Source organism: Streptomyces sp. NPDC093546, from assembly GCF_044765045.1.
Classification (GTDB): domain Bacteria; phylum Actinomycetota; class Actinomycetes; order Streptomycetales; family Streptomycetaceae; genus Streptomyces.
On the sequence record NZ_JBIWJG010000003.1, the window covers coordinates 1 to 54489 of the forward strand.

The 54489-nt window shown below is 71.4% G+C and carries 59 protein-coding genes, 2 rRNA genes and 1 pseudogene (1 of these 62 only partly in view); 31 read left to right on the forward strand and 31 right to left on the reverse strand.

Annotated features, from left to right (window positions below):
- The 3 genes from ACIRNI_RS06320 to ACIRNI_RS06330 all read left to right on the forward strand — a co-directional run.
- Positions 1–74, forward strand: a 23S ribosomal RNA gene (locus tag ACIRNI_RS06320); the annotation flags it as partial.
- An 86-nt stretch (positions 75–160) separates the two neighbouring features.
- Positions 161–277 (forward strand): 5S ribosomal RNA (gene rrf / locus ACIRNI_RS06325).
- 118 nt (positions 278–395) lie between these two features.
- Positions 396–962, forward strand: a complete 567-nt coding sequence (locus ACIRNI_RS06330) for a GNAT family N-acetyltransferase (protein WP_403548844.1) — start codon at positions 396–398, stop codon at positions 960–962.
- Between the two features lie 17 nt (positions 963–979).
- Here the strand turns inward: ACIRNI_RS06330 and ACIRNI_RS06335 are convergent, their stop codons facing one another.
- The 8 genes from ACIRNI_RS06335 to ACIRNI_RS06370 form a co-directional block, all read right to left on the reverse strand.
- On the reverse strand, positions 980–1357 hold the full coding sequence (locus ACIRNI_RS06335; protein ID WP_403548846.1) for a hypothetical protein: 378 nt from the start codon (positions 1355–1357) through the stop codon (positions 980–982).
- A gap of 48 nt (positions 1358–1405) precedes the next feature.
- A complete protein-coding gene (locus tag ACIRNI_RS06340; RefSeq protein WP_403548848.1) occupies positions 1406–2917 on the reverse strand; it encodes a type VI secretion protein in 1512 nt (503 codons plus the stop codon).
- Between the two features lies 1 nt (position 2918).
- Positions 2919–4319, reverse strand: a complete 1401-nt coding sequence (locus ACIRNI_RS06345) for an ATP-binding protein (RefSeq protein WP_355365150.1) — start codon at positions 4317–4319, stop codon at positions 2919–2921.
- A 14-nt stretch (positions 4320–4333) separates the two neighbouring features.
- Positions 4334–5896, reverse strand: coding sequence for an SCO6880 family protein (locus tag ACIRNI_RS06350; RefSeq protein WP_403548851.1), 1563 nt, complete (start codon positions 5894–5896; stop codon positions 4334–4336).
- A complete protein-coding gene (locus ACIRNI_RS06355) occupies positions 5893–7290 on the reverse strand; it encodes a hypothetical protein (protein ID WP_403548853.1) in 1398 nt (465 codons plus the stop codon). The genes ACIRNI_RS06350 and ACIRNI_RS06355 overlap by 4 nt, the downstream gene beginning before the upstream one ends.
- Positions 7280–8092: a hypothetical protein gene (locus ACIRNI_RS06360; protein ID WP_403548854.1), complete on the reverse strand. Its 813-nt coding sequence runs from the start codon at positions 8090–8092 to the stop codon at positions 7280–7282. Before ACIRNI_RS06360 ends, ACIRNI_RS06355 begins: the two co-directional genes overlap by 11 nt.
- A gap of 95 nt (positions 8093–8187) precedes the next feature.
- Positions 8188–8496: a hypothetical protein gene (locus tag ACIRNI_RS06365; RefSeq protein WP_017945892.1), complete on the reverse strand. Its 309-nt coding sequence runs from the start codon at positions 8494–8496 to the stop codon at positions 8188–8190.
- 304 nt (positions 8497–8800) lie between these two features.
- The gene (locus tag ACIRNI_RS06370) at positions 8801–9400 is read right to left on the reverse strand and encodes a TetR/AcrR family transcriptional regulator (RefSeq protein ID WP_403548856.1); all 600 of its coding nucleotides are present in this window, start codon (positions 9398–9400) and stop codon (positions 8801–8803) included.
- A 117-nt stretch (positions 9401–9517) separates the two neighbouring features.
- Here ACIRNI_RS06370 and ACIRNI_RS06375 point away from each other — a divergent pair, with 117 nt between their 5' ends.
- The 4 genes and pseudogenes from ACIRNI_RS06375 to ACIRNI_RS06390 all read left to right on the forward strand — a co-directional run bounded on the left by ACIRNI_RS06375 (position 9518) and on the right by ACIRNI_RS06390 (position 12986).
- Positions 9518–10417: an NAD(P)-dependent oxidoreductase gene (locus tag ACIRNI_RS06375; protein WP_403549848.1), complete on the forward strand. Its 900-nt coding sequence runs from the start codon at positions 9518–9520 to the stop codon at positions 10415–10417.
- Positions 10418–10442: 25 nt separating this feature from the next.
- Positions 10443–11055, forward strand: a pseudogene (locus tag ACIRNI_RS06380) (SAM-dependent methyltransferase).
- A gap of 76 nt (positions 11056–11131) precedes the next feature.
- Positions 11132–12154 carry an NlpC/P60 family protein gene (locus ACIRNI_RS06385; protein WP_403549850.1) on the forward strand — a complete coding sequence of 341 codons (1023 nt, stop codon included), beginning with the start codon at positions 11132–11134 and terminating at the stop codon, positions 12152–12154.
- A gap of 121 nt (positions 12155–12275) precedes the next feature.
- Positions 12276–12986, forward strand: a complete 711-nt coding sequence (locus tag ACIRNI_RS06390) for a phosphatase PAP2 family protein (protein WP_403548858.1) — start codon at positions 12276–12278, stop codon at positions 12984–12986.
- Between the two features lie 10 nt (positions 12987–12996).
- On the opposite strand, the gene ACIRNI_RS06395 is transcribed toward ACIRNI_RS06390, so the two are convergent.
- Entirely contained in the window at positions 12997–14514 is a 1518-nt protein-coding gene (locus ACIRNI_RS06395; protein ID WP_403548859.1) for an FAD-binding oxidoreductase, read from the reverse strand.
- Between the two features lie 41 nt (positions 14515–14555).
- Positions 14556–14741, reverse strand: coding sequence for a hypothetical protein (locus ACIRNI_RS06400; RefSeq protein WP_403548861.1), 186 nt, complete (start codon positions 14739–14741; stop codon positions 14556–14558).
- A gap of 163 nt (positions 14742–14904) precedes the next feature.
- Here ACIRNI_RS06400 and ACIRNI_RS06405 point away from each other — a divergent pair, with 163 nt between their 5' ends.
- On the forward strand, positions 14905–15759 hold the full coding sequence (locus ACIRNI_RS06405; RefSeq protein WP_403548863.1) for a hypothetical protein: 855 nt from the start codon (positions 14905–14907) through the stop codon (positions 15757–15759).
- A 114-nt stretch (positions 15760–15873) separates the two neighbouring features.
- Positions 15874–16041: a hypothetical protein gene (locus ACIRNI_RS06410; protein WP_355365117.1), complete on the forward strand. Its 168-nt coding sequence runs from the start codon at positions 15874–15876 to the stop codon at positions 16039–16041.
- Between the two features lie 21 nt (positions 16042–16062).
- Here ACIRNI_RS06410 and ACIRNI_RS06415 read toward each other — a convergent pair whose 3' ends face one another.
- Positions 16063–16452, reverse strand: a complete 390-nt coding sequence (locus ACIRNI_RS06415; protein WP_403548865.1) for a metal-sensitive transcriptional regulator — start codon at positions 16450–16452, stop codon at positions 16063–16065.
- Positions 16453–16648: 196 nt separating this feature from the next.
- Between ACIRNI_RS06415 and ACIRNI_RS06420 the strand changes: the two genes are divergently transcribed.
- On the forward strand, positions 16649–17269 hold the full coding sequence (locus tag ACIRNI_RS06420) for a DUF47 domain-containing protein (RefSeq protein ID WP_031073426.1): 621 nt from the start codon (positions 16649–16651) through the stop codon (positions 17267–17269).
- A 5-nt stretch (positions 17270–17274) separates the two neighbouring features.
- Positions 17275–18273, forward strand: coding sequence for an inorganic phosphate transporter (locus tag ACIRNI_RS06425; protein ID WP_355365114.1), 999 nt, complete (start codon positions 17275–17277; stop codon positions 18271–18273).
- 248 nt (positions 18274–18521) lie between these two features.
- Here the strand turns inward: ACIRNI_RS06425 and pstB are convergent, their stop codons facing one another.
- From pstB to mshD, 11 genes are all read right to left on the reverse strand, one after another.
- Positions 18522–19298, reverse strand: a complete 777-nt coding sequence (gene pstB / locus ACIRNI_RS06430; RefSeq protein ID WP_403548867.1) for a phosphate ABC transporter ATP-binding protein PstB — start codon at positions 19296–19298, stop codon at positions 18522–18524.
- Positions 19299–19322: 24 nt separating this feature from the next.
- Positions 19323–20399 carry a phosphate ABC transporter permease PstA gene (pstA, locus tag ACIRNI_RS06435; RefSeq protein ID WP_403548869.1) on the reverse strand — a complete coding sequence of 359 codons (1077 nt, stop codon included), beginning with the start codon at positions 20397–20399 and terminating at the stop codon, positions 19323–19325.
- Entirely contained in the window at positions 20399–21388 is a 990-nt protein-coding gene (gene pstC / locus ACIRNI_RS06440; RefSeq protein WP_403548871.1) for a phosphate ABC transporter permease subunit PstC, read from the reverse strand. Before pstC ends, pstA begins: the two co-directional genes overlap by 1 nt.
- Before the next feature lie 114 nt (positions 21389–21502).
- Positions 21503–22633: a phosphate ABC transporter substrate-binding protein PstS gene (pstS, locus tag ACIRNI_RS06445; RefSeq protein ID WP_403548873.1), complete on the reverse strand. Its 1131-nt coding sequence runs from the start codon at positions 22631–22633 to the stop codon at positions 21503–21505.
- Between the two features lie 442 nt (positions 22634–23075).
- The gene (locus ACIRNI_RS06450; protein ID WP_403548875.1) at positions 23076–23504 is read right to left on the reverse strand and encodes an NUDIX hydrolase; all 429 of its coding nucleotides are present in this window, start codon (positions 23502–23504) and stop codon (positions 23076–23078) included.
- A complete protein-coding gene (locus tag ACIRNI_RS06455) occupies positions 23501–24397 on the reverse strand; it encodes a CHAD domain-containing protein (RefSeq protein ID WP_403548877.1) in 897 nt (298 codons plus the stop codon). The genes ACIRNI_RS06450 and ACIRNI_RS06455 overlap by 4 nt, the downstream gene beginning before the upstream one ends.
- Positions 24384–26615, reverse strand: a complete 2232-nt coding sequence (locus ACIRNI_RS06460; protein ID WP_403548879.1) for an RNA degradosome polyphosphate kinase — start codon at positions 26613–26615, stop codon at positions 24384–24386. The genes ACIRNI_RS06455 and ACIRNI_RS06460 overlap by 14 nt, the downstream gene beginning before the upstream one ends.
- 174 nt (positions 26616–26789) lie before the next feature.
- Positions 26790–27719, reverse strand: coding sequence for an ABC transporter permease (locus tag ACIRNI_RS06465; RefSeq protein ID WP_403548881.1), 930 nt, complete (start codon positions 27717–27719; stop codon positions 26790–26792).
- Entirely contained in the window at positions 27716–28594 is an 879-nt protein-coding gene (locus ACIRNI_RS06470) for an ABC transporter ATP-binding protein (RefSeq protein WP_403548883.1), read from the reverse strand. The genes ACIRNI_RS06465 and ACIRNI_RS06470 overlap by 4 nt, the downstream gene beginning before the upstream one ends.
- Positions 28591–28977 carry a GntR family transcriptional regulator gene (locus tag ACIRNI_RS06475; protein WP_403548885.1) on the reverse strand — a complete coding sequence of 129 codons (387 nt, stop codon included), beginning with the start codon at positions 28975–28977 and terminating at the stop codon, positions 28591–28593. The genes ACIRNI_RS06470 and ACIRNI_RS06475 overlap by 4 nt, the downstream gene beginning before the upstream one ends.
- A gap of 117 nt (positions 28978–29094) precedes the next feature.
- Positions 29095–30030: a mycothiol synthase gene (mshD, locus tag ACIRNI_RS06480; RefSeq protein WP_403548887.1), complete on the reverse strand. Its 936-nt coding sequence runs from the start codon at positions 30028–30030 to the stop codon at positions 29095–29097.
- Between the two features lie 141 nt (positions 30031–30171).
- Here mshD and ACIRNI_RS06485 point away from each other — a divergent pair, with 141 nt between their 5' ends.
- A complete protein-coding gene (locus tag ACIRNI_RS06485; RefSeq protein ID WP_403548889.1) occupies positions 30172–31980 on the forward strand; it encodes a bifunctional metallophosphatase/5'-nucleotidase in 1809 nt (602 codons plus the stop codon).
- A 74-nt stretch (positions 31981–32054) separates the two neighbouring features.
- On the opposite strand, the gene ACIRNI_RS06490 is transcribed toward ACIRNI_RS06485, so the two are convergent.
- From ACIRNI_RS06490 to ACIRNI_RS06510, 5 genes are all read right to left on the reverse strand, one after another.
- On the reverse strand, positions 32055–33494 hold the full coding sequence (locus ACIRNI_RS06490; protein ID WP_403548890.1) for an ATP-binding protein: 1440 nt from the start codon (positions 33492–33494) through the stop codon (positions 32055–32057).
- On the reverse strand, positions 33491–34213 hold the full coding sequence (locus ACIRNI_RS06495; RefSeq protein ID WP_403548892.1) for a response regulator transcription factor: 723 nt from the start codon (positions 34211–34213) through the stop codon (positions 33491–33493). The genes ACIRNI_RS06490 and ACIRNI_RS06495 overlap by 4 nt, the downstream gene beginning before the upstream one ends.
- Before the next feature lie 38 nt (positions 34214–34251).
- A complete protein-coding gene (locus tag ACIRNI_RS06500) occupies positions 34252–35211 on the reverse strand; it encodes a S1C family serine protease (RefSeq protein WP_403548894.1) in 960 nt (319 codons plus the stop codon).
- 113 nt (positions 35212–35324) lie between these two features.
- Positions 35325–36353, reverse strand: a complete 1029-nt coding sequence (locus tag ACIRNI_RS06505; RefSeq protein ID WP_355365072.1) for a LacI family DNA-binding transcriptional regulator — start codon at positions 36351–36353, stop codon at positions 35325–35327.
- 24 nt (positions 36354–36377) lie between these two features.
- Complete coding sequence (locus ACIRNI_RS06510; protein ID WP_355365068.1) at positions 36378–37163, reverse strand: response regulator transcription factor; 786 nt, start codon at positions 37161–37163, stop codon at positions 36378–36380.
- Positions 37164–37384: 221 nt separating this feature from the next.
- Between ACIRNI_RS06510 and ACIRNI_RS06515 the strand changes: the two genes are divergently transcribed.
- The 8 genes from ACIRNI_RS06515 (at position 37385) to ACIRNI_RS06550 (ending at position 42482) form a co-directional block, all read left to right on the forward strand.
- Positions 37385–38200 carry an alpha/beta hydrolase gene (locus tag ACIRNI_RS06515; protein WP_403548896.1) on the forward strand — a complete coding sequence of 272 codons (816 nt, stop codon included), beginning with the start codon at positions 37385–37387 and terminating at the stop codon, positions 38198–38200.
- 51 nt (positions 38201–38251) lie between these two features.
- Positions 38252–38506 (forward strand): MoaD/ThiS family protein, encoded by a 255-nt coding sequence (locus ACIRNI_RS06520; RefSeq protein ID WP_355365062.1) that lies wholly within the window; start codon positions 38252–38254, stop codon positions 38504–38506.
- Positions 38507–38516: 10 nt separating this feature from the next.
- Positions 38517–39656 (forward strand): hypothetical protein, encoded by a 1140-nt coding sequence (locus tag ACIRNI_RS06525; protein ID WP_403548898.1) that lies wholly within the window; start codon positions 38517–38519, stop codon positions 39654–39656.
- 126 nt (positions 39657–39782) lie between these two features.
- Positions 39783–40478 (forward strand): DUF2993 domain-containing protein, encoded by a 696-nt coding sequence (locus ACIRNI_RS06530; protein WP_403548900.1) that lies wholly within the window; start codon positions 39783–39785, stop codon positions 40476–40478.
- Between the two features lie 196 nt (positions 40479–40674).
- A complete protein-coding gene (locus ACIRNI_RS06535; RefSeq protein WP_352021666.1) occupies positions 40675–40755 on the forward strand; it encodes an Ms5788A family Cys-rich leader peptide in 81 nt (26 codons plus the stop codon).
- A gap of 177 nt (positions 40756–40932) precedes the next feature.
- Positions 40933–41778, forward strand: coding sequence for a sulfurtransferase (locus ACIRNI_RS06540; RefSeq protein WP_355365053.1), 846 nt, complete (start codon positions 40933–40935; stop codon positions 41776–41778).
- A gap of 42 nt (positions 41779–41820) precedes the next feature.
- Positions 41821–42108 (forward strand): DUF1416 domain-containing protein, encoded by a 288-nt coding sequence (locus ACIRNI_RS06545; protein ID WP_355365050.1) that lies wholly within the window; start codon positions 41821–41823, stop codon positions 42106–42108.
- Between the two features lie 113 nt (positions 42109–42221).
- Positions 42222–42482, forward strand: a complete 261-nt coding sequence (locus tag ACIRNI_RS06550; RefSeq protein WP_403548903.1) for a DUF3099 domain-containing protein — start codon at positions 42222–42224, stop codon at positions 42480–42482.
- Positions 42483–42489: 7 nt separating this feature from the next.
- Here the strand turns inward: ACIRNI_RS06550 and ACIRNI_RS06555 are convergent, their stop codons facing one another.
- On the reverse strand, positions 42490–42852 hold the full coding sequence (locus ACIRNI_RS06555) for a DsrE family protein (protein WP_403548905.1): 363 nt from the start codon (positions 42850–42852) through the stop codon (positions 42490–42492).
- A 141-nt stretch (positions 42853–42993) separates the two neighbouring features.
- Between ACIRNI_RS06555 and ACIRNI_RS06560 the strand changes: the two genes are divergently transcribed.
- From ACIRNI_RS06560 to ACIRNI_RS06585, 6 genes are all read left to right on the forward strand, one after another.
- Complete coding sequence (locus tag ACIRNI_RS06560; RefSeq protein WP_403548907.1) at positions 42994–43710, forward strand: hypothetical protein; 717 nt, start codon at positions 42994–42996, stop codon at positions 43708–43710.
- The gene (locus ACIRNI_RS06565; protein WP_403548909.1) at positions 43707–44462 is read left to right on the forward strand and encodes a hypothetical protein; all 756 of its coding nucleotides are present in this window, start codon (positions 43707–43709) and stop codon (positions 44460–44462) included. The genes ACIRNI_RS06560 and ACIRNI_RS06565 overlap by 4 nt, the downstream gene beginning before the upstream one ends.
- Complete coding sequence (locus ACIRNI_RS06570; RefSeq protein WP_403548910.1) at positions 44459–45271, forward strand: hypothetical protein; 813 nt, start codon at positions 44459–44461, stop codon at positions 45269–45271. Before ACIRNI_RS06565 ends, ACIRNI_RS06570 begins: the two co-directional genes overlap by 4 nt.
- A 246-nt stretch (positions 45272–45517) precedes the next feature.
- Positions 45518–46090 carry an FABP family protein gene (locus tag ACIRNI_RS06575; protein WP_355365032.1) on the forward strand — a complete coding sequence of 191 codons (573 nt, stop codon included), beginning with the start codon at positions 45518–45520 and terminating at the stop codon, positions 46088–46090.
- Positions 46091–46130: 40 nt separating this feature from the next.
- Positions 46131–46568 (forward strand): transcriptional repressor, encoded by a 438-nt coding sequence (locus ACIRNI_RS06580; RefSeq protein WP_355365029.1) that lies wholly within the window; start codon positions 46131–46133, stop codon positions 46566–46568.
- A gap of 22 nt (positions 46569–46590) precedes the next feature.
- Positions 46591–47556 carry a YgfZ/GcvT domain-containing protein gene (locus ACIRNI_RS06585; protein WP_403548911.1) on the forward strand — a complete coding sequence of 322 codons (966 nt, stop codon included), beginning with the start codon at positions 46591–46593 and terminating at the stop codon, positions 47554–47556.
- Between the two features lie 22 nt (positions 47557–47578).
- Here the strand turns inward: ACIRNI_RS06585 and dtd are convergent, their stop codons facing one another.
- Positions 47579–48004 carry a D-aminoacyl-tRNA deacylase gene (dtd, locus tag ACIRNI_RS06590; RefSeq protein ID WP_355365026.1) on the reverse strand — a complete coding sequence of 142 codons (426 nt, stop codon included), beginning with the start codon at positions 48002–48004 and terminating at the stop codon, positions 47579–47581.
- 114 nt (positions 48005–48118) lie between these two features.
- Between dtd and ACIRNI_RS06595 the strand changes: the two genes are divergently transcribed.
- From ACIRNI_RS06595 to ACIRNI_RS06610, 4 genes are all read left to right on the forward strand, one after another.
- Complete coding sequence (locus ACIRNI_RS06595; protein WP_403548913.1) at positions 48119–48709, forward strand: ABC transporter substrate-binding protein; 591 nt, start codon at positions 48119–48121, stop codon at positions 48707–48709.
- Positions 48710–48815: 106 nt separating this feature from the next.
- The gene (locus tag ACIRNI_RS06600) at positions 48816–49790 is read left to right on the forward strand and encodes an asparaginase (protein WP_403548915.1); all 975 of its coding nucleotides are present in this window, start codon (positions 48816–48818) and stop codon (positions 49788–49790) included.
- 114 nt (positions 49791–49904) lie between these two features.
- Positions 49905–51155, forward strand: a complete 1251-nt coding sequence (locus tag ACIRNI_RS06605; protein WP_403548917.1) for a GNAT family N-acetyltransferase — start codon at positions 49905–49907, stop codon at positions 51153–51155.
- Positions 51156–51176: 21 nt separating this feature from the next.
- Positions 51177–51791 (forward strand): TetR/AcrR family transcriptional regulator, encoded by a 615-nt coding sequence (locus ACIRNI_RS06610; RefSeq protein ID WP_403548919.1) that lies wholly within the window; start codon positions 51177–51179, stop codon positions 51789–51791.
- Positions 51792–51872: 81 nt separating this feature from the next.
- On the opposite strand, the gene ACIRNI_RS06615 is transcribed toward ACIRNI_RS06610, so the two are convergent.
- Together ACIRNI_RS06615 and ACIRNI_RS06620 are read right to left on the reverse strand one after the other, a co-directional pair.
- The gene (locus tag ACIRNI_RS06615; protein WP_403548921.1) at positions 51873–53093 is read right to left on the reverse strand and encodes a cytochrome P450; all 1221 of its coding nucleotides are present in this window, start codon (positions 53091–53093) and stop codon (positions 51873–51875) included.
- Positions 53083–53895 (reverse strand): tRNA-dependent cyclodipeptide synthase, encoded by an 813-nt coding sequence (locus tag ACIRNI_RS06620; RefSeq protein ID WP_403548923.1) that lies wholly within the window; start codon positions 53893–53895, stop codon positions 53083–53085. The genes ACIRNI_RS06615 and ACIRNI_RS06620 overlap by 11 nt, the downstream gene beginning before the upstream one ends.
- Before the next feature lie 201 nt (positions 53896–54096).
- On the opposite strand from ACIRNI_RS06620, the gene ACIRNI_RS06625 reads away from it, so the two are divergent.
- Positions 54097–54489: the beginning of a HelD family protein gene (locus ACIRNI_RS06625; protein ID WP_403548925.1), read on the forward strand. 1650 nt of this gene lie beyond the right edge of the window; the window shows 393 of its 2043 coding nt (coding positions 1–393); its start codon is at positions 54097–54099; its stop codon lies off the right edge, out of view.

Consider the following 54489-nt stretch of genomic DNA (forward strand, 5'->3'; position numbering starts at 1 on the left):
GGTTGATAGGCCGGATATGGAAGCCTAGTAATAGGTGGAGTTGACCGGTACTAATAGGCCGAGGGCTTGTCCTCAGTTGCTCGCGTCCACTGTGTTAGTTCTGAAGTAACGAACTCCCGCCTTTTGGCCGGTTGGTTGTAGTTCGATATCTTCATAGTGTTTCGGTGGTCATAGCGTTAGGGAAACGCCCGGTTACATTCCGAACCCGGAAGCTAAGCCTTTCAGCGCCGATGGTACTGCAGGGGGGACCCTGTGGGAGAGTAGGACGCCGCCGAACAATTATTGTGGGGAAGCCCCGCACCGTTATGGTGCGGGGCTTTTCTGCGTTCACGACCCGAAAGGCCGGTCGCGGAAATGGGTTGGCCAGCGGGGGCTCGGGCGGCCAGGATCGGGGGATGCGATACGTCATCCGTTCCCTCCGCGCCGACGAGTGGCGCCAGGCCCGTGAGATACGCCTGGCCGCCCTCCAGGACCCCGCCGCGCCCCTCGCCTTCCTCGATACGTACGAGAACGCCTCCGCCCAACCCGACGACTTCTGGCGCGGGCGGACGGCCGGGGCGGCGGAAGGCAGCGACAGCGCCCGCCAGTTCATCGCCGAGGCGCCGGACGGCAGCTGGGCGGGCACCGTCACCGTGCTCGTGGAGCGGGCGGGCGGGGACGTACGGTTCGGGGAGCCGGCGAAGCTGGACCAGACGCATGTCGTCGGCGTGTATGTGCGGCCCGAGGCGCGCGGCAGCGGGCTGGCCGAGGCGCTGATGCGGGCGGGCGTGGAGTGGTCCTGGTCGCTGGAAGGGCCCCCGGTCGAACGCGTACGGCTCTATGTGCACGAGCGGAACGCGCGCGCCGCGGCGCTCTACCGCAAGGTGGGCTTCGTACCGACGGGTGAAAGCGTGCCGATGGAGGGGGACAGCAGCGGCGCTCTGGAGCTCGAGTACGAGATCCGGCGGCCGACCGGGGGCTAAGGGGCGATCGGCCGGGGCTAGGAACCGTTCCCCTGGGCGTCCACGGGTGCCCACGGGGTCCAGGGAAGCGCCGTACGCCAGGCTGTTCCACCGCGGGCCCAGTCGCTCACCACCTCGGCCACCGGTTCCACGGCGAACACCTCGTGTAGGCGGGGAACATGGGCCTGGAAGTGGTGGGCTGGGCCGCCCTCGCGGTACTCCACCTGATAGCTCAGGTCATCGTTGAGGTAGACCTGGATGTAGTGCTGGTCCGCAGGCTCGCGGTCGAGACGCTCGACGATGACGTGTCGCCACGTCAGGTTCATGTCGGCCAGCAGATCGTGCAGCCGCTCATCGGACGGGTCGTCCCACGCCGTGCCGTCCCATTCGATCGCCCGTACCACCGGTGGTGTCATGCGGGTGACTGTACTGGCACGTCTCGGGCCAGGGGCCAGGGAGAGGCGTCAGGTGAGCGTGTGGTGCGGCCAGCGGGCGCGGCCCTGTTCGGGGGAGCGGAGCAGGGCCAGCGTGGGCATGCCGGTGTCCTGACCCGACATCAGCAGCTCGGGCAGCTGGGGCAGCGGGGCCACCGCGGCGATGTCGTCGAGGACCAGCGTCATTGGTGGGTCGAGCCGACCGTCGGATGACCGTGCGGCCATGCGGCGGCCGTGCTCGACCACGTACGAGGCGAGCGCGGTGAGGAGGGGCATCGCGCCCGGGCCGGTGCGGGGGTCCTCGATGGATTCCCCCACCACATAAAGGGTGCCCCCTTCCGTGATGAATGATTCCAAGGTCAGCGAATCAGTTCGATGAGGTGTGCACGCCTCGCGGATGTGGACCGAGGAGAGCGACGACAGCGCTCGGACCGTCAACTCCTGGGCGATCTCGCGGCGTTCCGGATACGCGGTGAGGGCGGACTCCAGGAGACCGGCGTGGCTGTTGGTGGCCTTGGGGTGGGTGCGCAGGATGCGTACGGGTTCGTGGGCGCCGTTGTTCTGCGCCCAGCGGTGCACCTGCTTGAACGGGCGTCCGTCGACGGCCGCCGCGTGCAGCCAGCAGCGCATGAGCGTTTCGGCGGTGTCCGCGACAGCTGCGTCCATCCGGGCCGGAGGCCGCACGGGACCGAGGAGCGCGGCGGCGCGGGCCGCCGCCGTGTCGGTGTCCTCGCACCCGGAGGTCGGCGACCAGTGGAGGCGAGCCGGCGTGTCGCAGAGGTGGCTGGGGTCGTAGACGAGGACGGGGCCGAGCTTGGCGCGGGCGTCTTTGGTCTCCGCCCAGAGGCCGGGGTCGGAGGTGACGACGAGGGCGGCGCCTTCGGCGTCGTGGATGGCCTGGAGAGCGGTCGGGCGGCGCGTGTCGGGACCGCCGTAGAAGACGCGGTCGGGCGTGCGGGGAGTCGGAAGCGCAGGGGCGGCCAGCACGGGGGCAGGGGCCGTGCCTGAGGCGAGACCTGGACCCCCTGACGTCGCTGTGTCCGTGGGCGCGGCTCCGGTGGACGGCGCCGACGCGGGGGCCGGTGCGCTGCGGGTCTCAACGGGCGCGGGCCCGCGGTCGGGCTCGCGGGCCGGCTCGTACGCGTACACCTTGCTCTGCCGACGGGTGGCCCGTACCGCGCGCCAGCGGGCCAGGGTGCCGAGGACGAACACCGTGAGCACCACCAGCACCATCAGCTCGCCGATGAACAGGCCCCAGAACAGCCCGTACCCCGACAGCTGGGACGGCGGGGTCTCCGGCCATGCCGCCGCGAGGTCGTGGGGCTGGGAGACGAGTGCGCGCATCGCCAGCGGCGTACGGCCGAAGGTGACGGCGTCCGGCCAGGCGCCGTGGGCGAACAGGCCCGAGAGGCCGGTGGCGGACCACACCAGCAGCGTCACGCCGAGCAGGAAGCCCAGCAGCCCCACCAGCAGGCCGTCGGGGATGCCCCCCTCGTTCGTATCGCCTCTGCCGTCCTTGCGGCCCATGTCATGGCGGCCCATGTCATGCCACCGTCGACTGTGAGGACTCGTTCATCTGCCGCTCCATGAGGGCCGCGCGCTGCTCCGCCTCCCATTCCGCAGCCTGGATGTCATCGGGTACGGACGATTCCGTCATCGCGCGGTCCGTGTAGACCAATGGTCGTTCGGCCTCGGTGACCAGGTGTTTGACCACCTGGACGTTGCCGTTGACGTCCCAGACCGCGATGCCGGGCGTGAGCGTGGGGATGATCTCCACGGCCCAGCGCGGAAGCCCCAGAACCCGGCCCGTCGCCCGCGCCTCGTCCGCCTTCTGGGCGTAGATGGTGCGCGTGGACGCCATCTTCAGGATCGCCGCCGCTTCCCGCGCGGCGGCTCCGTCCACGACGTCGGAGAGGTGGTGGACGACGGCCACGAAGGACAGGCCGAGGCGTCGGCCGAACTTCAGCAGGCGCTGGAAGAGCTGCGCGACGAACGGGCTGTTGATGATGTGCCACGCCTCCTCCACCAGGAAGATGCGCTTCTTGCGGTCCGGCCGGATCCAGGTGTGCTCCAGCCACACGCCCACGATGGCCATCAGGATCGGCATCGCGATCGAGTTGCGGTCGATGTGGGAGAGGTCGAAGACGATCAGCGGTGCGTCGAGGTCGATCCCGACCGTCGTCGGGCCGTCGAACATGCCCCTCAGGTCACCGTCGACCAGCCGGTCCAGGACGAGGGCCACGTCCAGGCCCCAGGCGCGTACGTCGTCTATGGCGACGTTCATCGCCGCCGCCGACTCCGGCTCCGGGTGGCGCAGCTGCTCGACGATGTCGGACAGCACCGGCTGGCGGTCGGTGATGGTCTCGTTGACGTACGCGTGCGCGACCTTGAGCGCGAAGCCGGAGCGCTCGTCCAGGCCGTGCCCCATCGCGACCTCGATGATCGTACGGAGCAGGGCGAGCTGGCCGGTGGTGGTGATCGACGGGTCGAGGGGGTTGAGGCGGATGCCGTCGTCGAGGGCGGCCATCGGGTCGAGCCGGATGGGAGTTATCCCCAGCTGCTGCGCGATCAGGTTCCACTCGCCGACGCCGTCCTCGCCCTGGGCGTCGAGGACGACGACCTGCCGGTCGCGGAAGCGGAGCTGGCGGAGCACGTACGTCTTCTCCAGCGCCGACTTGCCGTTGCCGGACTCGCCGAGGACCAGCCAGTGGGGGGCCGGGAGCTGTTGCCCGTACAGCTGGAAGGGGTCGTAGATGTACCCCTTGCCGCTGTAGACCTCGCGGCCGATGATCACGCCGGAGTCGCCGAGGCCGGGGGCGGCGGTCGGCAGGTAGACGGCTTGGGCCTGGCCCGTCGACGTACGCACGGGCAGGCGGGTCGTCTCCACCTTCCCGAAGAGGAAGGAGGTGAAGGCCTCGGTGAGGGCTGACAGCGGATCTCGCATGAGGATCAGGGCCCCTATCGGCGGATGCCGGTCGCGAACGGCAAGGTGTTCACAAAGGCCCGGTGGTGTTCGCGGTCGCACCACTCCAACTTCAGATACGACTTGCCGGCCGAGGCCCTGATCGTCCGCTTGTCCCTGGCCAGGGCCTCGGGCGAACGAGACGACACAGTGATGTACCCGACAAGATTCACTCCTGCCGCGCCGCTGGCGAGATCTTCACCCCGCTGGTCGAGCCGGCCGTGCGCGGCGATGTCGCGCGGGTCGACGGTGCGGTTCATCTTGGCGGCACGGCTGGCCTCCGCCTCGTCGTTCGTCTTCTCCGTGAGCATGCGCTCGATGGCGACCTCGGTCGGTTCGAGGTCCATGCAGACGGCGACGGTACGGATGACGTCGGGGGTGTGGACGAGGAGCGGGGCGAGGAAGTTGACGCCGACGGGTGTCATCGGCCACTCCTTCACCCAGGCCGTGGCGTGGCACCAGGGCGCGCGGGTGGACGACTCGCGGGTCTTGGCCTGGAGGTAGGTGGGCTCGACGGCGTCGAGCTCGGCGGGCCAGGCGTTTCGCTTCGTCATCGCCTGGATGTGGTCGATGGGGTGGTCCGGGTCGTACATGGAGTGCACGAGGGAGGCGAGGCGGGCCTGCCCGAGGGGCTGCCGGACCCGGATGTCCGCCTCGGCGAGGCGGGCGCAGATGTCGGTGAGCTCGCGGGCCATGACGACGGCGAGGCCGGCGTCCTTGTCGAGCTTCCGCGGGCCGGAGCTGCCGGCGGCGTGGCGGGCGGCGCGGGCCATGGCGTGGGCTTCGGCGGCCAGTTCGCGGGTGTAGTGCATGCAGGCGACGAGGTACGCGCGGTGCTGCTCGCTGGAGGTCGACACCATGGACTGGAGCTGGTCGTACGACTCCTGGAGCCAGGCGGGGCTCCTGGGGTCGCCGCGCTGGGCGACGTCCTTGGCGTGGGCGTCGGGGTCGGCGGGGAGGGTGCGGGCCAGCATCTGAATGCGCGTCACGAAGCCGTCGCCGTTGGCGACGTGCTTGAGGAGCGTGCCGAAACGGTCCACCAGGGCTTCCTGGTCCTCGCTGTCGCGCAGGCCGACGCCCGGGCCCTCGATCTCGATGGCGGCGGTGACGGTGCGGCGGTCGGCGTGGAGGAGGACGGCGATCTCGTCGGGGCCGAAGGGGGCGGAGAGCCAGTTGATGCGGCCGATGCCGGGCGGCGGGCCGACCTCGACCTCGCGGCCGTCGATCCGGGTGCCGGCCTCCATGGCGGCGGAGCGGTACGCGGTGCCCTGGCGGAGGGTGCGCTTGTAGCTGCGGTTGATCTCGAACCACTTGTAGAAGGTGCGGTGCTTGTACGGGACGTACACCGCGGCGAGGGCCAGCATCGGGAAGCCCATGAGCAGCACGATCCGCAGGGACAGGACCGGGACGAGCAGCCCGCTCATCATGCCGAGGAACGCGCCGGCGATGATCAGGGCGATCTCGCCGGTCTCGCGGTTCTTGCCGATGATGGCGTTGGGCCGGGCCCTGCCGATGAGATACGTGCGGCGGGGCGTGATCGCTGGGGACTGGGTCGTCAACGCCCTCCACCTCCTGTGCTTCCGGTGGTTCCTGTGCTCTTGCGGTGGCTGTGGGGGGTGCTGGTGGTCGGACTGCTGCTACTGGGGCTGCGGGGCGGGGGTGCGGCGGAGGGGACAGTTCCGCCGCCGCCCGCGCCGCCTCCGGCGCCTCCTGCCGTGGGCGTACGGGAGCTGTGGGCGGCCACGCCGCCGGTGAGGGCACCGGCAGACTGGGGCGCGCCGGAGCCGCCGGAGCCGCCCGTGTCGTTGCGGGTGCTGTGGGTCTTGATGCCCTGGGAGACGAGGGCGGCCGGCGAGGAGATGACGGCGGCGGCCTTGTTCTCGGCGCTGTTCTGGATGCGGTTGTTGCGGGAGGCCGCGATCTCGTCGCCGAAGCCGGGGACGAAGCGGTAGATCATCGCGGAGGCGAAGATCGCGAGCAGGATGATGGCGAGGCCCGTGACGACCGCGGAGAACGCCTTCGGTCCGTCGTCGCCGGCGAGCGCCCCGGCGAGGCCGAGCACGATGATGATGACCGGCTTGACCAGGATCACCGCGATCATGATGCCGGCCCAGCGGCGTACGTGGCCCCAGAGGTTCTTGTCGACGAGCCCGGCGTACACGACGACGCCGAGGAGGGCGCCGACGTACAGGAGGACGGCCCGGAGGAACAGCTCCAGGTAGAGGACGCCCGCGGCGAGGACGGTCACGAGCGACACGATGATCAGCATGATCGGCCCGCCGCCGATGCCGTCGCCCTTCTGGAGCGCCTCCTTGAAGCCGCCGAAGAAGACGTCCGTCTGGCCGCCGGTGCTCTGCGCGATCACCTCGGTGACGGCGTCGGTCGCGGAGACGACGGTGTAGAGGATCAGCGGCGTGAAGGCGGACGCGAGGACCGTCAGCCACAGGAACCCGATGGCCTCGGACATGGCCGTCGCGAGCGGTACGCCGCGGATGGCGCGCTTGGCGACGGCGAGGAGCCAGAGGAGGAGGGTGAGGAAGGTGGCGGCGGCGAAGACGACGGCGTACTGGGAGAGGAAGGTGCCGTTGGTGAAGTCGACCTCGGCGGTGGACTTCACCGCCTTCGACAGCGCGTCGACGATCGACACGGCGGCGTCGGCGCAGCCGCGGGCGAGGGAGGCGAGGGGGTCGAGGGCGGCGGTGGGGTCGGTGGGGGTGGAGCGGGCGCCGGGGTTGTTCGCCGCCTTCTCGCCGTCCTCGCAGTAGTCCTTCGCCAGGCCCACGATGAGGTCGCAGGGGTTGTCACTGCTGCTCGGAGAGGGGCTCGGAGCGGGGGACGCAGGTGGTGGGGTTGGAGCCGCCGCAGCACGCGCCGCGAAGGCGAAGGCTGCCGCGTGGACCGCCGTGACGGTGGCGAGGAACGAGCGGGTGCCGAGCTGAGGGCTAGCGCGCATAGGTGAAGCCTCCATATCCGGCAACAGCACCGGCGATCTCATCCGCGGTGGAGGCGCGGTTGTCACCGTTGACCGGTGTCGGGCCTTCCTGCTGGCTCGACGACTGGATCTTCCAGTCGCTCTGCGTCCACTTGAGCTTCTGCGTGATGGTGAACCAGGTCTCCGTCACCGGCTTGTTGGATCCCTCGCCGGCAAGCCCGACGAGGCCGGTGCACCAGACTTCGATGGTCGCTGTGTCTCCCTCGAAGCCGGTGACCTTGGTGCCGACCGGCACCGTACGGGAGACGAAGGTGAGGCCCTCGGGCGAGGAGCCGTCCTCGTTGAGGCCCACGTTCTTGAGGAACGTGCCGGAGTAGGCCTGGTCCAGGCTGGCCAGCAGGCTGTCGACGACGGCGGGGTCGTGCACGGCTCGCACGATGGTGTGTCGCGTGTCCCGCTTGAACATGCCGTCAGACCCCAGCGCCACCGCGTAATTCGCCGCCGCGCTCTGCGCCCCCTGCTCGTCGTGCGCGTACCCCGTCGGGATCGTGCCGTCCTTGCCCGTCACCGGGCGCACGCCCGTCGCCGAGGTGGGGGCCCCGGCTCCCGGGCCCTTGGCGGTGTCGTCGGAGGTGCCCTCGCCGGTGCCGCTTCTGTTCGCGAAGGCGATGGCGGCGATCAGCAGCACCACCACACCCACCACCGTGATCAGCGAGCGCGAGTTGCGCGCGGGGCGGCGGGCGCCGCCGTAGACGTCGCCCGTGCCGCCGTCGGGCAGGCGGGTGCGGGTCTGGCCGCCGTCGTTCTCGTCGCCGAGGCTCATGACGGGTACGCCCCCTCAACCTTTCGCTGTTCGGTGTGGTGACTTGACATCAGGTGACGCAACCTCAGGGAGCCGGGTGCCGCTGGCGGGAGGGGCTAGACGGCCATCCCGTACACGATGGTGAAGAGCGTGCCCAGCGAGCCGATGATGAAGACCCCGGTCAGGCCGGCCACGATGAGGCCCTTGCCTTGTTCGGCGCTGAACGTGTCCCGGAGGGCGGTCGCGCCGATGCGCTGCTTCGCCGCTCCCCAGATCGCGATGCCCAGGCACAGCAGAATGGCCACGGCCATCACGACCTCGATCATCACGCGGGCCTCGTTACCAAGGCTCCCGAAAGGCCCCCAGTTCGGGGCGATTCCGCCGATGATGGTGGTGATGTCGCCTTTTTCAGCCGCCAGGTACATGTAACTCACCGCCCCTGTTGGGTAATTCGACGCCCCTGCCACTCGGCACGGGTCACCGCACTATCTTCGCTGATGAAACCGCCCGCGTATGCCGACTTGGCTGGTCTCTTTACCCGATCCCCGCACGTTTGACCGGTCCGACCGTCGTGACCTGCGTCGGGTGGTGAACCGGGTGAGCGCGCGTACGCGTACGGTCACTCTGTGTATCACGGGGGGTGACTCCGGGCAATGACTGTCGTTGTCCCACCTTGGGCCTGTACGCGCGGTACGCCGCGCTGTCCGCCGCGCCGTTCCGTTGGCTTGGTCAGCGGTACGCGCCGACGAGGCGCGCCAGGTGACGCCCCGCCAGCAGGAGGGGTTCCTCGTCGCGGTTGACCTGGGCGGTGACCTCGGCGCCCTCCAGGGTGTTGATGACCGTCACCGCCAGTTCGCGGGCGTCGGCGGCAGGGAGGCCGGAGCGGAGGAGCTTGTCGGCGACGATGTCCTGCCAGGCGCGGAGCGCGGTGGCGCAGGCGCGCTGGATCTCGGAGTCGGCGTCGCCGAGGGTCTCCAGGGCGGTGGCCGTGACGGGGCAGCCGTCGACCCAGCCGGACTCGCGCAGCGCCTCGGCGAGGAGGCGGGCGCAGGCGTCCACGGCGGCGGCCGGGTCGTCGTGGCCGGCCAGGGCCTCGCGGAGGATGGCCGCGAAGTCCTCGCCGCTGTGGGTGATCGCGGCGACGGCCACGGCCTCCTTGCCGCCCGGGAAGAAGTGGTAGACGGAGCCGAGGGTGGCCTGCGCCTCCTTGGCGATCTGCTTGATGCCCGTGCCGACGTACCCCTGGCGCTGGATGAGGCGCGCGGCGGCGACGACGATCCGGTCGCGGGTGCTGGAGGGGGAGGCGGTGGGGGAGGCGGCGGGCTGCATGGGGCGATCCTAGCGAGAAATTGAGTAGAGCGTTCGTTCTAGAGCCGTGGTACGGTCACGTCAGCGCTCTGGATAGAGCGTTCGTTCTAGCGACTGAAAAAGGGGTTCCCCGTGAACATGGACAAGACCTCCGCCCCCATCACCGCCTCCGCCCCCGTCACCGTCATCGGTCTCGGCCCCATGGGCGAGGCCATGGCCGGTGCCTTCCTCGACCGCGGCCACCGCGTCACCGTCTGGAACCGCACCGCCTCCCGCGCCGACGCCCTCGTCGCGCGCGGTGCGCACCTCGCGCCCACCGTCGACGACGCCCTCGGCGCGGCCGAGCTCGTGGTGGTGAGCCTGACCGACTACGACGCCCTGTACGCCGTCCTGGGTGGCGCCGACCCCGCCGCCCTCGCCGGCCGCGTCCTCGTCAACCTCACCTCCGACACCCCGGCCAAGGCCCGCGCCGCGGCCGCCTGGGCCGCCGAGCGCGGGGCCACGCAGCTCACCGGCGGCGTACTCACGCCGCCCTCCGGCATCGGCAGCCCCGACACCACCACCCTCTACAGCGGCCCGCGCGAGGTCTTCGAGGCGCACCGGGCCACGCTGGAGGTGCTGACGGGCACCGCCGACCACCGGGGCGAGGACCCGGGCCTGGCGGCGCTCCTCTACCAGCTCAACATGGTCATGTTCTGGACGGCTCTGACCAGCTACTGGCAGGCCCTCGCCATGGCGGACGCCCACGGCCTGAAGGCCGCCGACATCCAGACCCTGGCCGTCGACGCGCTGAACCTGAAGCAGTTCGTGGAGTTCTACGCGCCCCGCGTCGACGCGGGCGACCACCGCGGTGACGTCGACCGACTGGCCATGGGGGTCGCCAGCGTCGAGCACGTCCTCCACACCGCCGTGGCCGCGGGCGTCGACGGCGCGCTGCCCGCGGCCGTCCTCGACATCTTCCGGCGCGGCATGGCGGCCGGACACGGCGCGGACAGCTCCTCCAGCCTCGTCGAGGTGCTGAAGAAGCCGAACACGTGACGGAATTGGCGGTTACGTTGGTGGCGTGACCGACATCGCGTCGAGGATCGACACCCTCCGGCCGCACACCGCCCGCATCTGGAACTACTGGCTCGGCGGCAAGGACAACTACCCCGTCGACCGCGAAGCCGGCGACCGGATCCGCGAGCTCCACCCCGGCATCGGCGCGTACGCCCGCGCGGACCGGCTCTTCCTCGGGCGCGCGGTGCGGCACCTGGCGGCTGAGGCGGGCATCCGCCAGTTCCTGGACGTCGGCACGGGGCTGCCGACCGCCGGCAACACCCACGAGGTCGCGCAGCGCGTGACGCCGGACGCGCGCGTCGTGTACGTCGACAACGACCCGCTCGTCCTCGCCCACGCCCGCGCCCTCCTCACCGGCACGCCGGAGGGGCGCACGGACTACGTGGACGCCGACCTGCGCGACACGGACGCCGTCCTGGCGGCCGCGGCCAAGACCCTGGACCTCGACCGGCCCGTCGCGCTCTAAGCTCACCCAGCGCACCCCCGAGGCCATCACCCGCTACTTCGCGGGCCTGGAGCTCCTGGCCCTGGGCGTCGTCTCCTGCTCCCGCTGGCGTTCCGAGGAAGAAGCACCGGAAGAGGTCGCGATGTACGCGGGCGTCGGCCGCAAGCTCTGAGTCGGCCCCTGAAAACAGGGTCCGCCACCTACACTGGCCCCCGGGTGGAGTCCCACAGCGCGAGGGGTGGTTGACGGTGCGTAAGGGCTGGCTCGTCGCCGGGGGAGCCGTCGGGCTGTGCATGGCGTTCGTCGCGCTGCTCGTCGTCGGGACGTACTCCGCGGCCGCCGGGCTCTTCGGCGGGGCCCAGGCGGGGACACAGGGTGTCGTGGGACTGGCCAAGGGGGCCGTGCCCGCGGCGTACCAGGGGCTCGTGCAGAAGTGGGGGAACCTGTGTCCCGCCATCAACCCGGCGCTGCTGGCCGCGCAGTTGTACCAGGAGAGCGGCTTCAACCCCAAGGTGACCAGCCACGCCAAGGCCATGGGCATCGCGCAGTTCATCCCCGGCACCTGGGCCTCGCACGGCATCGACGGTGACGGGGACGGCGACCGGGACGTGTGGGACCCGGCGGACGCCATCCCGTCAGCCGCCTCCTACGACTGCGAGTTGGCCGGGTACGTGAAGAACGTGCCCGGCGACCGGACCAACAACATGCTCGCGGCCTACAACGCCGGTGCGTACCGGGTGATAAAGGCTGGCGGGGTGCCGAGGATCAGCGAGACGCAGAACTACGTCCGGATCATCCGCTCCCTGGAGAAGAGCTTCGCCCGGCCCGTGGGGCGCGTGGCGCCGTCGCGGCAGGCGGCCGGTGCGATCTACTTCGCGCAGAAGAAGCTCGGCACGCCGTACCTGTGGGGCGGCAACGGCACGCCCGAGCAGCAGGGCCGGTTCGACTGTTCCGGGCTCACGCAGGCCGCGTACCGGACCGTGGGGATCGAGCTGCCGCGCGTCGCGAACGACCAGTACAACGCCGGGCCGCACCCGTCGCGCGACGAGCTGCTGCCGGGCGATCTGGTGTTCTTCTCCGACGATTTGACGAACTCGCGGGCCATCCGGCACGTGGGTATCTACGTCGGCGGCGGGTACATGATCAACGCGCCGTACACCGGTGCCGTCATCCGCTTCGACAAGATCGACACCCCCGACTACTTCGGCGCCACCCGCGTCACCGAAGATGGCGCGAAAGCACTGCCGAACCGCGCGGCCGATCCGGTCTGAGCTGCGGCGACGTATCTCTCTTCGATAACGTCATCGTGATCGTTCGGTGGAGAGTGGAACGTACGCTTCCCTCGTGTCGTTCCCTGGACTGACACAGTGACAAGGCAAGGGGCCGCAGCAGATGGCTGGACTCGCATCGGACGGTTCGAACCCCGATGTCAGCCTGCTCTACGACATCAACGGGCTGGCCAAGTCCGCCCCGACCTGGTTCGACCGGGTCATGGAGTTCGTCGGCGAGTACGGGATCATGCTCGCGATGGTGCTGGTCGTGCTCTGGTGCTGGTGGAGCGCGCGCCGGCGCGGCGGCCCGGAGGACTCCATCGCCACCGTCGCCGGGCTGGTGTGGGCGCCGCTCGCCGCCGGGATCGCCCTCCTGGTCAACGTCCCGATCCGGGGCTTCGTGGAGCGGCCCCGGCCCTTCCTCGACCACCAGGGCCTGGAGGTCCTGGTCGCGGGCAAGACCGACTACTCCTTCGTGAGCGACCACGCCACGATGGCCATGGGCATCGGCGCCGCGCTCTTCGTCGCCAACCGGAAGTTCGGCCTCGCCGCCATCGGCCTCGCCCTCGCCGAGGGCTTCTGCCGCGTCTACATGGGCGTCCACTACCCCACCGACGTCGTCGGCGGCTTCGCCCTCGGCACGGCCGTGGCCCTGCTCCTCGCCCCGCTCGCCCTCGCGCTGCTCACGCCGCTCGTGTCGGCCGTGGCCCGTTCGGAAGGGGCCGGGTGGCTCGTACGCTCGCGAAAAGCGCGTCCGCGGGGGGAGCGGCACGAGACGGTGGACCTGCCCGACCCCAAGGTGGGCGGTAGCGAGAACGACCTCGCCGCGTAGCGAGAACCGACTAGAACGCGTGCGGGAAGGTGAAGAGGCGCTCCGGGTCGTAGCGCCGCTTCACCGCGGTCAGCCGGTCCGCCGCAGCTCCGTAGTACGCCGTGCGCCAGTTCTTCAGCGCCGGGTCGGGGTAGTTCTGGTACGCCGCCCCCGATACGTACGGGCCCAGTGAGTCCCGTGTGGTCGCCAGCCATGCCCGCTGTGCCGTCCCCGGGGTGCCGGCCGGCCAGGAGGCCGAGTACTGCACCAGGATCCGCTGCCGGCGGTGCACGAAGGCCGTGGCGAGCGGGTCGACGCGGCTCGTCGCGCCGCCGAACGCGGTGAGCTGGAGGGATCCGGTGCCGCCGCCCTGCTCCGCCGGGATCCGGGCGAAGACCTCCGGGGCGGCCGTCAGCGCCGCGATCGCCGCTGGTGACAGCTCCCGGTCGAAGAAGTCCGACACGGCGGTGTACGTGCCGCGCCGCAGCACGCCCCGCGGATCGCGGCCCGGGGTGGTGCCCGGCAGACGGCACTGCGCCTCGGCCAGCCCGTCGCACCCCGCGTACGCCAGCATCGCCTCCAGGTAGGTGTGAGCGCGCAGGTGTACGCGGTCGGCGGGGGCGCCCGCGTGGTCGGCGAGGCGGTCGAGGGCGTTCTCCAGCTCCGTACGGCCGCCGAGGGTGAAGACGGACAGGGTGACGGCGGGCCTCGCGTCCGCGTCCGCCTCCAGGCGCAGCGCCGACCAGATCTCGTCGGGCTGCGCCGGGCCCCACTCCTGCCAGGCGGTCAGTACGGACCGGGCCCGCGCCCAGGGCCAGGTGACCCGCCCGGAGACGACCGTCGTCGGCACCGGGTGCGTACGGAAGCGCAGCTCGGTGACGACCCCCAGGGTTCCGGCCCCGGCGCCGCGCAGGGCCCAGAAGAGGTCCGGGTGCTGCTCGGCGTCGGCGGTCAGGCGCCGCCCGTCCGCCGTGACGAGGGTGGCACCGGTGAGGCTGTCGCAGGTCAGGCCGTACGCGCGCGAGGTCACGCCATGCCCGCCGCCGAGCGTGAGGCCCGAGATCCCGACCGTCGGGCACGTACCGCCCGGGATCGTACGGCCGTGGCGGGCGAGGGCGCGGTAGACGTGGACGAGCCGGGCGCCCGCGCCGACCGCGGCGGCCGTGCCGACCGCGGCGGCCGTGCCGACCGCGGCGGCCGTGCCGACCGCGGCGGCCGTGCCGACCGCGGCGGCCGTGCCGACCGCGGCGGCCGTGCCGTCGGGGCGCACGCGGTCGATGCCCGACACGTCGACGACCAGGCGGCCCGTGCCGCTGGACCAGCCGGTGTAGGAGTGCCCGCCGCTGCGGATGGCGACCGGCGTGCCGTGGCGGCGGGCGAAGGCGAGGCACTCGCGCACGTCGTCGTCCCCGGCGACGTACGCGACGGCGGCGGGGCGCAGGTGGTCGAAGCGGGTGTTGTAGAGCCGGCGGGCGGTGGCGTAGTCGGCGTCCCCGGGGCGTACGAGCGGGCCGTCGAGGCCGCGGGCGAGGGCGGCCCAGTCGTCCATGGGGTGACCCTTCCCCGAAGGGCCCCGCTCAGTCGTCGGCGTCAGTCGTCGGTGCCGGCCGGTGGTGCGGTCGTGTGCGCCGCCGCGTCCGTACGGGCCCGGTCCCGCGAGCGCCGCGCCGGGCCCGACCAGCCGCAGCTGCACCGGGCCACACAGAACGAGCCGCGTTCGACGGTGGTGGCTTCGTGGCCGCTCGTGACGGCCGGAGGTGAGTCATGCACAGGCACGACACCACGGTACCGGCGTGACGGGGCGCCGTGGTGGTCGTTAAGGGTTGGGGTGTCCCCGGGCCCTCGGGGCCCAGGGGAAGGGTGGGGGTCTCGGTCAGCGCAGGCAAGCAGGCAAGCAAGCAGGCAGGCAGCAGCGTCTAGGCGTTGGGGGTTGCAGGCGATGGTGGTGCAGGGACAGCAGCGGCGGCGGCGGCGGTACGGGCGCGGGTTCCCGGTGTCCCCGGTCGTGGCGCCGGTCGTGGCCGTGGTCGTGGCGGTGACGGCCGGCGGGTGCGGCCCCGCGGGCGCGAGCCCCGGTGCCGACGCGGGCGCCGCGGCCGCCGCCGTGCGGGAGGCCCCCGACGCGCTGGCGCGCGCGGGCACGTCCAAGGCCCGTACGTCGATGGAGATGGCGACCGGCGGGACCCGGGTGACGATCCGGGGCGAGGGCGCGTACGACTTCGCCGCGCGGCACGGGCAGCTCAAGGTGGTCCTGCCCAAGGACGCCGCCGGGGGCAGCAGCCACCGGCCGATCACCGAGCTCCTCGCGCCCGGCGCGCTCTACATGAAGAACCGCGGCGCCGGTGTCCCCGCCGACAAGTGGGTGCGCGTCGACACCACGACCCTGGCCGACGGGAACCTGGTCACGGGCGGCGCGACCGATCCGGCGGCCGCGGCCGAGCTGCTGCGCGGCGCCGAGCGCGTCACGTACGTCGGCGAGGAGGAGCTCGCCGGGGTGCCGGTCACGCACTACCGCGGCGTCACCGATCTCGGGCGGGCGGCGCGGGCCGCGTCACCGCAGGTGCGGGGGGCGCTCGCGGCGGCGGCGAAAGGGTTCGCCCAGGACGCTGTTCCGTTCGACGCGTACCTGGACCGGGAGGGGCGGCTGCGGAAGGTGCGCCACCGGTTCAGCTTCACCAACGAGGGGCGTACGGTCGCCGTCGCGTCGACGACGCTGCTGTACGACTTCGGCGTGCCCGTCGTCGTACGGCTTCCGCCCCGGAAGGACATCTACGCCGGGAAGATCGAGGCGTGAGACGGGCGTGAGCCGCGTGATCCGTCAGGGCCCCAAGAATGGTCCGGACGTGCCATGCGCGGCGTGTGGTCCGCTCCCTACGCTGGGATACGCCAGGACCCGCAGGAAGAGGTGATGCGCGTGGCCCCGCTCCCTTCTACGACAGTCCAGGACCACGTGGCCCTCGCCGAGATCGAGCTGTGCGGTGAACTGATGATCGCCGCATCGGCCACGGACGGGGAGCGGCTCAGCGCGGACCTCATCGACGAGGTCCTGAAGGTCACGCCGGCCGCACCCCAGTGAGCCCTGACTCCGGGCGGAGCGTCAGGTGCGCAGCATGCGGGCGATCGCCTTCGTGGCCTCCTCGACCTTGGCATCGATCTCGTCGCCGCCCTTGACCGCGGCGTCGGCGACGCAGTGGCGCAGGTGCTCCTCCAGGAGCTGGAGGGCGAAGGACTGCAGGGCCTTCGTGGACGCGGAGACCTGGGTGAGTATGTCGATGCAGTAGACGTCCTCGTCGACCATGCGCTGGAGGCCGCGGATCTGGCCCTCGATGCGGCGCAGGCGCTTGAGGTGCTCGTCCTTCTGCTTGTGGTAGCCGTGTACGCCGTGGTCGTGGTCGGTGACCGGCTCCTTGACGGCCTGCTCCTCGACGGTCTGTTCCCCGGCGGTCTGCTCCTCGACCGGAAGGCCGGCCGCCTCGGTGGTCGTCATCGCGTCCTCCCGTTGTCCAGTAGGGGTTTTCTATACCCCTCGTGGGTATATGGTACCGATCCTCGCGCCAAGGTGGCGGGGGCCCGGTTCTGTTCACTGTGCCTGATGGGCGACACTGAATGACGCCGGTTAGCCGTGGCCGGATGATGCGCCTAGCATCAGCCTGACCGAAACCCATGCACCCCGAGGACCCCACGTGCGCTTTCGTCTGACCCCCAGGGAGACGAGCTTCTACGACATGTTTTCCGCCTCCGCGGACAACATCGTCACGGGCTCCAAACTCCTGATGGAACTGCTCGGGGCGGAATCCTCCGCCCGGGCCGAGATCGCGGAGCGGATGCGGGCGGCGGAGCACGCGGGTGACGACGCGACCCACGCGATCTTCCACCAGCTGAACTCCTCCTTCATCACGCCGTTCGACCGCGAGGACATCTACTCCCTCGCGTCGTCGCTCGACGACATCATGGACTTCATGGAGGAGGCCGTCGACCTCGTCGTCCTCTACAACGTGGAGGAGCTGCCGAAGGGCGTCGAGCAGCAGATCGAGGTGCTGGCGCGGGCGGCGGAGCTGACCGCCGAGGCGATGCCGCACCTGCGGACGATGGAGAACCTCACCGAGTACTGGATCGAGGTCAACCGGCTGGAGAACCAGGCCGACCAGATCCACCGCAAGCTGCTGGCCCACCTCTTCAACGGCAAGTACGACGCCATCGAGGTGCTCAAGCTGAAGCAGATCGTGGATGTGCTGGAAGAGGCCGCTGACGCCTTCGAGCACGTGGCCAACACGGTGGAGACCATCGCGGTCAAGGAGTCCTGAGCTTCGTGGACACCTTCGCACTGGTCGTGACCATCGCGGTCGCGCTCGGCTTCACGTACACGAACGGCTTCCACGACTCGGCGAACGCCATCGCCACGTCCGTCTCCACGCGGGCGCTGACACCGCGCGCGGCGCTGGCGATGGCCGCGGTGATGAACCTCGCGGGCGCCTTCCTCGGCAGCGGGGTCGCCAAGACCGTGAGCGAGGGCCTGATCGCGACGCCCGAGGGCTCGCGCGGCATGGGCATCCTCTTCGCGGCGCTGGTCGGCGCGATCGTCTGGAACCTCATCACCTGGTACTTCGGCCTGCCCTCGTCCTCGTCGCACGCGCTGTTCGGCGGTATGGTCGGCGCGGCGCTGGCGGGTGGGACCGATGTGATCTGGTCGGGCGTCGTCGACAAGATCGTCATCCCGATGTTCATCTCGCCGGTGGTCGGCCTGGTGGTCGGCTACCTGGTGATGTGCGGGATCATGTGGATCTTCCGCAAGGCGAACCCGCACAAGGCGAAGCGCGGCTTCCGTATCGCCCAGACCGTGTCGGCGGCGGGCATGGCGCTCGGCCACGGTCTCCAGGATGCCCAGAAGACGATGGGCATCGTGGTGATGGCGCTGGTCATCGCGGACGTCCACGACGCCGGTGAGGCGATCCCGGTCTGGGTCAAGGTCGCCTGCGCGGTGATGCTGTCGCTGGGTACGTACGCCGGTGGCTGGCGCATCATGCGGACGCTGGGCCGCAAGATCATCGAGCTGGACCCGCCGCAGGGGTTCGCGGCGGAGACGACCGGCGCGTCGATCATGTTCGGCTCGGCGTTCCTGTTCCACGCGCCGATCTCGACGACGCACGTCATCACCTCGGCGATCATGGGTGTCGGCGCGACGAAGCGGGTCAACGCGGTGCGGTGGGGTGTCGCGAAGAACATCATCCTCGGATGGTTCATCACGATGCCGGCGGCGGCGCTGGTCGCGGCGGCGAGCTTCGGTGTGGTGCGGCTGGTGTTCGGCTAGCGGCTGCGCGCCGGGCGGTGTTGCTGGGGGTCCGGGGGTCATCCCCCGGAGGATGCAGTATCACGATGCCGGCGGCGGCGCTGGTCGCGGCGGCGAGCTTCGGTGTGGTGCGGCTGGTGTTCGGCTGATCCGCCCCCGACGACCCGTCCGGAAGTGACGGAAGGGCCCGCCCCCTGGGACAGGGGGCGGGCCCTTTGCCTTGCGGTGGCACCGCCATGCAGCACCGCAAGGGGATTCCGGCGGACGGTCTATCCGAAGCGGCCCGAGATGTAGTCCTCGGTGGCCTGGACGGACGGGTTGGAGAAGATCCGCTCCGTGTCGTCGATCTCGACGAGCTTGCCGGGCTGGCCGACCGCCGCCAGGTTGAAGAAGGCGGTGCGGTCCGAGACGCGGGCCGCCTGCTGCATGTTGTGGGTCACGATGACGATCGTGAACCGCTCCTTCAGCTCGCTGATCAGGTCCTCGATGGCGAGCGTGGAGATCGGGTCCAGCGCCGAGCACGGCTCGTCCATCAGCAGGACGTCCGGCTCGACCGCGATCGCGCGGGCGATGCACAGGCGCTGCTGCTGGCCGCCGGAGAGGCCGGAGCCGGGCTTGTTGAGGCGGTCCTTGACCTCGTTCCAGAGGTTCGCGCCCTTGAGGGACCGCTCGACCGTGTCGGCCAGGTTCTGCTTGCGGTACTTGCCGTTCAGGCGCAGGCCCGCCGCCACGTTGTCGAAGATCGACATCGTCGGGAAGGGGTTCGGGCGCTGGAACACCATGCCGACCGTGCGGCGCACCGCGACCGGGTCGACGTCCTTGGCGTACAGGTTCTGGTCGTCCAGCATCACCTTGCCCTCGACGCGGCCCCCGGGGGTGACCTCGTGCATGCGGTTCAGGGTGCGCAGGAAGGTGGACTTGCCGCAGCCGGACGGGCCGATGAAGGCCGTCACGGAGCGGGGCTCGACGGTCATGGAGATGTCGTCGATCGCCTTGTGGGCGCCGTAGTAGGCCGTCAGGCCGCTGACGTCGATTCGCTTGGCCATGGTTTCGATCACTTCCAGGAGGCCTTAGCGGCCGGTCTTCGGGGCCTTCCAGCGGGCGATGCCGCGGGCGACCAGGTTGAGGATCATGACGAAGGCGATCAGGACGAGTGCGGCGGCCCAGGCGCGGTCGTACGACGCCTCGCTGCCGACCTTGTACTGCTCCCAGATGTAGAAGGGGAGCGCGGACTGAGCACCTTCGAAGGGGTTGGTGTTGATCAGCTGGCTGCCGAAGACCAGCAGCATGATCGGTGCGGTCTCGCCGGCGATGCGGGCGATGGCGAGCATGACGCCGGTCGTGATGCCGCCGATCGCCGTCGGGATGACGACCTTGAGGATCACGCGCCACTTCGGTACGCCGAGGGCGAGCGCCGCCTCGCGCAGCTCGTTCGGGACGAGCTTGAGCATCTCCTCGGTGGAGCGGACCACGACCGGGATCATCAGGATCGCCAGCGCCAGCGCGCCCATCAGGCCGGACGGCTGGAGGTCGGCCATCAGCATGATGGAGAGGATGAAGAGGCCGGCGACGATCGACGGGATGCCCGTCATGACGTCGACGAAGAACGTCACGGCCTTGGCCAGGGAGCCCTTGCCGTACTCGACGAGGTAGACCGCGGTCAGCAGCCCGATCGGCGCGGAGATGAGGGTGGCGAGGCCGACCTGCTCCAGCGTGCCGACGAGCGCGTGGTAGACACCGCCGCCGACGTCGAAGCCTGGGACACCGGCCATCGAGTGGGTGAGGAAGTAGCCGTCGAGGACCTTCAGGCCCCGGCTGACCGTGACCCAGATGAGCGAGAACAGCGGGATCACGGCGAGGATGAAGCACACCCACACCACGCTGGTGGCGAGGCGGTCCTTGGCCTGGCGCTGGTTCTCGACGGCCGAGGTGACGGCGTACGAGACGATGACGAAGGCGAGCGCCGAGATCAGGCCCCACTGGATGCGGCTCTCGAGCCCGGCGGCCACGCCGGTGCCGCAGCCGAGGGCGACGGCGACGGCGGCGAAGGCGGCCGGGGCCCAGCGCGGCAGGTGGCGCTGGCTGAGGCTGTCCTTGCGGGGGCGGGGGGCGGCCTTGGCGGGCGCGTCCTGGATTGCGTTGCTCATCAGGCGTTCGCCCCCGAGTACTCCTTGCGGCGCGCGATGATCAGGCGGGCCGCGCCGTTGACCAGCAGGGTGAGGACGAAGAGGACCAGGCCGGAGGCGATCAGGGCGTCACGGCCGAGCTGGTCGGCCTCGTCGAACTTCGCCGCGATGTTCTGGGCGAACGTGCCGCCGCCCGGGTCGAGCAGGTGCAGCGAGATCAGGAAGCTCGGGGAGAGGACGGTGGCGACGGCCATGGTCTCGCCGAGCGCCCGGCCGAGGCCGAGCATCGAGGCGGAGATGACGCCGGAGCGGCCGAAGGGCAGCACGGCGAGCCGGATGACCTCCCAGCGCGTGGCGCCGAGGGCCAGGGCGGCCTCTTCGTTCATGCGCGGCACCTGGAGGAAGACCTCACGGCTCACGCTGGTCACGATCGGCAGGATCATGATGGCGAGCAGGATGCCGACGGTGAAGAGGGTCCGCGCGACGCCGACCTCGGTCTTGTCGAAGACGTACGTCCAGGCGAAGAACTGGTCCAGCCAGAGGTTCAGGCCCTCCAGGTACGGGACCAGGAAGAGCGCGCCCCAGATGCCGTAGATGATCGACGGTACGGCGGCGAGCAGGTCGACGACGTACGCGAGGGGCGCGGCGAGCCGGCGGGGCGCGTAGTGCGAGATGAACAGCGCGATGCCGACCGCGATCGGGACCGCGATGACCATCGCGATGACCGAGCTCACGATCGTGCCGAAGAGGAGGACCGCGATGCCGAAGACCGGACGGTCGCCGACCGGGTTCCAGTCGAAGGTGGTGAAGAAGTTGCCCTCGTTCTCGGCGAGGGCGAGCGAGGCCCGGTAGCTGAGGAACACGGCGATCGACGCCATGATCACCAGGAGCAGGATCCCGGAGCCGCGGGAGAGGCCGAGGAAGATCTTGTCGCCCGCGCGGCCGGTGGAGGTGGGGCCCGGCTTCCCGGCGACCGGCGGAGCCGGTGCGTTGTCAGTCGTTATAGCCATGGTCTTTCCGGTCTGTGTGGGGGAAGTCCGCGGGTGGCGGCTCCCCTGGCGGCGGTGCACCGGATGGGGTGAGGGGGCCGGCCCGGCGAGCGGCCGGGCCGGCCCCGCGTGCGGTTACGACAGGCCGTTGACGGTCTCGCGGACCTTGGCGTTGATCTCGGCCGGGATCGGGGCGTAGCCGGCCTCGGCCAGGACCTTCTGGCCCTCGTCGGAGGCGGTGTAGGTGAGGAAGGACTTGACGGTGCCGAGGGTGTCGGCCTTGTTGCCGGTGTCGCAGACGACCTCGTACGTCACCAGGACGATCGGGTACGCGCCCTCGGCCTTGGTGGCGTAGTCCAGCTCCAGCGCCAGATCCTTGCCGGTGCCCTTGACCTTGGCGGCGGCAATGGCCTTGGAGGCGTTCTCGGAGGTGGCCGGGACCGGGGCGGGGGCACCGGTGGCGATCTGGACGGCCGGGATGTTCTGCGACTCGGCGTAGCTCAGCTCGAAGTAGCCGATCGCGCCCTCGACCTGCTTGACCTGGGCGGCGACGCCGGAGGAGCCGGACGCGGCCTGGCCGCCGGGGGCCGGCCACTTCTTCTCGGCCTCGTACGGCCAGTCGGCCTTGGCGGCCTTGCCGAGGTACTTGCCGAGGTTCTGGGTGGTGCCGGAGTCCTCGGAGCGGTGGAAGGCCTGGATCGGGGTGCTCGGGAGCTTGGCGCCCGGGTTGAGCTTGGCGATCGCCGGGTCGTCCCACTTCTTGATCTTGTCGTTGAAGATCTTGGCGATGGTGGGGGCGTCCAGGACGAGGTCCTTCACGCCGGGGACGTTGTAGCCGATGGCGACCGGCCCGCCGACCATGGGGAGGTTGATGCCCTGGCCGGACTTGCAGATCTTCTTCGACTCGGCGACCTCTTCCGGCTTCAGCGCGGAGTCGGAGCCGGCGAAGCCGACGCGGCCCTGGTTGAAGGCGATGATGCCCTCGCCGGAGGAGGAGGACTTGTAGTTGATCTCCACACCCGGGCAGGCGGCCATGTAGTTCTTGACCCACAGGTCCATGGCGTTCTTCTGCGCGGAGGAGCCGGAGGCCAGGAGCTGGCCCTTGGCGCCGTCGCACTTGATGGACGAGGTGGCGCCGGTCTTCTTGCCGCCGTCGGGGCTGCCCGTGTTGTTGTCCGAACCACACGCCGTGAGTACCAGGGCGCCGGAGACGGCGAGGGCGCCGAGCGCGGTGGCGCGAAGCCCGGTCTTGCGCTGAAGCTTCACTGTTGGGTGTTCCTTCCAGGAGCCGCCGCGGCGTCGATACCGAATCCGTGCGTGAGCTCGGTGGCGGCGTGTGTCAGTAACCGTGTACGGCCGAAATTAGGCAGATCAGGTGACATGGCTGGCGGGGGAGAGTGAACGGTAGGTGAACCGTGACGGAAGCCGTGGTGAGCCGTGGCCAGAGCCTGTGGGGCCATTGTCCCGGGGGTGCGGCGGGTGGCGGGAGGGAGGTTTACGGCGGGGCCGCGCGGGGTCGTACGGGCTCCCGGACAGGCGAGGGCGCGCTCCGGCGGCGCGAGGCGCGGAGCGCAGGGTTGTGCGCCGGTACGCGGGCGTGCGGGGGCCGCACCGGGGCCACTCGGGAGGGTGGTGGTGGTGCGGGGCGGGTTGCCCCCGGAAGGGTGAGGCCGCCCGGACGGGTGAGGGGTGCCGGTGCCGCTCGCGGTCAGCGGCCCCCCGGGGAGATCGCCGCGAGGGCCGCGTCGATCAGGTCCCGGTCGACGGCGTACGACAGGAGCGCCCGGGCCTCGGGCGGGGAGAGCCAGCAGAGCTCGTCGACCTCGCCGTTGGGGCGGAAGGCGCCACCCGTGGCCTCGGCCGCCCAGTAGCGGACCTCCTTGGGGCGGTCGCCCGCCCGGTAGCAGGCCTTGGGCAGCTCGGGGCCGAGGGCGCAGGTCATGCCGGTCTCCTCCAGCACCTCGCGGACGGCCGCGTGCCGGTGGTCCTCGCCGGGGTCGAGCTTGCCCTTGGGGAGGGACCAGTCGTCGTGCTTGGGGCGGTGGATGACGGCCACCTCGATGTCGCCGCTGCCGGTGTCGCCGGCCGCGACGCGGCGCCACAGGACGCAGCCGGCGGCGTGGACCAGGGGCGTCACCGGGCCGTCACCGCCGTACGCTGCCACGCGCGGTGGAAGCAGACGCGCGCCGCCTCCACCTCGTGCCGCTGGTCCGCGTGGAGCACGCCCAGCACGTACGCCGTCGCCGGCGCGATGCGCGGGGTGCGCGCGGCGCTCGCCGCCGCGGACGCGGCGTCCGCGGCGTCCCGGTGCCGGTCGAGCGCGCGGCCCGCCTCGTACAGCTGCGCCTCCGTGCCCAGCACCTCCTGGGCGTGGCGGTGCAGCCGCAGCAGCAGCCGTACGTGGTGCCAGGAGGTGTCGTGCTGCTCGCCGCCGACGGCGGGGCTCATCGGCAGCGCGGACACCGCGTCCAGCAGGCGCCGCTCGACGGCCTCGGCGGGCGGGGCGAGGACCTCGCCGGCGCGGGCGGCCGCGGCCGGACCCAGCGGTACCTCCGAGGCGAGCAGCGCCACCGCGTCGGCGAGCGCGTGGAAGCGGGACGAGCCGAGGGCCTGGAGCGCCGCCGAGTGGGCGCGCGTCCGGGCGAGGGTCAGGCGGCGCTCCAGCAGGGCCCCGGCCCGCGCGCCGCCCACCGCGAGCGCCTCGGCGCCGCCCGTCAGGCGGGACAGCGCGTCCACCAGGCGGACGAGCCGCGAGGTGCAGGCGTGCTCCTGCGCCAGCAGGCCGGACAGCCACGCCAGTTCGGTGCGCAGCTGGTCGGCCCAGGAGGCGTCGAGCAGCGGCCGGAAGGTGTGCAGCGTGGAGCCGATGCGCCGGGCGGCGGTGCGCAGTCCCCGTGCCGCCTCCTCGGCGCCGGCCGTGTCCGCGCCGCTCTCGGCGTGCAGGCGCAGGTTCCGTAGGAAGTCCCCCGCGCGGGCATGGAGGTACGGGGACAGGACCTCGCCCGCGGTGACCTGGTCAGGGCTGAGCACGCCGGCGCCTCCGCGCGTCTATGAGCATCTCCTGGACATGCCGCAGCGGCTGGCCGTCCCCGTCCGTCGCGCGCCGCGTCCACTCGCCGTCCGGGCCGAGGTGCCACGACGAGGTCGTGTCGGCCATGCCCGCCTCCAGCAGCCGGCAGAGCGAGGCGCGGTGCGCGGGGTCGGAGACCCGGACCAGCGCTTCTATCCGGCGGTCCAGGTTACGGTGCATCATGTCGGCGCTGCCGAACCACACTTCGGGCTCGCCGCCGTTCCCGAACGCGAAGATGCGCGAGTGTTCCAGGAACCGTCCGAGGATGGAGCGGACCCTGATGTGCTCGGAGAGGCCGGGCACGCCCGGCCGTACGGCGCAGATGCCGCGGACCCAGATGTCGACCGGTACGCCGGCCCGCGAGGCGCGGTAGCAGGCGTCGATAACGGCCTCGTCGACCATCGAGTTGACCTTGATCCGGACGTACGCGAGCCGCCCGGCCCGGTGGTGGACGATCTCCTTGTTGATGCGGGAGACCAGGCCGTCGCGGAGCGACTTGGGCGCGACGAGCAGGCGCCGGTAGGTCTCGCGGCGCGAGTAGCCGGACAGCCGGTTGAAGAGGTCGGACAGGTCCGCGCCGACCTGCGGGTCGGCGGTGAGCAGGCCGAGGTCCTCGTACAGGCGGGCGGTCTTGGGGTGGTAGTTGCCGGTGCCGACGTGGGAGTAGCGGCGCAGCGTCTCGCCCTCCTGGCGCACGACCAGGGAGAGCTTGCAGTGGGTCTTGAGCCCGACGAGGCCGTACACGACGTGGCAGCCGGCCTCCTCCAGCTTGCGCGCCCACTTGATGTTGGCCTGTTCGTCGAAGCGGGCCTTGATCTCGACGAGGACGAGGACCTGCTTGCCCGACTCGGCCGCGTCGATGAGGGCGTCGACTATGGGGGAGTCGCCGGACGTCCGGTACAGCGTCTGCTTGATGGCGAGGACGTCGGGGTCGGCGGCGGCCTGCTCCAGGAAGGCCTGGACGGAGGTGGAGAACGAGTCGTACGGGTGGTGGAGCAGGACGTCCCGCTCGCGCAGGGCGGCGAAGACGTCGGGCGCGGACGCCGACTCGACCTCGGCCAGGTCGCGGTGGGTCCCGGCCACGAACTTCGGGTACTTGAGCTCGGGCCGGTCCAGGGCCGAGATCCCGAACAGCCCGGTGAGGTCCAGCGGTCCGGGCAGCGGGTACACCTCGGCGTCGGTGACCTTGAGCTCGCGGACGAGCAGGTCGAGGACGTACGGGTCTATCGACTCCTCGACCTCCAGGCGCACCGGCGGTCCGAAGCGGCGCCGCATGAGCTCCTTCTCCAGCGCCTGGAGGAGGTTCTCGGCGTCGTCCTCCTCGACCTCCAGGTCCTCGTTGCGCGTCACGCGGAACATGTGGTGAGCCAGCACCTCCATGCCCGGGAACAGCTCCTCCAGGTGCGCGGCGATGACGTCCTCCAGCGGGACGTAGCGCTGCGGCGATGCCTCCAGGAAGCGGGAGAGCAGCGGCGGGACCTTCACGCGTGCGAAGTGGCGGTGGCCGCTGACGGGGTTGCGTACGACGACGGCGAGGTTGAGGGAGAGGCCGGAGATGTACGGGAAGGGGTGCGCCGGGTCGACGGCGAGCGGGGTGAGGACCGGGAAGATCTGCTGGCGGAAGAGGGTGAAGAGCCGGGCCTGCTCCTTCTCGGTCAGCTCGGGCCAGCGGATGAGGTGGATGCCCTCGTCGGCGAGGGCCGGGGCGATGTCCTGCTGGAAGCAGGCGGCGTGCCGGGCCATGAGCTCCCGCGAGCGGGTCCAGATCAGCTCCAGGACCTCGCGCGGCTGGAGTCCGGAGGCGGACCGGGTGGCCACGCCGGTGGCGATGCGGCGCTTGAGGCCGGCGACCCGGACCATGAAGAACTCGTCGAGGTTGGAGGCGAAGATCGCGAGGAAGTTCGCTCGTTCGAGGAGGGGCGTTGCCGGGTCCTCGGCGAGCTCCAGCACCCGTTCGTTGAACGCCAGCCAGGACCGTTCGCGGTCCAGGAAGCGGCCGGGGGGCAGCTCGCCGGCGGGGCCGTCCTCGTCGTACGCGTCCAGGTCGGAGTCGAGGTCCGGCGCCAGGTCGGACACGGGCCCGGCGGTCACCATGTGCGGTCGGTGCGCGGCTATGGACCCCACGGACGGCTGGGCGGGCTTGACCGGGACGTCGGCCTCGGCGGGCTGCTGGCTCATGGCACCATTCTTCCGCGCCAGGGGGTGGTCAAGCGCGTCGGAGCGGGCCGCTGACACGGCGGGCTTCATTCACTGAGCGTCGCAAGCCCTTCTGAATGGTCGGTAACCATTACGTGACGTGCTGGGGGCGGACGGCCAGACCCCCGTCCAGGCCGTCCGCCCCCGGTCCGGTGGTTACGCGTGGTGGCGGCGCAGGACGCGGAAGGCGGCGTACGCGGCCAGGGCCGCGAGGGCGAGGACGATGCCGGTCTCGACGAGCTGGACGGGCCAGAAGTGCGAGGCGGGGTGGTATTCGGCGTACCAGCCGGTGATACCGAGGCTCGCGGGGCAGTCGTCCAGGCCGCCGGTTGCCCGCCAGCACGCGTCGTACGGGAGTCGGCCGTGCGCGGTGACGTATCCGGACTCGAGCAGGAAGGCGTCCCGGGGGAGGGCCTGCATGCCGGTGAGCTTGTCGGTGCCCGGCCCGCTCAGCGTCAACGAAGGCCACACGTCCCACCGCAGCGAGCCGAGCGCCAACAACACCGTGCCGGTGACGACTCCCGTGACGGCCATGGCGGGCACGGTACGGCGCACCAGCTGGCCGACCACGGCCGCGACGGCGACGCCGAGCAGGCTGTACGCGGCGAGGACCGGGCCCGTCGCCTCGTACACGCCCCGGTCGGGCCAGCTGAGGTTGTAGCTGCCCCTGATCGGCGTCCAGCCGAACCGGAAGGCCGCGATCAGCACGGCCGACGTGGCCGCCGCCAGGACGGCCGCCACCATCAGCTTCGACGTGAGCCAGCGGGACGGTGCCACCGACTGGGTCCAGGCGACCTTGTACGTACCACTCTCCAGCTCGCGGGCGATCATCGGGCCCGCCACGAAGACGCCGATGAGGATCGGGACGAGCAGGAGGAAGGTCGAGGCGCCGTCCATCACCAGGCTCAGGATCCCCAGCGGGCTCATCTGACCGTTGAAGATCCGGTGCGGCACGGCGTGTGACCACCAGCGCAGTCCGGTCGCCACCGCCACGGCCAGGACCACCAGGCCGCCCGCCGTCCACAGCGCGCGCCGGTGCTGGCGCACCACGACCCGGCGCGGGCCGCTCACCAGGGAGGAGCTCATGCCGCCACCGTCCGGTCAGCCGTCGGCAGGAGCAGGGACGGGGCGTCGGGGGAGCGGAGATGGCCCAGCAACAGTTCCTCCAGGGTGGGTTCCATGGTCTGCCAGGAGCGGTCGTCGACCGGGCCTTCCCGGCGGACGAGCGCGGTGAGCTGGCGGCCGGTCGTACGGGACTCGATGACCGTGTGCGGGGCGAGGTCGCCGACCGGGCCCGTGACCAGCGTGTGGGCGGCGAGGATGTCGTCGATGCCGCCGCCGAGGCGGACCCGGCCGCCGTCGACCAGGAACAGGTAGTCGCAGGCGCCCTCCAGTTCGCCGAGGATGTGCGACGACATCACGACCGTCGTGCCGCGCTCGGCCGCGTCCGCCATGAGCGTGCCCATGAGCTGGTGGCGCGCGAGGGGGTCGAGGTCGGCCATCGGCTCGTCGAGCAGCATCAGTTCGGCGCGCTTGCCGAGTGCGAGGGCGAGCGCCACGCGGGTGCGCTGGCCGCCGGAGAGGCTGCGGATGCGGGCGGCGCGGTCCAGGTCTCCGACGGCGGCCTCGGCGGCTTCGGCGTCCCAGCGGCCGGGGTTGAGCTCCGCGCCCATGCGGAGGGTGTCGGCGAGGGTGAGCTGCGGGTACAGCGGCTTGTCCTGGGCGACGTACGCCACCCGGCGGCGGGCGGAGGCCGGGTCGGTGCCCAGGACGCGGAGGGTGCCGGCGGTCGGCCGCATCAGCCCTGCGGCGAGGGCGAGGAGCGTGGACTTGCCGGCGCCGTTAGGGCCGACGAGCGCGCAGATCCGGCTCTCCGGGAGGCGGAAGGAGCAGTCGTCCAGGGCGGGTGTGCGCCGTCCGTACCGTTTGGTGAGGCCGTGGGCCACCAAGGCGCTGGTCATGAGTCGTCCCCCTCGTAAGTCTGTTCGAGTACGGAGCCGAAGAGCGCCGCCACGTCGTCCCGCTCCAGCCCGGCCGCACGGGCGCGGGCGGCCCAGGCGGCCAGCTCGTCGCGGAGCGGGGAGTCGGCGGAGGTGCTGCCGAGCGTCTTCCGTACGAAGGTGCCGAGGCCGCGGCGGGCCTCGACCAGGCCCTCGCGCTCCAGTTCGCGGTAGGCCTTGAGCACCGTGTTCGGGTTGATGGCGGTGGCCTCGACGACCTCGCGCGCGGTGGGCAGCTTGTCGCCGGGCTCCAGGAGTCCCAGGCGCAGGGCCTGTTTGGTCTGCTGGACGATCTGGAGGTAGGTGGCGACGCCGCTGCGCCGGTCGATGCGGTACGCGACCACGTCCTTGCACCACCCTTTCACTAATCAAGTAGTGAAAGGGTGGTGCAAGAGAGGGCGAGGTGTCAACACCTCGCCCTCCGAGCGCTGTTACGCCTTCTTACGACGCGTCACGTCACATCAGGTCTCCGAGCGGTACATCAGGTCCACCTCGTGCGTCGCGAACCCCATCCGCTCGTACACCCGCACCGCCGCCGTGTTGTCCGCGTCCACGTACAGCATCGCCGTCGGCAGCCCCTGCGCCGCCAGGTGCCGCAGGCCGATCGCCGTCAGCGCCTTGCCGAGGCCGCCGCCCTGCGCCTGCGGGCTGATGCCGAGGACGTACACCTCACCCAGTCGCTCCTCGGCGTGCGTCTTCGTCCAGTGGAAGCCCACCAGCTCGCCGTCCGCTTCCCGTACGGCGAGGAAGAAGCCCTTCGGGTCGAACCATGGCTCCGCCTTGCGGTCGTCCAGGTCCCGCTGCGTCATCGATCCCTGCTCCGGGTGGTGCGCGAACGCGGCCGCGTTCACCGCGAGCCAGGCCGCGTCGTCCTGCCCCGGTACGAAGGTGCGCACGGTGATGCCCGGTGGCAGCTCCGGCTCGGGGATGTCCAGCGGCGCGAGCGGCCGGCGCATCTGGCGCAGCTCGCGGAAGAGCGTCAGCCCGAGGACCTGGGAGAGGTGGCGGGCGGCCGACTTGCCGCCGTGCGCCCACACGCGCAGCCGCTTGCCCGAGGCGGCGAGCAGCGCGGCGCCGAGCGCCCGGCCGTGGCCACGGCCGCGGTGCGCGGGGTGGACGACGAGCTCGGCGGCGGGCGCCTCGACCGGGTCGGTGTCCTCCAGCTGGGCGTACCCCACGAGCTCGCCGCTGACGGTGAGCAGCAGGTGCGAGACCCCCTCGCGCCGCCCGTGGCGCAGCTGGAGCCGCCCCTGCTCGGAGACGGCCTGCATCCCGTCGATGCGGGCGGCCTCGGCGAGCAGGTCGAGGACGTCCTGGGCCTGCGCGGGGGTGAGCTCGTCGAGGGTGTCGATACGTCGACCGGGCTCAATGCCGGGTACGGGGGCGTCAGTCGTCATGCGTATGAGCCTACGGCGAGGGCCTTTCGGAGGAAGGCAACCAGCTCGTAACCCGCTCCCCCCTGTTGCGCTACGCGCGTTGACTCTAGGCTGCGCTGGGCCCTACCCGTCCACACGCCTTGTCGTACCCAGAGGGGACAGATGTCAGCGACACACAAGAAGCAGCGCGCGGTCACGCGGATACTCGCCACCGCCGCCGGACTGGCGACCGTCGGAGCCGTGGTCGCAGCCCTGCCGGCGGGCGCCGACGACCGGGTGCAGGCCGCCGGGCACCACTCCGGCCGCACCGTCGACGTACAGCTGCTCTCCTTCAACGACCTGCACGGCAATCTGGAGCCCCCGGCCGGATCCTCCGGCGAGGTCAGCCACACGCACGCGGACGGCCGGGTCGAGAAGATCAAGGCGGGCGGCGTCGAGTACCTCGCCACCCACCTGCGCACCGCGCGCCAGGGCCACCCGTACTCCATCACCGCCGCCGCTGGCGACATGATCGGCGCCTCGCCGCTGATGTCGGGCCTCTTCCACGACGAGCCCACCATCGAGGCGCTGAACAAGCTCAAGCTCGATGTGACGTCCGTCGGCAACCACGAGTTCGACGAGGGGGCCAAGGAGCTCGCCCGGATGCAGAACGGCGGCTGCCACCCCACCGGCGGCTGCTACGAGGACGGCAAGACCTTCCCCGGCGCGAACTTCCCTTACCTCGCCGCCAACGTGACGGACGAGAAGACCGGCAAGCCGATCCTCGACCCGTACTTCATCTGGGAGCGCAAGGGCGTCAAGATCGGCTTCATCGGCGTGACCCTGGAGGGCACCCCGAACATCGTCACCGCCGAGGGCGTCAAGGGCCTGAAGTTCGGTGACGAGGTCGAGACGATCAACAAGTACACCAAGGTCCTGGAGCGCAAGGGCGTCAAGTCGATCGTCGCCCTCGTCCACGAAGGCGGCGCCCCGGCCTCGACCTCGTACAACTACGACTGCGACAGCCCGGGTGCGGGCGACGGGATCTCCGGGCCGGTCGTCGACATCGCGAAGAGGCTGAGCCCGCAGGTCGACGCCCTGGTCACCGGCCACACGCACCAGGCGTACGTCTGCACGATCCCGGACCCGAGCGGCAAGCCGCGCATGGTCACGTCGGCGTCCTCGTACGGCAAGCTCTACACGGACACGACGCTGACGTACGACCGGAAGACCAAGGACATCGTCCGTACGGCGGTGAAGTCGGCCAACCGCGTCGTCTCGCGCGACGTGGCGAAGGCCGCCGACATGACCTCGCTGATCGAGCGGTGGAACGCGCTCGCCGCACCCATCGCCAACAAGCCGCAGGGCTACATCTCCGCCGACATCAACGGCCGCGGCTCCACGGCGTACGAGAAGCCGCTCGGCGACCTGATCGCCGACGCGCAGCTCGCCGGGCTCGCCCCCGCCGACAAGGGCGGCGCGCAGATCGCGCTGATGAACCCGGGCGGTATCCGCTCGGACCTGGTGTTCAAGGCGTCCGGCGCCGAGGGCGACGGGGTGGTGACGTACGGCGAGGCGTTCACCGTGCAGCCGTTCACCAACATGATGAACGTCGTCGACCTGACCGGCGCCCAGCTCATTGCGGGTCTCCAGCAGCAGGTCAGCGGCTCCAACGAGGCCTCGCCGAAGATCCTCCAGGTGTCGAAGGGCTTCACGTACACCCTCGACCTGACGAAGACGGGCGCGGCCCGTGTCGACGCCGCCTCGGTGAAGCTGAACGGTGAGCCGATCGACCCGGCGAAGACGTACCGCGTCGCGATGAACGAGTTCCTCGCGGGCGGCGGCGACGGCTTCCCGGCGCTCGGCCAGGGCAAGAACAAGCTGGTGGGCGCGTCCGACCTGGACATGCTGAACGCCTACCTGGCGGCGAACTCCTCGCCGTCGAACCCGATCGCGCCCCCGGCGGCCGACCGCATCACGGTCGTCAAGTAGCGGGCGTCGCGTAGCGGGTACGCGTACGAGCACGGGGCGGGGCGGCCGGGACCATCGAGGTCCGGCCGCCCCGCTCATATGTGGGGGGCGGCCGCCGGGGGTGGCGTCGGCGCGCCCGGCAGGCGGATCACCGCGCGGGTGCCGCTGCCCTCCCGCGCGCCCACCGGGATCAGCCGCACCTCGCCGCCCGCCCGGCTCACGGTGCGGGCGACGATCGACAGGCCGAGCCCGGAGCCCGGCAGGCTGCGGGCCGACGGGGAGCGCCAGAAGCGCTCGAAAACGTGCGGGAGCTCCTCGGTGGGGATGCCCGGCCCGTGGTCCCGTACCGTCAGCTCGCCGTCCACCAGGGACACTTCGATCGTCCCGCCCGGCGGCGAGAACTTCACCGCGTTGTCGAGGACGTTGACCAGCGCGCGCTCCAGGCCGGCCGGTTCGGCCCGTACGTACCAGGGGCGGACGTCCTCGGCGGTGATCGTCAGCTCGGGGCCGCGCAGCCGCGCCCGCTGGATCGCCGTGTCCAGGATGTCGTGCAGCGCCACCACCTCCAGCCGGCCGCCCGGTCCGGTCGCGTCCGGCCGGGACAGCTCCTGGAGGTCGCCGATGAGCGCCGCCAGCTCCGTCATCTGCGCCTTGACCGACGCCATCAGGGCCCGCCGGTCCTCGGGCGGGATCGCCCGGCCGGTTTCGTCACTGCGCGCCAGCAGCTCGATGTTGGTGCGCAGCGAGGTCAGCGGCGTGCGCAACTCGTGCCCGGCGTCGGCGATCAGCTGGGCCTGCCGGTCGCGGGAGGAGGCGAGCGCGGCCGTCATCGCGTTGAACGACCGCGACAGGCGGGCGATCTCGTCCTCGCCCTCGACGGGGATGCGTACCGTCAGGTCCTCGGTCCGCGCCACGTGCTCGACCGCCCCCGTGAGCCGGTCGACGGGCTTGAGCCCGGTGCGGGCCACCCACAGTCCGGCGGCGCCCGCGCCGACCGCCCCGACCCCGGCGAGCAGGGCGAGGACGAGCGTCAGATCATCGAGCGCGTCCTCCACTTCGTTGAGGGGGCGGGCCACGGACACGGCACCGGAGTAGCCGGCCAGCGGATAGGTGAGCACGCGGTACTCGGAGCCGTCGGACGCCTTGGCGTTGTGCGCGGTCTCCTCAGCCCGGCTCTCGGCGACCGCGATGTCGGCGGACGTGACGGTGACGGACTGCTGGCCGGTGAGGACGCAGCTGTTGCCCTTGGCGTCGATGACCTGGATGGTCTGCTTGAACAGGTCCTGGTTGGGGAGGTCCGGCGGGGCGGTGCCCGGAGCCCGGCAGTTGCCCGCCCTCACCTGCCTGAGGACGGCGCCGGGGTCGACCCGTTTGTCCCGCAGCGCCTCGTCCAGCGAGCCCAGCAGCGCGCCCCGCACCATGAACCACGACGTCACCGCCACCGCGGCCACCGCCACCGCGACCGCGACCGCCGTCAGCAGGGCGAGGCGCGAGCGCAGCGGCAGCGCGTGGAAGCGTCGCAGTGGGCCCCTCATCCGTCGCCCCCCGTGCGCAGCACGTAGCCCACGCCCCGCACGGTGTGCACCAGGCGCGGCTCGCCCGCCGCCTCGGTCTTGCGCCGCAGGTACATCACGTACACGTCCAGGGAGTTGGAGCTCGGCTCGAAGTCGAAGCCCCACACCGCCTTAAGGATCTGCTCCCGCGTCAGCACCTGGCGCGGATGCGACAGGAACATCTCCAGGAGCGTGAACTCGGTGCGGGTCAGCTCCACGCGCCGCCCGCCCCGCGTCACCTCGCGCGTCGCCAGGTCCATCCGCAGGTCCGCGAAGCTCAGCACCTCTGCTTCTGGCTGCTCGCCCACGGTCCGGGCGTACGAGCTGCGCCGCAGCAGCGCGCGGATCCGCGCGAAGAGCTCGTCCAGCTCGAACGGCTTGACCAGGTAGTCGTCCGCGCCCGCGTCGAGTCCGGTGACGCGGTCGCCGACCGTGTCCCGGGCCGTCAGCATCAGGATCGGCACGGTCGACCGGGTGGCGCGGATGCGGCGCGCGGCGGTCAGGCCGTCCATGCGGGGCATCTGGATGTCGAGGACCAACAGATCGGGTGCGTACGCCTCGATCTTCGCGAGCGCGTCGACGCCGTCGACGGCGACCTCGGTGCCGTACCCCTCGAAGGCGAGGCTGCGCTGGAGCGCCTCGCGGACGGCGGGCTCGTCGTCGACGATCAGGATGCGCTCGGCGTCAGCGGGTCCGTTCACGGGGTTCATGAGGTTCACGGGGTCAGCCTCGCACGCGTTCAGGAGCCGTCGCGGAGCTCGTCGAGGTCGGCCTTGACGGTGTTGACGGGTATGGCGAAACCGAGGCCCACGCTGCCGGCGGTGGAGCCGGTGGCGGCGCTCGGCGAGTACATGGCGGAGTTGATGCCGATGACCTCGCCGTTCATGTTGATCAGCGCGCCGCCGGAGTTGCCGGGGTTGAGGGAGGCGTCTGTCTGGATGGCCTTGTACGTCGTCTTCGACTGGCCCGTGTCGCCGTTGAACTCCCGCCCGCCGAACTCGAACGGCCACCCCTGGCCCGGGGCCTGCGGCTGCTGGTCCTCCTCCTTGGAGACCGTCACATCGCGGTCGAGCGCGGAGACGATCCCGCTGGTGACGGTGCCGGTCAGCCCCTCGGGCGAGCCGATCGCGACGACCTGGTCCCCGACGCGCACCTTGCCGGAGTCGCCGAGCGTGGCGGGCTTCAGCCCGGAGGCGCCCTTGAGTTTGACCAGCGCGAGGTCCTTGCCGGGGTCGGTGCCGACGACCTCGGCGGCGTACGTCTTGCCGTCGTTGAGCCGGACCGTGATCTCGGAGGCGCCGGAGATCACGTGGTTGTTGGTGACGATCTCGCCGTCGCCGGTCATGATCACCCCCGACCCGGTGGACCGCCCGGCCGTGGACGCGGCCTTGATCTCGACGATGCTCGGCGACACTGCCTGCGCGACCCCGGCGACGGTGTTCTTGCTGGACTGCGCCACGCTGGTCCCGTTGACCGCGCTCCCCGCGCCCTCACCGCCCCGGCTCACCTGCTGCACCAGCGCCGACGCCCCGCCCCCTATCCCTGCGGCCGCGATGGCGACGGCGACGATGAGCGCGACGGGCCGCCGGGCCCGCTCGCGCCGCGGCGGCGCGGGCGCGTACCCGGGTGGCGCGTACGCCGGCGGCGGCGGATACGACGGGGAAGTCTGCTGCTGGTCACCTTGCGAGTAGTCCGTCATGCATACGACTCTCGATGCCGTACATGAGAGGACGCTGAGGACGCCCTAAGAGTCCGGACAGATTCCCGTATGCCGCATATAAAGAGCCGCGCGGAGCGCCTCTGCGCCGCCGCCTACTCCCCGTCGCACCCGCACGACCGGCGCACGATCAGCGCCGACGGGAACTGCTTCACCCGCTCCCGGCGCGAGCCCGCCACCCTGAGGCCGTCGTCGAGGACCAGGTCCACCGCCGCGCGGGCCATCGCCGGACGGTCGGAGGAGACCGTCGTCAGGGGCGGGTCCGTCAGGGCGGCCTCCTTCACGTTGTCGAAGCCCGCGACCGCGAGGTCGCCCGGGACGTCGAGGCGCAGCTCGCGGGCGGCGCGCAGGACGCCGATGGCCTGGTCGTCGGTGGAGCAGAAGATCGCCGGGGGCCGGTCCGGGCCGGAAAGGATCTTCAGGGCGACCTGGTACGCGTCGTAGCGGTTGTACGCGGCCTGGAACAGCCGGCCCTCCACCGAGCGGCCGGACTCCAGCATCGCGCGGCGCCAGCCCTCCTCGTGGTCGGCCACCGGGTCGCCGACCGCCGGGGTCGACTCGACGCCGCCGAGGCAGGCGACGTACGCGTGGCCGTGCTCCAGCAGGTGGCGGACGGCGAGCTGGGCGCCGCCGATGTCGTCCGTGACGACCGCGACGTCGTCGATGGCCTCGGGCCGCTCGTGCAGCAGCACCACGCGGGCGTCCCACGCCTCGATCTCCTGCGCGGCGCGCTGGCTGGGGCCCTGGCTGACCAGGATGAGGCCGGCGACCCGCATGCCGAGGAAGGCCCGCAGGTAGTGGAGCTCGCGCTCGTCGCGGTAGTCGGAGTTGCCGACGAGGACCATCTTGCCGCGGTCGGCGGCTGCCCGTTCGACCGCGTGCGCCATCTCCGCGAAGAACGGCTGCCGGGCGTCGGGGACGATCATGCCTATGAGGTCCGTGCGCCGCGACGCCATGGCCTGGGCGACCCGGTCGGGCCGGTAGCCCAGCTCCTTGATCGCTGCGAGTACCCGCTCGCGCGTGGCCGGGGCGACCGGCCGGGGTCCGTTGTTGATGACGTAGCTCACGACCGCGGTCGAAGTACCCGCAAGTCGTGCCACGTCGTCCCGCGTCACCTTGGCCACGCGCCGCAGTCTACGCGGGGTGACCTACCTCTGGGCAGGTCGTACGGCCGCTTCCTCGACCTCTTCGGTGTCGGCCGTACGGGTGACGGCGGCCTTTTTGGCCTCCTTCGTACGGGCTTCGTCGGCCGCGCGCTCCACCTTCTCCGGGGTGACGAACCGGTAGCCGACGTTCCGGACGGTTCCGATGAGCGACTCGTGCTCGGGCCCCAGCTTGGCGCGCAGCCGCCGGACGTGGACGTCCACCGTCCGCGTACCGCCGAAGTAGTCGTAGCCCCAGACCTCCTGCAGCAGCTGGGCACGGGTGAAGACCCGGCCCGGGTGCTGGGCGAGGTACTTCAGCAGCTCGAACTCCTTGAAGGTCAGGTCCAGGACCCGCCCCTTCAGCTTCGCGCTGTACGTCGCCTCGTCGACCGACAGGTCGCCGTTGCGGATCTCCATCGGGGAGTCGTCGGCGGTGATCTGCTGGCGGCCCATCGCGAGGCGCAGCCGCGCCTCGACCTCGGCGGGGCCCGCCGTGTCCAGCAGGACGTCGTCGATGCCCCAGTCGGCGGTGACGGCGGCCAGTCCGCCCTCCGTGACGACCAGGATCAGCGGGCAGCCGGGCCCGGTGGAGCGCAGGAGCTGACACAGCGACCGCACCTGCGGCAGGTCGCGGCGGCCGTCGACGAGGATCACGTCGGCACCGGGGGTGTCGACGAGTGCGGGGCCCTCGGCGGGCGCCACGCGCACGTTGTGCAGCAGCAGTCCGAGGGCGGGGAGCACCTCCGTGGACGGCTGGAGGGCATTGGTCAGGAGCAGCAGAGAGCTCATCGCGACGCCCCACCTGCCCGGGTCGTCGTTCCTCGGTCGTGCACGGTTCGCTCGCCCATAACGTCGGTTCCTCCTCGGTCCCTGCGAGGACGTCCTGTGGCACTGCTGTCGACTCCCGCGCCCAGAGAGCCTTTGTTCATCCGCCTGTAACAACGGTGGCGAAACACAAAAGGACCCGGGGGCTGCTTCGCCCGGATCCTCTTCCCAGCACAATAGCCGACATGGGATCCGAGGCAGAGGGCGCGTTTCACATCGCGGATGTTTCCTCGGTCACTCCTGGACTTCTGCGCGCCACCCTCCGTACCCCTGACGGGATCCGTATCGAAGCGGTACACGAGCCGCATATGGGCCATAGGGACAGTGTTGCGGACACGGCCATCGTTGTCGCCCACGGCTTCACCGGCTCGGTGGACCGGCCGGCCGTCCGGCGGGCGGCCCAGGCGTTCCGGCGGCGCGCGGCGGTGGTGACCTTCTCCTTCCGCGGGCACGGCCGCTCCGGCGGCCGCTCGACGGTCGGCGACCGCGAGGTGCTGGACCTGGCCGCCGCCGTGAGCTGGGCCCGGGATCTTGGGTACACGCGCGTGGTGACGGTCGGCTTCTCCATGGGCGGCTCGGTGGTGCTGCGGCATGGCGCGCTGTACCGGGACGACCCGAGGGCGCGCGCGGACGCGGTCGCCGCCGTGAGTGCTCCCGCGCGCTGGTACTACCGGGGTACGGCTCCGATGCGCCGGCTGCACTGGGTGGTGACCCGGCCCGCCGGGCGCCTGGTGGGCCGCTACGGGCTGCGCACCCGCATCCACGACCGCGACTGGGACCCGGTGCCGATGCCGCCGGTCGAGGCGGTGCCGCTGATCGCGCCGGCGCCGCTGCTGATCGTGCACGGCGACCGCGATCCGTACTTCCCGCTGGACCACCCGCGGATGCTGGCGGCGGCCGGACCGTCCGAGCTGTGGCTGGAGCCGGGCATGGGCCATGCCGAGAACGCGGCCGACGACGCCCTCCTCGCCCGGCTCGCGGACTGGCTGTCGGCGGCATAGCCCATCATGGATGCCGACGAGGCCGATGAGGCCGACGAGAGGAGTGCCGCTATGGCAGCGGGGACCATCCGCTACTGGGCCGCGGCCAAGGCCGCCGCCGGGACCGCCGAGGAGCCGTACGCCGCGGAGACCCTGGCCGAGGCGCTGGAGGCCGTGCGCGAGCGGCACCCGGGCGAGCTCGCCCGCGTGCTCCAGCGGTGTTCCTTCCTGGTCGACGGCGACCCCGTCGGGACCCGGGCGCATGAGACCGTACGGCTGGCCGAGGGCGGCACGGTCGAGGTGCTCCCGCCGTTCGCAGGAGGGTGAACCGCACACCATGAGCAGCAGCGACCAGCAGTACCCGCCGTACGGCGAGTCGTCGTACGGCGGGCCGTCGTACGAGCAGCAGGCGTACGGACAGCAGACCTACGGGCAGCAGGCCTACGGCCACCAGGAGCCCGAGCCCGGCGTCGCGCAGACGTGGCAGGGCCAGACCTGGGACACGAACTACCAGCCGAGCGTCCAGGAGCAGCAGGCGGCGGCCCAGGCCCAGCCTCCGGCCCACCCCCAGGCCCAGTCCCCGGTCTCGTACCCGCTGCCGCCCGAGGTGCCGTACGACACCCCGACGACGATGCTGCGCCCGGTGGCGCCCGAACCGGCCCCCGCCGTGGCGGAGGTCCCCGAGTACGGCGCGCCCACCACGCTGGGCAACGTCCAGATGACCGCCGCCCAGCGCGCCCGCGCCGAGGGCCGTTCGCCGATCATCGAGCCCGGCGTCCAGCCGGCCGCGCTCACGGCGCTGCTCGGCGTCCTGCTCGCCGCGGGCGCCGCACTCTCCCCGTACGGGCTCCTCGTCCCGCTGGTGCTGCTCCAGGCCGTCACGGCCGCCGGATGGTTCCGGCTCAACGGCATGTGGCCGGCCCGGCAGGGCATCGCGCTCGCCTTCGCGGGCGGCGTCACCGCCGACATCGCGCTGCTCGCCGCCGGTGAGGAGCACGCGCCCGTCGCGATCCTCGGCACTCTCGGGGTGTGGGTGCTGCTGGTGCTCGTGCTCCAGCTGCGCAGTCACGCGGGCGCCGACGAGCGGCAGTACGGGCTGATGGCCACGGTGGCCTCGTCGGCGCTGGCCGTCGTCGCGGCCGGGTACCTCGCCGCCGCGCCGGACGCGGTGGTCGTGGGCGCCCTCGCGGCCGCGGCCGCGGTGCTCGTCCGCGCGCTGCCGCTGCCGGGTGCCGTGACGCTCGTCGGGGGCCTGCTGGCGGCCGCGGGAGCCGGGGCGGCGGCCGGGGGGCCGGTCGGCGCCGGGCCGCTCGGAGGCGCGCTGCTGGGGCTCGGGGCCGGGGTGTGCGCGCTGATCGGCCACCGGGTGGCGAGCTACGACTATCCGTCGCGCTTCGTGCACATGACGGCCGGGGTGGCGCTGCCGCTCGCGGTCGCCGCGCCCGCCGTGTACCTGCTGGGGCGCGTGCTGGTGTGACGGCGCTGGTGTGACGGCTGCGGCTGACGGCCGTGGCTTTTCGTGAGGGAACCAATGAACGATCCCGTACGTCGATCATGACGTGACGGGGGGCCGGGCGCGACAAGGGTGGGGGATCACCGAACCATGCGAGCACTGCGAATACTGTTGATCACCGCCGTGGTACTCGGTGGCCTCTTCATCGCCGCGGACCGGCTGGCGGTGAACTACGCGGAGGGCGAGGTGGCCGGCAAGATCCAGGCCCAGCGGGGCGTGGGCGGCGGCTCGGCGGACGTTTCCATCAAGGGCTTCCCCTTCCTGACGCAGGTGCTGGGCAAGGAGCTCGACGAGGTCGACGTCACCCTCAACGGCGTCGAGGCGCAGGCCGGCGGTCGCACGCTGCACATCGCCCGGATGACCGCCGCGCTCCACGACGTGCGGCTGGGGGGCAACTTCTCCACGGCCACCGCCGCCACCGCCACGGGCACCGCGCGCGTCTCGTACGCCGAACTCGCCAAGGCGTCCGGCGAGGACGTCACCGTCGGCTACGGCGGCAACGGCAAGGTGAAGGTCACCGGCTCGGTGCAGGTCCCGGTGCTGGGCAGCGTCACGCGCAGCGTGCTGTCGACCGTGAGCATCGCCGACGGCGACACGATCCGGGTCCGCGCCGACGAGGTGCCCGGCGAGGGCATACCCGGCGTGGAGGAGCGGGTCCGCGAGCGCACGGACTTCGACCGCTCGGTCGCCGGCCTGCCGGCCGGCCTGAAGCTCCAGAAGGTCGAGGCGACGGCCGAGGGCGTCGTCATCACGCTGACCGGCACGAACGTCGTCCTGGCGGGCTGACGAACGAGCTCCATGGGGCCGTGGCCACATGGTGAGACGGCGGCGTCCGCTCCGTAAACCACCTGCGACGACGGCCTGAGGGGCGAGGGGTCGGGGAGGCTCCGGGGCCCTACCCCATCCCACATTGCGGACGATCGCGTCTCGAAATGCGACACGCCGGTGACACGGCCGCCCGTCCGTCCCTACGATCTGACCCATGAAGCGACAGGCGGAACTCACGAAGCGGCGGGCAGTAGACCTGTGCCGCGTCGCCGCCATGCTCTGTCGCTCCGTCTGAGCGGGACCCCAACCTCCCGCCTTCCCCCGGGCCCTTGAGCACCTCGGGCCCATCCCCCGTGCCGAACGCAGCCGACGAGCGCGCCCGTCCCCGCGTACCCCGTACACGACGAGCGACCGGCGGCCCGCCGGCACCACCCGCCACACCCCGCCGCACACTGCCCCGGAGGAGAAAAGCATGAGCCGCAGCGACGTCCTGGTAGACGCCGACTGGGTCGAGGCCCACATCGACGACCCGAAGGTCGTCATCGTCGAGGTCGACGAGGACACGTCCGCGTACGACAAGAACCACATCAAGAACGCCGTCCGGATCGACTGGAAGCAGGACCTCCAGGACCCGGTCCGCCGCGACTTCGTCGACCAGGAGGGCTTCGAGAAGCTCCTGTCCGCGAAGGGCATCGCCAACGACGACACCGTCGTCCTCTACGGCGGCAACAACAACTGGTTCGCCGCGTACGCCTACTGGTACTTCAAGCTGTACGGCCACGAGAACGTCAAGCTGCTCGACGGCGGCCGCAAGAAGTGGGAGCTCGACTCCCGCGACCTGGTCGACGGCTCCGAGGTCCCGAACCGCCCGGCCACCCAGTACAAGGCCAAGCCGCAGGACACCTCGATCCGCGCCTTCCGCGACGACGTCGTCGCCGCCATCGGCAGCCTGAACATCGTCGACGTGCGCTCCCCCGACGAGTTCAGCGGCAAGCTGCTCGCCCCGGCGCACCTCCCGCAGGAGCAGTCGCAGCGCCCCGGCCACGTGCCGAGCGCCCGCAACATCCCGTGGTCGAAGAACGCCAACGACGACGGCACCTTCAAGTCCGACGAGGAGCTCAAGGAGCTCTACGCCCAGGAGCAGGTCGACCTGGCCAAGGACACCATCGCCTACTGCCGCATCGGTGAGCGCTCGGCCCTGACCTGGTTCGTCCTGCACGAGCTGCTCGGCCAGGAGAACGTCAAGAACTACGACGGCTCGTGGACCGAGTACGGCTCCCTCGTCGGCGTGCCGATCGAGCTCGGCGCCAACAAGTAATCCGGACCTCCCGTCCACCCCTCACACCCCTCAGGAGTACCCATGTGTGGAGCACAGGCCGGCGGCCCGGACGCTTCGACGATCAAGCCCGGTGAGACCACGATCCAGGGACAGGTGACCCGTAACGGCGAGCCCGTCACTGGTTACGTCCGCCTCCTGGACTCGACCGGCGAGTTCACCGCCGAGGTCCCGACCTCCGCGACGGGCCAGTTCCGCTTCTACGCCGCCGAGGGCACGTGGACCGTCCGCGCGCTGGTCCCCGGCGCCACGGCCGACCGCACGGTCGTCGCGCAGCAGGGCGGCCTGGCCGAGGTCGCGATCGCGGTCTGACGGCGACGACGCTCTGACGGCGACGTCACACATACCGGCCGAAGGGCCGCACCTCCTGGGGGTTGGACGCTTACCGGGACCGAGGTGCGGCCCTTCGGTCGTACGCTGGACGTATGTACGCGCAGCGCCGGCGTGTCTACTTCCGGATGATGACGGCCTGCCTGGTGCTCTTCGTGGGCGCCTGGGCCGTCGTCCGGTTGTGGTCGGTCACGGCGGCGGTCGTGATGTGTTTCGTCGCCATGGTCATCCCGCCGGTCGCCGCGATGATCGCGAACCGGCGCGGGCCGGACGACCGCTGGTGGGACGACCCGTCCGGCGACCCGAAGTCCGACGAGTGGTGGGACGAACTCGACGGCAAGCGAAAGCGCCAGTAGGCCCGCGTCAGTAGACGAGCGCCTGCGTCCCCTCGGCCAGCGCCTCGCTGACGAAGACCTGCGCGCCCGCGATGCGCACGCCCTCCAGCACGTCCTTCTCCGTGATCTCGCGGCGCGCCGCGCACTGCGTGCACAGCGTGATGCGCCCGTTCGCCTGGATCGACTCGATCAGATCCGGCAGCGGCGCGGCGTGCGGCAGCTCGAACTCGGCCGCGCGCCCGGGCAGCGCGAACCACGACGACTCGCCGGTCAGCCAGAGTGAGACCTCCACTCCACTGGCCACGGCCACCGCCGCCACCGTGAACGCCTGCGAGCACCGCTCGGGGGCGTCGGCCCCGGCGGTCACCTTGATCACGAGCTTCTTCGCCATGGTCGAACTGTAATGCGCGGCGGCACAACCCCCCTTGGGTCTCACGTGTCACCTGGGTGACGCGGGTAACGGAACCTGCACCTCTGGTCTTGTGGGGGGACCCCTTTGGACACCGAAACACCGGCACCGCCGAGCCCCGCAGTGCGTCGGCCCCGTGGCCGTACCGCCCTGCTGCTCGCCCTGGCCGCCGTACTCGGCACCGTCGGCGGCACCACCGCCGGCTACACCATCCAGGCCGACCGCGCCCCGGAACCGCTGCCGCCGCTGAATCAGCCGGGCTTGGCGTACCCGGCGAAGCCCCTGCCGAAGGGCCAGGAGCCGGAGCCGCTGAGCGCCTCCGAGGACCACCAGGTCAAGACGGACGGTGACCTGCGGAAGCTGCTGCTGCCGACGCCGAAGGGCGCGCGGAAGGACGCGCGGCTGTCGGGCGACGAGGGGTGGATGGACCTGCCTACTTACGTCGCCTCCGGGTCCCTGTTTGGAATTCTCGCGACGGACGGTCTGCGGAGGATCGCCGTAACGGCGTGGGACGAGGGCGAGCACCGCACCACGACGATCCACCTCGTCCAGTACCGGCCGGGCGGCAAGGCCATGGCGCTCCACGAAGTCCAGGCGCACGTCGACAACATGCCCGACGCCTACGACGGTGCCGGAAATACAGGTGATCCGCTGAACGGCAGCGGTAACGGTCGCTACTACCTCTACACGTCGTGGGAGGACGCAGACTCCCGTTTCCACCGCGCGCGGGCCCTCTTCTTCCGGGGCGACGTGGTGGCGGACATCAACATCTACGACAGCGAGCCGATCGACAAGGACGACATCAGCAGGCTCGCCGAACGACAGCTGGAGCGCCTGTGAGCAAGGTGGTGGGAGTTGTCCTGCCGACGGTGCTGGTGCTCGGAGCGGTCGTCGGTGGTGTGACGTACACGAAGAACACGGTCGACCGTGCGGACAGGACCACGCCCACGGTCCTGTGGGCGGGGGACAGGAAGCCGCCGGACAATGACCCGGCGGGTGAGGTCGGCAAGGGCCGTTCCTCCACTCCCATGAGCAAGCTGCTGATGCCGGTTCCGGAGGGTTACAGCCTCGGCCCCGACATCAGGGAGTTCGGAAACGACGGCGAGATGGACGGGAAGCAGGCGGCGGCGTTCCTCAAGGATGCCGCCCGGGGCCTGACCGGGAAGGACCGAAAGGACGCCTACCGCCGGATCGACCAACTGGGGCTCCAGGGCATCGCGGCGCGTTCGTACGCCACCTCCGACGACAGGCTCTGGGGCGGATCCGTCCTCTTCCAGGTGCAGATCGTCCGGATGAAGGACCGGTCGAAGATCCGTGACCTGCACCGCCTGCGGGTCCAGATGGCGGAGGCGCTGAACCTCGAGGCCGGCCCGAAGATCAAGGGCCGTACGAATGTCGGCTGCTATACGGCGCCGTCGCCCCGGGGGTTCCGTGAGCAGGAGGGGCTGGGGCACGTCCTCTGCACGGCGTACGAGGGTGACCTCTCCGTGACCCTGGAGGCCTGGTCCGACGAGGAGAACGCCCCACCCTTGATCGCCGAGCTCGTCCAGAGCCAGCTCGACCACATCAAGTCGCCGGGGGAGTACGTATGACCGTCGAGACCGCGCCCGCCCCCGAAGCTCCCGAAACCCCCGCCGCGCCCCGCCCGCCCCGGCGTCGGCTGCGTGCCCTCGCCCGCTGGGCCACCGCCGTGCTGGTGTGCGGCGGTGTCGGCACCGGCGTGGCGTACGGGATCACCTCCATGGACCGGGGCGACGTCCCGGGGCTCGCCACCGCGAGTGACGGGCGCTGGGCGTATCCGAAGCTGGCGCTCCCCGCGCTGCCCGAGGGCTCGCCGCGTCCCTTCACCGAGGGCAACGAGGGCGAGGTGCACCACGCCGACCCGCGCGCACTGCTGCTGCCCGCGCCGGCCGGTGCAGTCGTCGACAAGGGGCTCGACGGCGGCTGGGTCACCGTCGACCGGTACCTGGCCGAGTACGAGCCGGACCAGCGCGCCGAGCTGCGGCAGGCGCTGACCGACCTCGCGGTGCGCAACATCACCGCGCGCGGCTGGACCATGCCGGACGGCACGCGCAGCCGGGTCTACCTGCTGCGGTTCGGCTCGGTGGCGTACGCGCAGATGTTCCAGTCCGAGAACCTCCGGGCCGGTGCCGACGCGGGTGTCCCGCCGACCGGCTCGCCGGTCCTGGAGCCGGACGGGGAGTGGCCGGGGCCCGACCTCGTGCAGGACACCTCCTCGTACGCGTACGAGGAGACCAAGCCGTACGGGCCGGAGCGGACCCGGCTGGCCTACATCGTCGCCGGCGACACCGTCGCGATGATCGTGCAGTCCCGCAAGGGCGACACCGCCGAGGTGCCGTTCCACCAGACGGTCGTGCTGCAGAACCAGCTCCTCGGCTGACGCCGGGCGCAAGGCGCACGGGCGCACGGGCGCACCTCACACCGAGGGGCCGGGTCCCACCCATTACGCTGGGAGCCGGCCCCTTCTTCACCCACATCGCTCACCGAGGAGCACCCGTGCTTGAGGCTTTCTTCTCCGCCCTGCTGGTCCTGGTCTGCGTCGGCGTCGTCGCCTTCGCCGCCCTGACCGTGAAGAAGCTGTACCAGGGCCAGCGCTGACCACTCCCACCGACCGACAGAGCTGCTCATGATCGAGATCCCGTCCGACCTGAACCCCGACCTCGTTCCCCTCGCGTTCCTCCTGGGTACGTGGGAGGGCGCGGGTGTCTCCGACTTCCCCGGTGCCGAGAAGTGCAACTTCGGTCAGTCCGTGACCTTCAGCCATGACGGGCGGGACTTCATCGAGTACACCTCCCGCACCTGGGTCCTGGACGCCGAGGGCCAGAAGGTCCGCCCCCTGGAGAGCGAGAGCGGCTACTGGCGCATCGACAAGGACCGCAAGGTCGAAATCGTGATGGTGCGCGACCAGGGCGTCGTCGAGGTGTGGTACGGCGAGCTCGCCGACCAGAAGCCGCAGATCGACCTGGTCACGGACGCCGTCGCGCGCACCGCGGCCTCCGGCCCGTACAGCGGTGGCAAGCGGCTGTACGGCTATGTGAAGGGCGACCTGATGTGGGTCGGCGAGAAGTCGACGCCCGAGGTGCCGCTGCGGCCGTACATGTCGGCGCACCTGAAGAAGGTCGTCACGCCCGACGAGGTCGCGGCGTGGGCCAAGGACCTGGGCGACCTGCCGGACGACGGCATCGCCTTCTTCAAGTAGGCCCGGTGAATCGGCGGTCGGTGCTCCTACACTGGAGCGCGTGGTGAGCACCGACTGGAAGAGCGATCTGCGGGAGCGCGGCTACCGGCTGACTCCCCAGCGCCAGCTTGTCCTGGAGGCGGTGGACGCGCTGGGGCACGCGACGCCCGACGACATCCTCACCGAGGTCCGCAAGACCGCCTCCGGCGTGAACATCTCCACCGTCTACCGGACGCTGGAGCTGCTGGAAGAGCTCGGACTCGTCAGCCACGCCCACCTCGGGCACGGCGCCCCGACGTACCACCTGGCCGACCGCCACCACCACCTGCACCTGGTATGCCGGGACTGCACGGAGGTCATCGAGGCGGATGTGGAGGTGGCCGCCGAGTTCACCGGGAAGCTCCGCGAGACCTTCGGCTTCGACACCGACCTGAAGCACTTCGCGATCTTCGGGCGGTGCCGGGACTGCACGGCGAAACGTACGACCAGCGGTTCGTAGTACGGGTCGTAGGCTTGCTGCCATGAAGAGCCCTCTCCTGTCCCTGCCCGGCGCGGTGCCCGCCGAGGGACGCGACGAAGGGGTCGCCGCGCACTACGGCGACCTGTTCCGTGAGCAGCGCGCCCTCGCCGACGGCAAAGGCATGGTGGACCTCAGCCACCGCGGCGTCGTCGCCGTCAGCGGCGACGACCGGCTCAGCTGGCTGCACCTGCTGCTCACGCAGCACGTCAGCGAGCTCCCGGCCGGGCACGCCACCGAGGCGCTGATCCTCTCCGCCAACGGACACATCGAGCACGCCCTCTACCTGGTCGACGACGGCGAGACGGTCTGGGCGCACGTCGAACCGGGCACGCAGGAGGCGCTCATCGGCTACCTGGAGTCGATGAAGTTCTTCTACCGCGTCGAGGTCGCCGACCGGACCGCCGACATCGCCGTCGTCCACCTGCCGGCCGGCTCGATCGCCGAGGTGCCGGACGGCGTCGTCGTACGGGAGACCTCCCACGGCCGCGACCTGTTCCTGCCGCGCGCCGAGCTGGAGGCGTACGCGGCCGGGCACGGCCCGCTCGCCGGGATGTGGGCGTACGAGGCGCTGCGCGTCGAGGAGCACCGGCCCCGCCTCGGCTTCGAGACCGACCACCGGACCATCCCGCACGAGATCGGCCTGATCGGCACGGCCGTCCACCTCCAGAAGGGCTGCTACCGCGGCCAGGAGACCGTGGCCCGCGTCCACAACCTGGGGAAGCCGCCGCGCCGCCTGGTCTTCCTGCACCTGGACGGCAGCGAGGTGCACCTGCCCGCGCCCGGTACGCCCATCCGGCTGAAGGCCGACGGCGAGGAGGGCCGCCAGCTGGGCTTCGTCACCACCGCCGTACGCCACCACGAGCTCGGGCCGATCGCGCTCGCGCTGGTCAAGCGGAACGTGCCGGTGGACGCCGAGCTGCTGGCGGGGAACACCGCGGCCGCCCAGGAGACGGTCGTCGAGCCCTAGGGGCCTGAGGGCGCTCAGGCCCTTAGACCTCGACGATGACGGTGAACGGGCCGTGGTTCGTGAGCGAGACACGCATGTCCGCTCCGAACCGGCCCGTCTCCACCCGCGCCCCCAGCTCCCGCAGCCGCGCCACCACCTCGTCCACCAGCGGCTCGGCCACCTCGCCGGGCGCCGCCGCGTTCCAGGTGGGCCGCCGGCCCTTGCGGGCGTCCCCGTAGAGGGTGAACTGCGAGATCACCAGCAGCGGCGCGTTCACGTCCGAGCAGGACTTCTCGCCCTCCAGGATCCGCACCGACCACAGTTTGCGGGCCAGCTGCGCCGCCTTCTCCACCGTGTCCTCGTGGGTGACGCCCACCAGCACGCACAACCCCTCGCCGACGATCTCGCCGACGGTCTCACCCGCGACGACGACCTTCGCGCCGTCGACCCTCTGCACCACTGCACGCATGCGTACCAACGTAACGGGGCCGAACGGGTGCAGTGCACCTGCGCATCGCATGCGGGAGTGGCACCATGCGTGTCAGGCGGTGCGGCTGCGCACCGGTCGAGGGGACGGATCACCATGAGCACATCGGGCGCCGGGCAGACGCCAACGCCACCGCATGCCGTACACCAGGTCCACCTCAGGCCGCCGGGGCCGCGTACACCGGCCGAGTCCGTCCTGGCGGAGGTGGGGCACCCCGACCTGAAGGCGCTGCGCCTGCCGGAGCTGCGCGCCCTGCGGCGCGACGCGCACGGCGACGAGGCCGATCTCAGCTACGTGCGACGGCTGCTCCAGGGCCGGATCGACATCCTGCGGGCCGAGCTCGCACGGCGCGGCGGCACGCAGGTCCCGGTGGTGGACCGGCTCTCCGAGATCCTCGCCGACACCCCCTCGCGGCACCGCTCCTCCGCCCGCCACGTCACGGTCTCCACGCCGCGCGGCGAGACGTACCGGCAGCTGGCCGCCGAGATGCTCGCCGACGTCGAGCTGTCGGACCTGACCGCTCGAACGGACGAAGAGCTGCGCGCCGCGATGGGACGTCTGGCACGCTACGAACAACAGGTGTCCCGGCGCCGGCAGCAGCTCCAGCGGACCGCAGACGACTGCAGCGCCGAGATCGCCCGCAGGTACCGTGAAGGCGAAGCACAAGTAGACGACCTGCTCAGCTGAGTCTCGCCGACCGAGTCTCCCGGAGGAGCTTCCCTCTTCCGAAGGAGCTCCTCGACACGGGGCTCGCGGGCTCGCGGGTCTCGTTCCGTCCCGGAAGGCCACCGTCATGACCTCCACCTCCGCCAACGCCTCCATACCTCCGGTCCTCGCCGAGGTCGTCCGGTCGGGCTTCGTCGAGGGCCATCATCGGGGGTCGCTGGTGGTGCTGGCCGAGGACGGCACCATCGAGTTCACGGCCGGGAACGTGACGGCGCCGGTCTTCCCGCGCTCGTCGAACAAGCCCATGCAGGCGGCCGCGCTGCTGCGCGCCGGGCTCGACCTGAGCGGGGAGCGGCTGGCACTGGCCGCCGCGAGCCACTCCGGCGAGCCGTTCCACCTCGACCTCGTACGCAAGATGCTCGCCGAGTACGGGCTGACCGAGGCCTACCTCCAGACCCCGCCCGACCTGCCCCTGGACCCGGTGGAGGCCGAGGCCTACCTGGCCGGCGGGCGGGTCCGGGAGCGGATCACCATGAACTGCTCCGGCAAGCACACCGCGATGCTCGCCGCCTGCGCCCAGAACGGCTGGGACCCGGCCGGCTACCTGGACCCCGCCCACCCGCTCCAGCGGCTGATCCACTCCGAGGTCGAGGCGGCCTCCGGCGAGACGGTCGACACCGTCGGCACCGACGGGTGCGGCGCGCCGCTGATGGCGATCAGCCTGGTGGGGCTGGCCCGCGCGTTCCGCTCGTACGTGCTCGCCGAGCCCGGCACGCCCCAGCGGCGGGTCGCGGACGCGATGCGCGCGTACCCCGAGTACGTGGCGGGGACCCGGCGCCCGGACACCTGGCTGATGCGCGAGGTGCCCGGCGCGCTGTCGAAGATGGGCGCCGAGGCCGTGCAGGCGGTCGCCCTGGCGGACGGCCGCGCCCTCGCCTTCAAGATCGACGACGGTTCGGCGCGCGCGATGGGCCCGGTCCTGGCGCGCGGCCTGGAGCTGCTGGGCCTGGACGCCGGCACCACGCCCGTGCTCGCGCGGATCGCGGACGCGCCGCTGCTGGGCGGCGGCGAGCGGGTCGGGGCGGTGCGCGCCGCGTTCTGATCGGGGCGGTGCGTGCCGCGTTCCAAGACGCCGCGCTCTACGACGCCGCGTTCTACGACGCCGGGTCCTAAAACCCGGTGCGTCGGAGACGAGTGGCCGCCTAGCGTGGCGGCCATGAGCAGCGTCGACGTCCGCACCGTCACCGAGTCCGAGTTCCCCGACTGGTTGCGCGCCCTGCGCACCGGTTTCCTGGTGCCGCCGGTGGTGCCGGACGGAGAGGTGGAGCGCCGCCTGCCGCACGTCGACCTGGGGCGCACGCTGGGCGCGTTCGAGGCGGGGCGCTGTGTCGCCACCTTCCGGTCGTTCGCCCAGGAGCTCACCGCCGTGGGCGGCGCACCGGTGGCGGCGAGCGGTGTGAGCCAGGTGACCGTCACGCCCACGCACCGGCGCCGCGGCCTGCTCGGCCGGATGATGGCCGTGGAGCTGGCGGCGGCCAAGGAGCGGGGCGAGGCCGTCTCGACGCTGATCGCCGCCGAGTACCCGATCTACGGGCGGTACGGCTTCGGACCGGCCGCCTCGCTCACCGAGTGGACGGTCGACGTACGGCGCGCCGGCCTCGACCCGCGCTGGTCGGGCCCGGAGGACGGGGGCCGCATCGACCTGATCGACGCGCCCGAGTTCCGCAAGATCGGGCCCGATCTGCACGACCAGGTCCGTGCCGTGCGGCACGGCATGGTGAGCCGCTCCGAGCTGAGCTGGCAGGCGCGCACGGGCGCCATACCGCAGCCGGACGGGCAGCCGTTCACGGAACCGTTCTACGCGGTGTACCGCTCGCCGTCCGGCGAGGTGGAGGGGTACGCGGCCTACTCCTGCGACGACCACTGGGACGACGGCAAGCAGCCGATGAACACCGCGACCGTGCGCGATCTGGTCGCGCTCACCGCGGCCGCCGAGCGCGCCCTGTGGCGGTTCGTCTGCTCCGTCGACTGGGTCACCCTGGTCAAGAGCGGCTACCGCGCCCCCGACGACCTGCTTCCGCTGCTGCTCCCCAACCCGCGCGCCGCCCAGGTCACGACGTACGCCGACTTCCTGTGGGTGCGGGTCCTCGATGTCGTACGGGCGCTGGAGTCGCGGACGTACGGCACGTCCGGCAGCCTCGTGCTGGAGCTGCGGGACGCGGCGGGGTTCGCGGGTGGCCGCTACCGGCTGGACGCCTCGCCGGAGGGGGCAGCCTGCGCCCCGACGAGCGCCTCGGCCGACCTGACGATGGACATCGCGGAGCTGGGCACGCTGTACCTGGGCGACGAGTCGGCGGTGCGGCTCGCCGCGCTGGGCCGGGTGGCGGAGGACACGCCGGGCGCGGCGGCCCGGGCGGACCTGCTGCTGCGCACGTCGCGGCGGCCGTGGTGCCCGGACGTGTTCTGAGGGGGTCGTAGGCTCGTCCGCATGAGCGGGTTGCGCGAACGCAAGAAGCGGCAGACGTACGAGGCGATCTCCGAGGCGGCGATCGCGCTCTTCCTCGACAAGGGCTTCGACCGGGTCTCGGTCGCGGAGGTCGCCGCGGCGGCGGAGGTGTCGAAGCCGACGCTGTTCCGGTACTTCCCCGCCAAGGAGGACCTCGTCCTGCACCGGTTCGCCGATCACCGGGACGAGGCGGCGCGCGTCGTCCGCGAACGCCCCCGGGGCACCGGCCCGCTCGGCGCGCTGCACCGCCACTTCCTGGACGGGCTCGCGCGCCGCGACCCGGTGACCGGGCTGAGCGACGAGCCGTCGGTGCTCGCCTTCCACCGGCTGCTGTACGGGACGCCGAGCCTGGTGGCGCGGTTGTACGCGTACCAGGGCGAGGCCGAGGCCGCGTTGGCGGCGGCGCTGGGCCCGGTGCTCGGCGCCGGGGTGGCGGCGCGGCTCGCGGCGGGCCAGATCGTCGCCGTACAGCGGGTCCTGGCGGAGGAGAACTGGCGGCGGATCGCGGCGGGGGCGAGCGCCGACGCGGTGGAGCCGGACGCGGTGGCCGCCGCGGAGCTGGCGTTCCGGCAGCTGCGCGACGGCCTCACGGAGTGACGGCGGCCGGCTGACGGCGGCCACGGCCTGAGAGCGGCTGCCTCAAGGGTGACTGCCTCAAGAGCGGCTGCCCGGCCGCGGTCACCACATCACGGGGAGGCGCTCCGGGATGCGCTTCATGAAGCCGGTCCGCCAGACGAGCTGGGCGATCGGAACGGCCAGCTGGAGGTCCGGCATCCGGTCGAGCAGCGTCTCCAGGGCGATCTCCGCGTGCTTCTTGCCGAGCGCGGTGGCGGGGCAGTAGTGCCGGCCGCCGCCGAAGGAGAGGTGCGCGGTGTTGTTCTCGCGGGTGAGGTCCACGGTGTGCGGGTCGCGGAACACCTCGGGGTCGAAGTTGGCGCCCTCGACGAGGACGAGGAGCAGCTCGCCCTTCTTCACCTCCACGTCGCCGAGGGTGACGTCCTCCAGGGCGAGGCGCGGCAGCCCGTCGCCGATGGAGAGGTTGATGCGGAGCAGCTCGTCGACGGCCGCCGGGATCTTGGTGCGGTCGGCGAGGAGTTCGGCCTTCAGCTCCGGGTGCTGGATGAGCGAGACCAGCGCCATGGTGAGGAAGCCGGCGGTGGAGATGACGCCCGCGCCGAACATGGTGACGCCGACGGTCGCCAGCATCTCGTCGGTGAGGTGGTCGTACTCCGGGTCCTCGCGCAGGGCCGCGAGCTCGGCCATCAGACCGGTCGTCGACGGGTCGTCCAGCCGCTCGACCATGTACGCGATGTCGCGGTCCCAGTTGAGCTTGGCACCCGTGATGGGGCAGGCCGAGTTCATGAACGCGATGTCCAGGCTCCTCATCAGGCGGGGCGCGTCCGCCTGCGGGATGCCGAGGATGTGGCAGTGCATGGCCGCCGAATAGGGGTCCGCGAACTGCCCGCGCAGGTCCGCCGGGGCGCCTTCGGAGATGATGCGCTCGACCAGGTCGGCGGCGGTCGACCGCATCCACTCCACCAGGCCCGGCGCCTTGGGGTTGAGCGCCTTGAGCACGGCCTTGCGCAGCCCGGCGCCGGTGATGTTGCCCATGTTGTTGACGACCTCGGGCGGGATCGTCAGGGCGTACTGGCGGGGTACGCCGGGGGCCGAGGTCTCCGCCAGGCTGAAGCGCGGGTCCTCCAGGACCTGCTTGCACAGGGCGTGGGACGACACCAGCCAGGCCGGGTCACCGGCGATGGTCCGCACCCGCTTGACGGGCTCCTTGCGCAGCAGCTCTATCTCGTCGGGGAGTTGGTCGCCGCGCCAGGAGAAGGGGAAGTCCGGCAGCTCGTCGGGCAGTTCGTCGTACAGCTCGTCGTGCAGGGTCTCAACGGACATCGGAGTCTCCTTCGGCGCGCTGTGCGGGTGGGGTCGGCTGGGTGGACTGGCTCGGCCGGCTCGGCTGGGGGTGTTCGGCGGGCGTGACGATGGCGTGGCCCTGGTTGCGGGAGGCGCGCAGGCCGGAGCCGCGCGAGTAGAGCAACTCGGCCATCGGCAGCAGCTGGTGGTAGCAGTTCAGGGAGGACGGCACGCCCAGGATGGCGGGGGTGTCGAGGAAGAGCGGGGCTTCGGCGCAGACGTACTCCACGCACACCTCGCGCTGCCGTGCCGTGGGGGCCTTCCCGTCCAGGACCTTGGAGGAGAGGAAGGTGTCCACGAGCGCGTCGCACGTCTTGCGGAAGTCCGGGTCCGTGTCGAGCCTGTCCTGGAGGTGGTGGCGGATGTCCCGGTAGGCGGGGTTGTCCAGGAACGCCGACATGGGGTGGGCGCGCAGCCGGATGCCGTCGGGGTCGACGGTCTCGACGGCGTTGGTCACTTTGGCCCGTACGCCGCGCAGGTTCTTCACGGCTTTGCGGCGGGCGTCCTCGGCGGTGTAGCCGGACGCCTCGTACATCTCGGCGACGTGCAAGTCGGTGTAGACGAAGTCCACTTGCTCGAAGTGGGCCATGCCCCAGCGGGCCAGGTCGGTGACGCGCTGGGCGGAGAAGTAGCTGTTGCCGGGTGAGACACCGATGACGGCGTGGGCGCCCTCGGCGCATATCACCTGGCAGTGGGCTGTGTAGGGCCGGACGGTGAACAGTCCGGCGGCGCTGTCCGGAGGGGTGAAGGGCTGGATCTCGAAGACGGTCTCAGTCGTCAACTGGAAGGGAGTCCTTCGCGTCGCTAGTCCCTGAGGAGCCTCGTGCTCCTGGTGTGGCGACGACGCCGCGAAGTTAGCTTCCGGATACGGAGAGTGTCAACGAGCCCCTGGTGGCGTTGAGCGGAGGTCGGCTGGAATTCATCGTTCCGCCATCTTGAGAGCGGGTAAGAATCGTTACTCGGTTACGTTATTCTTGGGGGAATGACCTCACTCGACGATGAACTGAGCAAGGAACGGACCCACCACGACACCTGCCGCGCCGCGCTGGCCCGGATGGCCGAGGGCGCCGACCAGCACGTCGTCACCGGCGAGGACGTCTCGGCTTCGGGCGCCGACGCCGAAGCGCTCGGCTACCAACTCCGCAGCCACGCCAAGCGGTTGCGCGAGGAGCGGCCCGGCCCGCTCTTCTTCGGCCGGCTCGACCACGCGGACGGGCAGCGCCATCACATCGGCCGCCGCCGCATCGCCGAGCACCCCGCCTCCCCGCCGCTCGTCATCGACTGGCGCGCCCCCGTCGCACGCGCCTTCTACCAAGCGAGCGCCCGCGATCCGCAGGGCGTACGGATACGGCGGCGGTTTGGCTGGGCGCCGTAC

What these genes read in the sequence shown, in the direction of transcription:
- ACIRNI_RS06330 (WP_403548844.1), top strand. Translation starts at nt 396, where the DNA reads ATGCGATACGTCATCCGTTCCCTCCGCGCCGACGAGTGGCGCCAGGCC.
- ACIRNI_RS06335 (WP_403548846.1), bottom strand. Translation starts at nt 1,357, where the DNA reads ATGACACCACCGGTGGTACGGGCGATCGAATGGGACGGCACGGCGTGG.
- ACIRNI_RS06340 (WP_403548848.1), bottom strand. Translation starts at nt 2,917, where the DNA reads ATGGGCCGCCATGACATGGGCCGCAAGGACGGCAGAGGCGATACGAAC.
- ACIRNI_RS06345 (WP_355365150.1), bottom strand. Translation starts at nt 4,319, where the DNA reads ATGCGAGATCCGCTGTCAGCCCTCACCGAGGCCTTCACCTCCTTCCTC.
- ACIRNI_RS06355 (WP_403548853.1), bottom strand. Translation starts at nt 7,290, where the DNA reads ATGCGCGCTAGCCCTCAGCTCGGCACCCGCTCGTTCCTCGCCACCGTC.
- ACIRNI_RS06360 (WP_403548854.1), bottom strand. Translation starts at nt 8,092, where the DNA reads ATGAGCCTCGGCGACGAGAACGACGGCGGCCAGACCCGCACCCGCCTG.
- ACIRNI_RS06365 (WP_017945892.1), bottom strand. Translation starts at nt 8,496, where the DNA reads ATGTACCTGGCGGCTGAAAAAGGCGACATCACCACCATCATCGGCGGA.
- ACIRNI_RS06370 (WP_403548856.1), bottom strand. Translation starts at nt 9,400, where the DNA reads ATGCAGCCCGCCGCCTCCCCCACCGCCTCCCCCTCCAGCACCCGCGAC.
- ACIRNI_RS06375 (WP_403549848.1), top strand. Translation starts at nt 9,518, where the DNA reads ATGGACAAGACCTCCGCCCCCATCACCGCCTCCGCCCCCGTCACCGTC.
- ACIRNI_RS06390 (WP_403548858.1), top strand. Translation starts at nt 12,276, where the DNA reads ATGGCTGGACTCGCATCGGACGGTTCGAACCCCGATGTCAGCCTGCTC.
- ACIRNI_RS06395 (WP_403548859.1), bottom strand. Translation starts at nt 14,514, where the DNA reads ATGGACGACTGGGCCGCCCTCGCCCGCGGCCTCGACGGCCCGCTCGTA.
- ACIRNI_RS06405 (WP_403548863.1), top strand. Translation starts at nt 14,905, where the DNA reads ATGGTGGTGCAGGGACAGCAGCGGCGGCGGCGGCGGTACGGGCGCGGG.
- ACIRNI_RS06410 (WP_355365117.1), top strand. Translation starts at nt 15,874, where the DNA reads ATGCGCGTGGCCCCGCTCCCTTCTACGACAGTCCAGGACCACGTGGCC.
- ACIRNI_RS06415 (WP_403548865.1), bottom strand. Translation starts at nt 16,452, where the DNA reads ATGACGACCACCGAGGCGGCCGGCCTTCCGGTCGAGGAGCAGACCGCC.
- pstB (WP_403548867.1), bottom strand. Translation starts at nt 19,298, where the DNA reads ATGGCCAAGCGAATCGACGTCAGCGGCCTGACGGCCTACTACGGCGCC.
- pstA (WP_403548869.1), bottom strand. Translation starts at nt 20,399, where the DNA reads ATGAGCAACGCAATCCAGGACGCGCCCGCCAAGGCCGCCCCCCGCCCC.
- pstC (WP_403548871.1), bottom strand. Translation starts at nt 21,388, where the DNA reads ATGGCTATAACGACTGACAACGCACCGGCTCCGCCGGTCGCCGGGAAG.
- ACIRNI_RS06460 (WP_403548879.1), bottom strand. Translation starts at nt 26,615, where the DNA reads ATGAGCCAGCAGCCCGCCGAGGCCGACGTCCCGGTCAAGCCCGCCCAG.
- ACIRNI_RS06465 (WP_403548881.1), bottom strand. Translation starts at nt 27,719, where the DNA reads ATGAGCTCCTCCCTGGTGAGCGGCCCGCGCCGGGTCGTGGTGCGCCAG.
- ACIRNI_RS06470 (WP_403548883.1), bottom strand. Translation starts at nt 28,594, where the DNA reads ATGACCAGCGCCTTGGTGGCCCACGGCCTCACCAAACGGTACGGACGG.
- mshD (WP_403548887.1), bottom strand. Translation starts at nt 30,030, where the DNA reads ATGACGACTGACGCCCCCGTACCCGGCATTGAGCCCGGTCGACGTATC.
- ACIRNI_RS06485 (WP_403548889.1), top strand. Translation starts at nt 30,172, where the DNA reads ATGTCAGCGACACACAAGAAGCAGCGCGCGGTCACGCGGATACTCGCC.
- ACIRNI_RS06490 (WP_403548890.1), bottom strand. Translation starts at nt 33,494, where the DNA reads ATGAGGGGCCCACTGCGACGCTTCCACGCGCTGCCGCTGCGCTCGCGC.
- ACIRNI_RS06500 (WP_403548894.1), bottom strand. Translation starts at nt 35,211, where the DNA reads ATGACGGACTACTCGCAAGGTGACCAGCAGCAGACTTCCCCGTCGTAT.
- ACIRNI_RS06510 (WP_355365068.1), bottom strand. Translation starts at nt 37,163, where the DNA reads ATGAGCTCTCTGCTGCTCCTGACCAATGCCCTCCAGCCGTCCACGGAG.
- ACIRNI_RS06515 (WP_403548896.1), top strand. Translation starts at nt 37,385, where the DNA reads ATGGGATCCGAGGCAGAGGGCGCGTTTCACATCGCGGATGTTTCCTCG.
- ACIRNI_RS06520 (WP_355365062.1), top strand. Translation starts at nt 38,252, where the DNA reads ATGGCAGCGGGGACCATCCGCTACTGGGCCGCGGCCAAGGCCGCCGCC.
- ACIRNI_RS06525 (WP_403548898.1), top strand. Translation starts at nt 38,517, where the DNA reads ATGAGCAGCAGCGACCAGCAGTACCCGCCGTACGGCGAGTCGTCGTAC.
- ACIRNI_RS06530 (WP_403548900.1), top strand. Translation starts at nt 39,783, where the DNA reads ATGCGAGCACTGCGAATACTGTTGATCACCGCCGTGGTACTCGGTGGC.
- ACIRNI_RS06535 (WP_352021666.1), top strand. Translation starts at nt 40,675, where the DNA reads ATGAAGCGACAGGCGGAACTCACGAAGCGGCGGGCAGTAGACCTGTGC.
- ACIRNI_RS06540 (WP_355365053.1), top strand. Translation starts at nt 40,933, where the DNA reads ATGAGCCGCAGCGACGTCCTGGTAGACGCCGACTGGGTCGAGGCCCAC.
- ACIRNI_RS06545 (WP_355365050.1), top strand. Translation starts at nt 41,821, where the DNA reads ATGTGTGGAGCACAGGCCGGCGGCCCGGACGCTTCGACGATCAAGCCC.
- ACIRNI_RS06550 (WP_403548903.1), top strand. Translation starts at nt 42,222, where the DNA reads ATGTACGCGCAGCGCCGGCGTGTCTACTTCCGGATGATGACGGCCTGC.
- ACIRNI_RS06555 (WP_403548905.1), bottom strand. Translation starts at nt 42,852, where the DNA reads ATGGCGAAGAAGCTCGTGATCAAGGTGACCGCCGGGGCCGACGCCCCC.
- ACIRNI_RS06570 (WP_403548910.1), top strand. Translation starts at nt 44,459, where the DNA reads ATGACCGTCGAGACCGCGCCCGCCCCCGAAGCTCCCGAAACCCCCGCC.
- ACIRNI_RS06575 (WP_355365032.1), top strand. Translation starts at nt 45,518, where the DNA reads ATGATCGAGATCCCGTCCGACCTGAACCCCGACCTCGTTCCCCTCGCG.
- ACIRNI_RS06585 (WP_403548911.1), top strand. Translation starts at nt 46,591, where the DNA reads ATGAAGAGCCCTCTCCTGTCCCTGCCCGGCGCGGTGCCCGCCGAGGGA.
- dtd (WP_355365026.1), bottom strand. Translation starts at nt 48,004, where the DNA reads ATGCGTGCAGTGGTGCAGAGGGTCGACGGCGCGAAGGTCGTCGTCGCG.
- ACIRNI_RS06595 (WP_403548913.1), top strand. Translation starts at nt 48,119, where the DNA reads ATGAGCACATCGGGCGCCGGGCAGACGCCAACGCCACCGCATGCCGTA.
- ACIRNI_RS06600 (WP_403548915.1), top strand. Translation starts at nt 48,816, where the DNA reads ATGACCTCCACCTCCGCCAACGCCTCCATACCTCCGGTCCTCGCCGAG.
- ACIRNI_RS06605 (WP_403548917.1), top strand. Translation starts at nt 49,905, where the DNA reads ATGAGCAGCGTCGACGTCCGCACCGTCACCGAGTCCGAGTTCCCCGAC.
- ACIRNI_RS06610 (WP_403548919.1), top strand. Translation starts at nt 51,177, where the DNA reads ATGAGCGGGTTGCGCGAACGCAAGAAGCGGCAGACGTACGAGGCGATC.
- ACIRNI_RS06615 (WP_403548921.1), bottom strand. Translation starts at nt 53,093, where the DNA reads ATGTCCGTTGAGACCCTGCACGACGAGCTGTACGACGAACTGCCCGAC.